Below are 56,996 nucleotides of genomic sequence, written 5' to 3' on the forward strand. Positions count from 1 at the left end.
CCGCCCATGGTGGTGCGCTCCTTGCTGAGGTGAGAGGTCGGGGTCATGGCTGGTTCTCCGACTGGGCGAGGCCGAAGCCCCGTTGGAAGGCGGCCATCAGGCCCGGGTCGTGCACGGCTTGTTCGGGTGCGCCGGCCCGCCGCGGGGCGGGGGCGTCCCGCAGCTGCGGGGCGAGGTGGTGCTGGGCCCGGCGGCGGGGCAGGGGAGGCCGGTCCGGGTCCGTGCGGGCGGCCGGTACGGACACCGTCATGGGTACGGGCGGCGGGGACACGGGGGCCATGGGCTGGACGGGCACCGGGGGCTGGACGGGCACCGGGGGCGCGGGCTCGCGCCCGGCGGCCCCCATGGCCGGCCCGACGGCCGGCTCCACGGCCGAGCCCGTCGACGCCTCCGCCGCCCACCCCGTGGCGAAGGGCCCCGCGGATGTCCCCGCTGCCGGGCCCACGTCCGGGGTCCGGCCCGGGATCAGAACCCGTGTCACGTCCAGACCCAGGTCCAGGCCCAGGTCGAGGGTGGTCTCGGCGGCCGGCGCCTCCCTCGGCTCCCAGCGCTCCGTCTCCTGCCGCACCGGCCCGGGCCGGGTAAGCGTGTCCGGGCGCGGCGCGGGCGGGGCCGCCCACGTCGGTGCGGCCTGCGGCCGCGCGGCGGCCGGCGCGGGCTCCGGCCGGGGCTGCGGCTCCCGTCGCGGCTGCCGCTCCGGCTCCGGTCGCACGTGCTGCTCCGGCTTCGGCTGTGGCACGGCCACCCGTACGGGCTCCAGCGGGGGCATGCCGCCCCCCTCCCCGGTCCCCCACGAGGTGGCCCGGGAGCCCCCGAGCGCGTCGGCGGCGCTGGGCGCCTCCGCCCCCAGCAGTTCTTGCGGCAGCACGAGCACGGCGAGCACGCCGCCGTAGATGTTGGACTTGAGCTCGACGGCGATCCCGTGCCGGCGGGCCAGCGCCGAGACCACGAACAGGCCGATCCGGCCGTCCGCCAGCAGGTGCCGGACGCTGATCTGGTCGGGGTCGACGAGCAGCGCGTTCATCCGGTGCTGCTCCGCGGCCGGCATGCCCAGCCCGCGGTCCTCCACCTCGACGGCGATGCCGGCGGTCACCCGTTCGGCGCGCACCACCACGTCGGTGTCGGGGGCGGAGAACACGGTGGCGTTCTCGACGAGTTCGGCCAGCAGGTGCACCACGTCGGCGACGGCGTGGCCGCGTACGGTGCCGCCCGCCGGGGGCACCACCTTGACCCGCGTGTACTGCTCGACCTCCGCCACGGAGGAGCGCAGCACCTCGCTCAGGTCGATGGGCCGGGTCCACTGGCGCCGGGACGCGGCGCCGCCGAGCACGGCCAGGTTCTCGGCGTGGCGGCGGATCCGGGTGGCGAGGTGGTCTACGTGGAAGAGCTCCCTGAGGAGGTCGGGGTCCTCGACCGTGTCCTCGAGCTCGTCGAGCAGCGAGATCTCCCGGTGCACGAGGGACTGGAGCCGGCGCGCGAGGTTGACGAAGACCTCGACCTTGCGGTCGCTGTCGGACGGCGCGGCCGGGCCGGCCAGCCGTACGAGGGTGGTGTGCGCCTGTTCGCGGGCGCCGCGCAGCTCCTGGGAGAGCAGCCAGAACTCGTCCACCCGGGCCGGGTCACTGCCCGGCGGCGGGCCCGTCGGACCGCCGCGGACCGGGCGGACCGGCGGCTCGCCCCGCTCCAGCCTCTCGGCGGCGGTCCGCAGCTCCTGGCGGCCGCGCACGCTGGAGCGGCGCAGGGCCTCGCAGCGGTCCCGGACGGCCTTGGCGGAGCGCTGGGCCCCGAGCAGGGCGGCGGCCAGCGCGCCGACGACGAGCAGGGCGCAGCCGGCCAGGACCGGCCACAGCCGGGCGTCCCGCTCCCCCGCGCCCCCGCCGAGCTGCAGCGTGAAGATCACCGCGGCGGCTCCGCTGAGCGCTGCGGCGAGCGTCGGCAGCAGGGCGGCGCGGACCAGCTGGGGGCGTATCTGCCGGCCGGGACCGGTGACGGCGTGTCTCGACGGGGCGTGGCGGGCGGCGCGGAGTCCGGACATCGGCGTCCTCTACGTGGGGCCCGGGCCCCACGTGGTTCCGGGGCCCGGTGTTGATCACCGGATACCCACGCTAGACCGCACGATCCCGCCCCTGACAGCCAGTTGGGGAACTTGACCGGGCTGCTTCCCGCTCCCGGCGGAGCGCTCGTACGACAGCCCGAATCCGCCGGGGGCGCACGTTCGCAGCCGCCGTGCGCGACGCACACCCCCCGGGCCGACGCTGCTCCGGAGCTGCTCTTACGAGCCGACGGCCTCCGGTTCCCCGTGCGCCACGGCCGGCGGCCGCGCGGTCGCGACCGGGCGGGACGGTGTGGCGGGCACGGGCGGGGCGGACGCCACGAACGGGCGCCACCACGGCTCGCTCGGGGCATCCGCGTCGCCCGGTTCGAACGGCTGGCCCGGGATCGGCAGCGCGATCGCCGCCCCGGTGGCCTGGGCGGCGGTCACGGTGCCCTCGCCGGGCTCGTCCCACGGGTGCGGGGCCAGGTTGAAGGTGCCCCAGTGGATCGGCAGCATCGTGCCGTGCGGGATCCCGCCCTGGAGGTCGAGGTGGGCGCGCATGCCCTCCTCGGGGGTCATGTGGATGTCGGGCCAGTACTCCGAGTACGCACCGATCTGGATCATCGTGGCGTCGAAGGGGCCGTGCTCGGCGCCGATCTCCCCGAACCCGGGGAAGTAGCCGGTGTCGCCGCTGTGGAAGATCCGGTGTTCCTCGCCCGCGACGACCCAGGAGGCCCACAGGGTGTTCTGCTGGTTGCGCAGGCCGCGCCCGCAGAAGTGCCGGGCCGGCGTGGCCGTCAGCGAGAGCCCCGCGATCTTGGTGCCCTCGTTCCAGTCGAGCTCCCGCAGCCGGTCCGGCGACACCCCCCAGCGCTCCAGGTGGGCGCCCACCCCGAGCGGGACGGCGAAGACCGTGTCCGTACCGGCCAGCTCCTTGATGGTCGGCAGGTCGAGGTGGTCGTAGTGGTCGTGCGAGATCACCACGACGTCGACCGGCCCCAGCGAGGCCAGCGGTACGGGTACGGGGTGCAGCCGCTTGGGCCCGGCGAACGGGAAGGGAGAGCACCGCTCGCCCCACACCGGGTCGAACAGCACCCGCCGCCCGTCGATCTCCGCGAGTACGCCGGAGTGCCCCATCCAGGTCAGGCGCAATCCGCTGACCGGCGGCTTCGCCAGCTCGGCGAGGGTCGTCGGGTAGACCGGGATGGGAGCTCCGGGGTTCCGCCGGATCCGCTGCTCCTTGTGGAAGTAGATCTTGGCGAACTCCATCATGGAGCCGGAAGGCCTGGTCCGGGCCCCGACCGGGTTCTGGAAAACACCGTCGGCGAAGTTCGGCGAGCGGTGGATCCGCTCCAGCCGCGCGCCGGACGGATCCGCGCCGAAGGCTTCGGGCCGCAGGGCACGCAGCCGTGGACGCAGGGGACGGGAGCCGGTCAAAGCGCCTCCTGGGAGGTGGGACGGATGGGCGTGAAGGGCCGTACTGGTTTCCGGTCTATCACCATGCCAACGCGCACCGGCCCCGAAGGATTCCGCCGCGCGTCCCCGTCCTCCTGCCCCCGTCCCCTTCCCCTGCTCGGCTACCCGGCCACCCCGCTGCTCCGGCGCCCCGCCCCTCCTGCGCCGGGCTAGAGCGGCAGCAGGTCCGGACGCTTCGCCTCCACGTGGTCCCCGGAGGACTCCCCGCGCAGCCGCCGCCCGATCCACGGCACCAGGTACTCCCGCGCCCACTGGATGTTGTCCCGGGTCACGTCCACCGAGCCGCGCGGCTGTTGCGGCGGCCAGGGCTGGTCGGGGTCGGCCGGCACCTCGAACCCCAGCACCTGGGCGGCGCGCAGCGCGACCCGGGTGTGCCCCTCGGGCGAGAGGTGCAGCCGGTCGTCGTCCCAAGCACGCCGGTCCTGTACGGACTTCAGCGACCAGAGGTCGAGCACCGGGCAGTCGTAGCGGTCGGCGATGGCGCGCACATGGGCGCTGTACGTGGCCACCTTGCCCCGGAGGTGCTTGAGGACCGGCACGCCGCGGGTGTCGAAGCCGGTGGTGATCATGACGTGGCCGACGGCTCCGGTGAGGTCGGCCACGGCCGCCTCGAACCGCTCCGCCACGTCGTCGGGGTCGCTGCCGGGCCGGATGATGTCGTTGCCGCCGGCGCAGAAGCTCACCAGGTCCGGTGCGAGCTCCTTGGCCCGGGGGACCTGTTCGGCCACGATCTGGTCGAGGAGGCGCCCCCGCACGGCCAGGTTCGCGTACCGGAATTCATGTTCCTCGCGCTGATCGGCCAGGAGTACGGCCAGCCGGTCCGCCCAGCCGAGAAAGGTCTCCCCGGGCCCCGGGTCCCCCACACCCTCGGTGAAGCTGTCCCCGATCGCCGCGTACGAGCCGATGGTCTTGAGTGTCGTCTTCGTCGCTGCCACGAGAACACATCCTTCACCCCGGCACGTGACCTACGCCACCGTAGGAAGGGGTTGACGGACCGTGATCTATACCACCTGGTCGGTACGGAATAACAAGGCGTGGGGCCGGGACCCCCCTCGGGTCCCGGCCCCACGAGTCCGGTTGCCTCGCTCCGACGGCGGGAGCCGTCAGATGCTCACGCCCTTGGTGCGGAGGTAGGCCAGCGGGTCGATGTCCGAGCCGTAGGACGGTCCGGTGCGGATCTCGAAGTGCAGGTGCGGGCCGGTCGAGTTGCCGGTGGAGCCGGAGAGGCCGATGGTCTGGCCGCCGGTGACGCTCTGGCCGGCCGAGACGGAGAGCTGGGACAGGTGGCCGTACTGGGAGTACTTGCCGTCCGCGTGCCGGATGACGACCTCGTTGCCGTACGCGCCGGCCCAGCCGGCGGAGACCACGGTGCCCGCGCCCACGGCCCGGACGGTGGTGCCGGAGCTCGCGATGAAGTCGACACCGGTGTGGTAGCCGCTGGACCACATGGCTCCGGGGGTCTTGTACTGGGTCGAGATCCCGCCGCCGACGGGGGCGACGAAGCCGGCGGCGGTGACCGTACCGGCGGAGGACTTGGCGGCGGTGCTCTTCTTGGCGGGCGCGGCGGCGGCTGCGGCCGCGGGGGCGGCGGGGGCCGGCGCGGCGTCCGAGGAGCCCTTGCCGTCCGAGGCCGAGGACTTCTTCGCCGGGGCCGGAGCGGACTCCTCGGCCGGAGCCTGCGCAGCCGGAGCCGCCCCGCCCCGCGCACCGAGGGTCAGCTTCAGCCCGGGGTGGATCAGCGACGGGTCGGTGCCGACGGCCTCGCGGTTGTCGGCGTACAGCTGCTGCCAGCCGCCCGAGAGGTGGCGGTCCTGGGCGATCTTGGAGAGGTAGTCGCCCGGCACGACCGTGTAGACGGCCGGCGCGGACTGCGCGGCAGCGGCGGGCGCGGCCTGCAGCGCCACCGGAACCTGCGGGGCCTGCACGGGAGCCGTGGCGGGGGCGGCGACCGCGTGGGCGCCGGCGGCACCCAGCAGCGGCAGCGCGAGGGCCGCACCACCGGTGCCTGCCACGGCGAAGCCGCGCGCCACGGAACGGGACTTGGGACGGCGGTGCTTACCCTTTGCAGGCATGGCGAATTCCTCTCCGTCGCCTGCGAGGTGAGCTGTCGGGTTCGGACTGGAGATGTCCGGCCGTACATGAACGGAGCATGTACGGCTTCACCCCGAGCTGCGCCGATACAAAGATCGGGAACAGCGGCTTACCTGGTTCCCCCGCTCCTGCCGCGCGCGTGAATAGTCGGGTGCGGTTTCCGGACGGCGGCAGGATTCGGCGGTCCATCCGGATCGATCGCGAAGGTAATCGAGTTCAGCCGCACGGAACAAGCCACGAATTTCCTGACGGATTCACAGGCCGGGGAGTTCGGCGGAATTCCGGTCACCCTCCGTCCATTCCCCGCCGCCAACAACCGCCCCGGCCGGGCCTTTCGACTTCGACGATCAGGCACTCACGGTCACCGTATGATCTGGCTCACGGGGCTGCACCCGATCTCGCCTCCGGTTATGGCAAGTTGGCCCCAAGTAGCGTAATTCGGACATCCCACGACGACGCGGAGGAGTTCCCGTGACCCAGCAGATACCCCAGCCCCCGCGGACGGAGCCCGTACCGGAGCCGGAGCTGGCCGGAGTGCGCAACTTCCGCGATGTGGGCGGCCTTCCGACCACCGACGGACTGAGGGTCAAGCCAGGAAAACTGTTCCGTAGCGGACATCTGGCACATGCCACCGAAACCGACGCAGAATTCCTCGCGTCGCTCGGCCTCCACACGATTTTCGACTTCCGCAACGGCGCCGACCACGCCCTCGAGGGACCCGACGTCGAGCTTCCCGGCGTGCGGAACGTCAACATCCCGCTTTCGGATCCGGCCGACGGCAAGGAATTCTGGAAGATGGTCCGCGGGGGCGATCTCGAGCAGCTCCGCGGAATCCTGGGCGAGGGGAAGGGAGCCGCCCGGATGGCCAACTCGTACCGTTCGATGGTCAAGCACCGCACCGCCGAGCACGGCCGGGTCGTGCGCGCCCTCGCCGAGGACAGCGTTCCGGCGCTCATGCACTGCGCGGCCGGCAAGGACCGGGCCGGCCTGTCGATCGCCGTCACCCTGCTCGCGCTCGGCGTCGAGCGCGAGGCGATCGTGGCGGACTACCTGGAGTCCAACGCCCCGCACCGCCGCTACCGGGTGCGCCGTACCAGTGACGCCCCCGAGGCCCGCTCCCCCGAGGTGATGGAGCTGCTCTCCCCGCTCTTCGACGCCCGCGCCGAGTACCTGACGGCCGCCTTCGACACCATCGACGAGCACTGGGGCGGGGTCGACCGGTACCTCGCCGAGGGCCTCGGACTCACGCCCGAGACCCTCGACCGGCTGCGGGAGCAGCTGCTCGACCGATGACCCGGCGATGACCCGACCGACGGCCCGGCCGGGAAACCGGGCAGCGGAGCAGGCCGTCAGCCGCCGCCGACGGCCTGCTTCACCAGCGTCCTGCCGAAGTCCCACATCAGAGCGCCTCCGCCGTGCGCCTCGTCCATGACCGCGCGGAAGGCGCCGACGAACCGGTCGACGTCCCGCTCGTCCACGATCAGCGGCGGGATGAGCTTGATGACCTCCAGATGGTCGCCGGAGACCTGCGTCAGGATCCGGTGCTTCTGCAGCAGCGGCACCACGACCATCTGGGCGAAGAGCCCCTTGCGGGCCGCCTGGAGCATGGTCCACCGGCTGCGCAGCCCCAGCGAGGACGGCCGCCCGAACTCGATCCCGATCATGAGGCCGCGCCCCCGCACCTCGTGGAGCAGCTCGTACTCGTCCACGAGCGCCGCGAGCCGCCCGCGCAGCAGGTCGCCCATCGCGCGGGCGTTCGCGACCACCGACTCGTCCTCCATGACGCAGAGCACGGCCAGCCCGGCCGCCATCGCCTGCGCGTTGGATCCGAAGCTGGCGGAGTGCACCAGCACCCGGTCCATGGACGAATAGACCTTTTTGAAGATCCAGTCCTTGCCCAGGGTCGCGCCGACCGGCACGTAGCCGCCCGACAGTGCCTTGGCCACGCACACCAGGTCCGGCTCCACGCCCGGCTCGTGCTGGTACGCGTAGAAATCGCCGGTCCGGCCGAGGCCCGTCTGCACCTCGTCGGCGATCAGCAACGCCTTGTGCCGGTGCAGCAGCTCCTGCGCTGCGAGCAGGAACCCGGGCGGGGCCGCGAGCACGCCCTTGCCCTGGACCGGCTCGACGACGAAGGCGGCGACGTCGCCCCGCTTCAGCTCCCGCTCCAGGGCTGCCAGGTCCCCGAGGGCGATCTTCGTATCGGGCAGCAGCGGCGCGAAGCCGTCCCGGAACCCGCCCTCCCCGTTGACCGAGAGCGAACCCGCGGTCAGGCCGTGGAAGGCGTGGTCGCAGTAGAGAACCCTCGTCCGCCCGGTGGCGTACCGGGCGAACTTCAGGGCGGTCTCCACGGCCTCGGTGCCGCTGTTGCCGAAGAAGACCCGGTCCAGGTGCGGGCTGTGGGAGAGCAGCTTCTCCGCCAGCAGCCCGGGCAGCGGCTGGCAGTCGAAGCGGGTCAGATCGGCGAGCTGTGCGTCCAGGACGTCGTGCAGGGCCTGGCGGACCACCGGGTGGTGGCGGCCCAGGCCCATCACTCCGAACCCGGCCAGCATGTCCAGGTAGTCGTTGCCGTCGGCGTCCCAGAAGTGCGCGCCCTCGGCCCGTACGTAGACCTTGTCGAAGCCGATCGTGTGCAGCATCCGGGGCAGCTGGTGGTTGAGGTGCTTGGTGTGCAGCTCGTACCGTTCCCCGCCCCGCTCGTCCAGCAGGGCGCGGAGGTCGAAGCCGGTCACTGCTTCTCCCGGTTCCCCGAGACCGTCTCCCGGGCCGCGCGCAGGGACTCCTTGAGGGAGCCCATGGTGGCGAGGACGGCGGTGGGCTCGTAGCCGCAGTGCGCCATGCAATTCGCGCAGCGCGGGTCCTTTCCGCGGCCGTACTTGCTCCAGTCGGTCTCCTCGATCAGTTCCCGGTACGTCGGCACGTAGCCGTCGCTCATCAGATAGCAGGGGCGCTGCCAGCCGAAGAGGGAGTAATTGGGAATGGCCCAGGCGGTGCAGGGGAAATCCACCTTGCCTTCCAGGAAGTCGAGGAAGAGCGGGGAGTGGTTGAGCCGCCAGCGCCTCCGGTTTCCGCCCGCGAAGGCCTTCTTGAAGAGTTCCCTGGTCTGTTCGACGCCCAGGAAGTGTTCCTGGTCAGGGGCCTTTTCGTAGGCGTAGGCGGGCGAGATCATCATTTCGTCGACCTTGAGGTCGTCATTGAGGTAGTTGAGCACCTCGATGATCGTCTGCGGGGTGTCGGTGTTGAAGAAGGTGGAGTTGGTGGTGACCCGGAACCCGCGCCGCTTCGCCTCCTTGATGGCGGCGACCGCCTCGTCGAAGACGCCTTCCTTGGCGACCGACTCGTCGTGCCGTTCGCGCAGCCCGTCGATGTGCACGGCGAAGGCGAAGTACGGGGACGGGGTGAACTTCTCGATCTTCTTGCGCAGCAGCATCGCGTTGGTGCAGAGGAACACGTACTTCCGCTTGGCCACCAACTGCCGCACGATCTCGTCGATCTGCGGGTGCATCAGGGGCTCGCCGCCCGCGATGGACACCATGGGTGCGCCGGACTCCAGGACGGCGCCGACGGCCTGGGCGACCGGCATGCGCTGCTTGAGCACGCCGGCCGGGTGCTGGATCTTCCCGCACCCCTCGCAGGCCAGGTTGCAGGCGTAGAGCGGCTCCAGCTCGACGATCAGCGGGAACTTCTCACGCTTGCGGAGCTTCTGTTCGAGAAGATACGTCCCGACCCTGATGGACTGTCGCAGTGGCATGGCCATCTGGCTCACCTCCTGGGGAGCAGCAAAGAACGGTGCCAGTCATGAAACGCGGGCAGTACGGCACGCAGTACGCGGAAGGCCGATATTCCACCGCGGAACGTGCCGATACGGACGAGCTCATGCTCCGGAGCGTCCACGATCACCCGGACGGCCGCAACCGGACGGTTCCAGCCATCTTCGGCGGCCCGGGTGGCCGTCCACAGGGTGGCCGCGGACTCCATGTCGACCGCGATGGCGCCGGTGGCGCGCAGCTGGGCGCGTTCCTGGCCGCGGACGACGTGGTCGGATCCGGTCAGTGCGCCGGTGTGCACGGTCCGGCCCGGAGCGGCCCGGGCCAGTGCCTCGGCGAGCAGGGCGGTGCCGGCGCACGTGACGGTGCCCCGCGGGTCCCGGGTCTCCTCGGCGACGACGAGGTCGCCGGGGCTCATGCCGGGGACCAGCCCGGCGCAGAACCCGGTGGCCAGGACCGGGGCAAGGTGCAGCCCCGGCTCGGCGAGCGCCCGGCCGACGGCCCGCTCGGCGGCGCGCGGGCCCATGCCGGTCCGCAGGACGGAGTAGCCGGGTGCCGTGCGGGCGCCGCCGCGGCTGCCGCCGCTGCGCAGGGCCGCCTGCTCGATGCGCAGGGCGCAGGCGACCAGCAGCGGGGCCGGCGGCGCGGCGGGCGGCGGCGCGGGCGGCTCGGGCCCGCCGGCCCGGGCGGCGGCCATCATGCCTCCCCGGGCGCGAAGGGTTCCCCGTACAGATAGCGGCCGAGCGCGGTGAGCGGGAACACCTGCCGGTACAGGTGGTAGTTGATGGAGAAGTCCCAGGGGAAGCCGGTGCCGGTGAAGTACGGCTCGTCCCAGGAGCCGTCCTCCAGCTGGGTATCCACCAGGTACCCGACGCCCCGCTCGACGGCCTTGCCGTCCCGCTCCCCCGCCGAGAGCAGCGCCATGAGCGCCCAGGCGGTCTGCGAGGCGGTCGAGGCCCCCTTCCCGGCCCATGCCGGGTCCTTGTACGAGCGCTGGTCCTCGCCCCACCCGCCGTCCTCGTTCTGTACGGATTCCAGCCAGCGCACGGCCCGCCGGATCGCGGGATGCGCCGGGGCGATGCCGGCGGCGGTCAGGGCCGGGACCACCGACCCGGTCCCGTACACGTAGTTGGTGCCCCATCGGCCGAACCAGGCCCCGGTGGGCTCCTGTTCGGCGAGCAGCCAGGCGATGCCGCGCCGGGTCCGCGGGTCGGCGGCCTTGCCCTCTACGGCGAGCATCTCCACCACGTGGGCGGTGACGTCGGCCGACGGCGGGTCGATGACCTCGCCGAAATCGCAGAACGGCAGCCGGTTCGGGAAGGGGCTGGTGTTGTCGGCGTCGAAGGCGCCCCAGGCGCCGTTCCTCGACTGCATGCCGAGGTTCCAGGAGACCCCGCGGGCGATGGCCGCCTCCATCCTGGCCGGGTCCGGGTGCCGGATCCGGCGCAGGGCGAGGACCACCTCGGCGGTGTCGTCGATGTCGGGGTAGGTGTCGTTGTGGAACTCGAACGCCCAGCCGCCGGGGGCGAGTCCGGGCCTGCGGACCGCCCAGTCGCCGGTGCGGACGATCTCCTCGCCGAGCATCCAGTCGGCTGCCTTCACCAGCGCCGGGTGGTCGGGCGGCAGGCCCGCGTCGGCCAGGGCGATGGCGGCGAGGCAGGTGTCCCAGACCGGGGACTGGCAGGCCTCGATCATCCGGGTGGGGGCGCCTCCCCGGCCGTCAGGCCCAGCGGGACCGTCCTCGCGCCACACCGCGAACCGGTCCAGGGACTCCAGGCCCGCCCGCATCACCGGGTGCGCGAGGTCGTACCCGAGCAGGTGCAGGGCGATGACGGAGTACACGGCGGGCGGCTGGATGCCGCCCCAGCAGCCGTCGTTCTCCTGGCGCTCGATGATCCAGCGGGCGGCGGTGTCCATCGCGGCCTTGCGCAGCCGTCGCGGGGCGAACCGGCGGTAGACGTGCAGGACCTTGTCCATCCGCTGGAAGGCGCCCTCCCAGCTGGCGAGGGGAGCCGGGCGCTCGGCGGGGTACGGGCGCCGCGCGTCGGTGTGCAGCTCGTCGAGGGCGAACGGGGCCGGGCGGACGGGGCGCTGGGCGGAGACCACGGTCAGCGGCACGATCGTCTGGCGGGCCCAGCAGCCGAAGTCGTAGATGTTCAGCGGCACCCACGGCGGCAGGAAGACCAGCTCGGGCGGGAGTTCGGGCAGGTGGTCCCAGCTCCACCAGCCGAACAGGGCCAGCCAGATCCGGGTGAAGACACGGGCGGCGGCGATCCCGCCGTGGGCCCGGACCCAGGCCGAGGCGCGGGCCATGTGCGGGGCGTCGGGCGGGTCGCCGGCGAGCCGAAGGGCGACGTACGCCTCGATGGTGGCGGAGAGTTCGGGCGGCCCGCCGTGGAAGGTGGCCCAGGTGCCGTCCCCGCGCTGCTCGCCCCGGATGAAGAGTGCGGAGGCCTGCGTGGTGGCCTCGTCCCGGATCCCGAGGAACTGCCGCAGGAGCAGGTCCTCGGCGTCCATGGTGACGTTGGTCTCCAGGTCGCCCTTCCACCACCCTGCCGCGTCCTGGCGCGCCAGCAGGTGCCGGGTGGCCCGCGCGGCGGCCTCCTGCGCACCCTGCACCGTGTCCGGGCTGATGAAATCCGGGTCGGCGCCGGGGGTACCGGCGCCGTCGGTCGTCGCTGTCATGGCTTCCCCTTACGTGGCAGTTGTCCTCTGCTGTGCTGGGGTATGCCGTCGGCCGGGCGCTCCTGTCAGGTGGCGCCGGCCGGCGACTCGCGAGTCATATCCCTGCTCGGGTGGCGATCACCTCTTGCGTACGACGACGAAGTCGGCGAGGGCGACGAGCTGTTCGCGCACCCGCTGCGGCATGTCCACGTCGTCCAGCGCGCGGATGGCGATCGCGTGCTGGCGGCGCGCCTCCTCGGCGGTCCACTCGCGCCCGCCCGCGGCCTCGATGAGCGCGGCGCGGGCCGCGAACTCCTCCTCCGAGAAGTTCTCGAAGTCGTTGCTCTTGGCGTCGGCGGCGAGCAGCTTCGCGAGCTCCTCGCAGGCGGGTCCACCCGCCGCGAGGGCGGCGACGACCGGCAGGGACTTCTTGCGCTGGCGCAGGTCGCTCCAGGTCTGCTTGCCGGTGGACTCCGGGTCGCCCCAGATGCCGAGGAGGTCGTCGACGGCCTGGAAGGCGAGGCCGAGGTGGTAGCCGTACTCCTCCAGCTTGTCGGCCGTACGGTCGTCCGCGCCGCCGAGGACGGCGCCGATGGAGACCGCGCAGGCGAGCAGGGCGCCGGTCTTGTTGCCCTCCATCTCCAGGCACTCCTCGACGCTGACGCGCTCGCGGTGCTCGTAGGAGATGTCCTGGGCCTGGCCGTCGATGAGCTTGCGGCTGGCGGTGGTCAGCCGGCGGGCGGCGCGGCCGGCCTCGACGGTGCCGAGCTCCAGCAGGACCTCGTTGGCGAGGGCGAAGAGCGCGTCGCCGACCAGGATCGCGAGGGCCGGGCCGTGCACCTTCCACACCGTGTCGCGGTGGCGGCGCTGCTCGTCGCCGTCCATCAGGTCGTCGTGCAGCAGCGAGAAGTTGTGGACGAGCTCGACGGCGACCGCGCCGGGGATCCCGACCTCGGCCGCGGCTCCCGCGGCCTCGGCGGAGAGCAGCGCGAGAGCGGGGCGGACGGCCTTGCCGCCGTCGCCGTCGGCCGCGTTGCCCTCGGCGTCGATCCAGCCGAAGTGGTACGCGGCGACGGTGTCCATGGGCGCCGCGAGCCGGCCGACTGCGGCGCGGAGCACGGGGGTCGACAGCGCGCGGCCGCGCTCCAGGAGGGCGAGCGTGTCCGCCTTCTCGACGCCCCCTCCGGCTGCGCCGTTGCCGGCGTCCGTGTTCTCGACAGCCGGATTCCCCGGGTTCACTGGCTCTCCTCTGTTTCCTGTACGTGCTGTTCCGGTCGTGCTGGTGATCGTCATGCCGCCTCCTGCAGGGGGTGCTCCCGGTGGCGGCCGAGCGCGGCGAGTGCGGCGTGCGCCGCACTCAGTCCGCTGCGGACAGCGCCCTCCATGGTCGCGGGCCAACCGGTGGCGGTCCACGCACCGGCGAGGTAGAGGCCCGGCGTGTCGGTCCGCGCCCCGGGGCGCAGCCGGCCGACGCCGGGGGTGGGGGCGAACGTGGCCGTCCGCTCCCGGGTGACGAAGAAGTCCCGTACCTTGGCGCCCCGCGCGGCCGGCAGCAGCCGTTCCAGCTCGGGCAGGTACTTCGTGCGCAGCACCGAGACGGGCTCGTCGATGTCGTCCTGGGCGGCCGACTGGGACAGGGCCAGGTACTGGCCGCCGTCGGGCAGCCCGGAGGCGTCGGTGCGGTCGAAGACCCACTGGACCGGGGAGCCGAGCGCGGCGAAGAAGGGCTGCTTGAGCACCTTGCGGTCGTAGACCACGTGGACGTTGAGGATGGGCGCGGTGCCGATGTCGAGGAGCTTGTCCGGGTCGGCGAGCGCACCGGGCGGCAGCAGTCCGTGGGCCTCGCGCTGCGGGACGGCGAGGACGACGGTGCCCGCGTCGAGGGACCCGCCCTCGGTGTCGACGCGCCAGTTCCCGTCCTGAGTACGGGAGATGGAGGTGACGCGGGTGCGCAGTTCGGTGCGTACGCCGGCGGCGTCGAGCTGCTTGCGGGCGAGGGTGTCGTGCAGGTCGCCGAGCGGGACCGAGGCCCAGCCGATGTCGGCGGCCCCGTTCTCGGAGAGCAGGCCGGTCTTGAAGACCATGGCGGCCAGGCCCAGCGAGGACTGGTCGGCGGTGGCGTTGAGCGTGGCGATGCCGACGAGGTCCCACAGGGCCTCGATGGTGCGCGGGCTCTGGCCGTACCGCCCGAGCCAGGTCGCGAAGTCCAGACCGTCCAGCGCCGGGTCGGCGGGGTCGAGCCGGCGCAGCGCGAGGGCGGCGCGGCCGACGCTCACGCGCTCGGCGAGCGAGAGGTGCGGGTAGCGGGCCAGGGAGCTCGCCAGGTGCAGGGGTACGGGCAGGGCCGTGCGGCGCAGCCGGCCCAGGCGTGGTCCGCCGGGGTGGGCGACGTCGAGTACGGGTACGTCGAGCCGGTCCTGCAGCGGTGCGAGGCCGGCGCCCTCGATGCGGTCGAGGAACCACCGGTAGGCGGTGCAGCAGCGCAGGTAGACGTGCTGGCCGTTGTCGACGGTGAGCTCGCCGCGCTTGAAGGAGAAGGCGAGCCCGCCGAGCCGCGGGCGGCCTTCGAGCAGGGTGACCTGCACTCCCGCGTCGGCGAGTTCGAGGGCTGCGGTCACTCCGGCGAGGCCTCCGCCGATGACGACGGCGCGGTTGTCGCTGCCGCTCATGAGCCCTCCCCGGTGCCGTGGCCTGCCGCGCCCGCCTGGAGGGACGCGGCCGTGCGGACGGGGGTTGCGTCGGCGCCCGGCCGGGGCGTCGGGCGGGGCGTCCCGGTCACATGCGCCTCCGCGTGCTCTGGCGCGAGATGGTCCGCGCGTCGAGGCCGGAGAGTCCGCGGACGGCGACGTACGCCTTCTCGTGCGTGGGCAGCGAGACACGGCCGCGGAGTACGGCCTCGGGCTCCCGCTCGATCCGGTCGAGGAGGCGCCGGTAGATGCCGGCCATGGCGGCGACGCAGGCGCCGCTGCGCCGGTCGAGCATCGGCAGCAGCCGGTAGCCCTCGACGAACAGGGCGCGGGCGCGCCGGACTTCGTGGTGGACGAGTCCGGCGAAGTCGGCCCCGGCGGGCATCCGGTCGCTCCCGAACCCGTCCGAGCAGCCGAACTTGGCGAGGTCCTCGGCGGGCAGGTAGGTGCGCCCGTTGCCGGCGTCCTCGCGGACGTCGCGCAGGATGTTGGTGAGCTGGAGGGCGAGGCCGAGGGTGTCCGCGTACTCGTCGGCGCGCGCCGCGTCGGATGCGCCGAGGCCTGCGGTGTTCACCGTGCCGAACACGCCGAGGGAGAGCCGCCCGATGGCTCCGGCCACGCAGCGGCAGTAGACCTTGAGGTCGTCCCAGGTCTCGTAGGTCTCGCCGCGGACGTCCATCAGGACGCCGTCGATGAGCTCGTCGAGGCCGCCGAGCGGAATGGGGAAGCGGCGGGCCGCGTGGGCGAGGGCGACGGCTACCGGGTCGGTGTCGTCCTCGTCGATCTCCTCGGCCCGGATCCGGCCGAGGACGGCGCGGGTCTCCTCGAGCCGGGCGAGCTTCGCCTCGGGAGCCAGCGTGCCGTCGCCGATGTCGTCGACGCGCCGGGAGAACGCGTACAGCGCGGACATCGCCTGCCGCTTGTCGGAGGGCAGCAGCCGGATGCCGTACGCGAAGTTGCGCGCCTGCGAACCGGTGACGGCCTCGCAGTAGCTGTAGGCCGCCAGGACCGGCGCGGATGGTGCGGACGTGTGTGCGGAACCCTCCACGGTCGGGCTCACCCCTTTCTCGGCGCTGTGCGCAGGACGGTGGCCACCTCGCGGAGCAGGCCGCTCCGGGTGGGCTTGGGCGGGCCGGGGAGTACGTCGAAGCCGGCGGCGGTGACGGCTCGCAGGGCGGCACGCCCTCCTCCCACGAAGCCCGCGAGCAACAGCCGGAGCCTGCCGTGCACGCTACCCACGAGCGGGGTGCCTTCATTCAGGAGGTCGCGGGCGCGTTCGGCTTCGAACGCGACCAGGGACCGTACGGACGCTCCTGCGTGGTGGGCCTTGAGGTCGGCCTCGGCCACGTGGAAGCGGCGCATGTCCTCGGCCGGGAGGTAGATCCTGCCCCGGCCGAGGTCCTCCGCGACGTCCTGTACGTGTTCGACGATCTGCAGGGCGGTGCAGACGGCGTCGGAGCGGCGGATCCGCTCGGGGGTGCTGGTGCCGGTGAGGGAGAGCACGAGGCGGCCGACCGGGTTCGCGGAGAGCTCGCAGTACGCGAGCAGGTCGCCGTACGTCTCGTAGCGCGTGACGTGCTGGTCCCGGCGGTTGGCCTCGATGAGCCCGAGGAAGGGCTCGGGGGTGAGGCCGTGGGCGCGGACCACGGGCCGCAGGGCCAGCAGCAGGGGGTGACGCGGCGGGCCGTCGGAGCCGCCGAAGACGCGACGCAGGTCCGCCTCGAGCGCGTCGAGCATCGCGAGCCGGTCGTCCGCCGCGGCGGGGTCGAGGCCGAGGAGTACGGCGTCGTGGCCGCCGGGGGCGAGGTCGCCGTCGCCGATGTCGTCGACCAGGCGGGCGTACCCGTACACCGCCATCAGGCCGTCGCGCCAGGCGCGCGGGAGGAAGGACGGGGCGACGGGGAAGTTCTCCGTCCGCGCCTTGCCGAGGGTGGCGCGCGCGTGGAGGTCGGGGGCTGTGGGGGCCGCGTCCCGCCGTGGCCGGATACCGTTCCCGGCGGTCACCGCCCGCCGCCCGCGCGGGGGACGGCAGTAATGCCTGGGGGCCGGAGAATTCCCGTAGCCATTGCCGTCACATCTCCCGTTCTACACTGCCGACCCAATACATCCTATTTCGGACACGCCGCCGGACTTTCCCCGGGGTACCCCAGGCCGTTCACCTGCGGGGAATCGTCCCCTCTGACCGCGATTGAGGCCTGCTCCAGCTTACGCTGTACAACGCCGCGGCAGCCGCTCGGGTATTCACTCCGCTACCGAATGTCGGCGCCGGGCGTCCCGGACATGCCGAAGCCCCCGCCGCTCGAGGCGACGGGGGCCGGCACGGGCCGCGTCAGGCGCTGGTCGCCTTCTCGTAGGCCGAGACGACTTCCTCGGTGGGCCCGTCCATCAGCAGTTCACCCTTCTCCAGCCACAGCACACGGCTGCAGGTGTCGCGGATGGACTTGTTGTTGTGGCTCACCAGGAAAACGGTTCCGGCATGCTTGCGCAGTTCGCGGATGCGCTCCTCGGAACGCACCTGGAACTTGCGGTCACCGGTAGCCAGGGCCTCGTCGATCATCAGAACGTCGTGGTCCTTGGCCGCCGCAATGGAAAAGCGCAGGCGCGCCGCCATACCGGAGGAGTACGTGCGCATCGGAAGGGAGATGAAATCGCCCTTCTCGTTGATGCCCGAGAAGTCGACGATGTCCTCGTAGCGGTCCCGGATCTGCTCGCGGCTCATTCCCATCGCGAGACCGCCGAGGACCACGTTGCGCTCACCGGTGAGGTCGTTCATCAGTGCGGCGTTGACACCCAGCAGCGAGGGCTGGCCGTCGGTGTAGACCTTGCCGGACTCGCAGGGCAGCAGGCCGGCGATGGCTCGCAGCAGGGTGGACTTGCCGGAGCCGTTGGAGCCGATGACGCCGATGGCCTCGCCGCGGTACGCCGTGAAGGAGACGCCGCGCACGGCGTGGACCCGGCGGACGCCCGGGGCATCGCCCTTGCCCCGGCGCATTATCTTGCTCAGCGCGGCGGTGGCGCTGCCCTTGCCGGAGCTGCCGGTGTTGACGCGGTAGACGATGTGCACGTCGTCGGCGATGACGGTGGGGACGTTGCCCCGGTAGTTCTCAGCCACGGCCGTAACGCTCCTCAGCCTTCCAGAAGTACACGAAACCGCCGAGGCCGATCACGACGGCCCAGCCGACGGCGAACGCCCAGACGTGCGGCGGCAGGTTCTCCCGGCCGTAGTCGTCGATCAGCGCGAACCGGACCAGGTCCATGTAGATCGCCGCCGGGTTCCACTGGAGCACGTCCGAGACCCACGCGGGCACGTCCCTCTCCTCGAGCGCCCCGCTGATCGAGAACATGACGCCCGAGGCGTACATCCACGTACGCGTGATGAACGGCATCAGCTGCGCGAGGTCGGGGGTCTTGGAACCCATCCGCCCGAAGACCAGCGCGAGGCCGGTGTTGAAGATGAACTGGAGCGCCAGGGTCGGGATGACCAGCAGCCACGACAGCCTCGGGTAGTTGCCGAAGCCGACCGTGACGACCACCACGACGATCATCGAGTACAGCAGCTGCTGGAGCTGCTGCATCGAGAAGGAGATCGGCAGGGAGGCGCGCGGGAAGTGCAGGGCGCGGACCAGGCCGAGGTTGCCGGGGATGGCCCGGACCCCCGCCATCAGCGAGCTCTGGGTGAAGGTGAAGACGAAGATGCCCGTCACCAGGAAGGGGATGTAGACCCCCTTCTCCATGCCCCGGCCCGCGTTCAGGATCAGGCCGAAGATCAGGTAGTACACCAGCGCGTTGAGCAGCGGGGTCGCCACCTGCCAGATCTGGCCGAGCCTCGCCTCGCTGTACTGGGCCATCAGCTTGGCCCGGGAGAACGCCATGATGAAGTGGCGCCGGTCCCAGAGCTGCCGCACGTACTCGGTCAGGGTCGGCCGGGCACCGCTGACGGACAGGCCGTACTTCCTGGCGAGCTCCGCCGGGGTCAGCCCGGCGTCTTCGGACGGCGGCTTGCTCGTGGCGAGGGCGCCATCCTGGGTTGTGTCACTCACAAGTTGAAACTTTCCGTCTTCAAGATGCGGCAGAAGGTGGCATCGGGCCTGGGGCGCTCGGCCCGTGACGCGTCATGTTCTCAGACGCGAGCGTGTCAGATGACAGGCGGTCGGCCCAGCCGGGTCAGCCGCCAGACCGTGCGCCACTTCATGGGGCGCCGGGGACCGCAGGGGGTGGTCCATCCCTCCTTGAACCCACCGAACCAGGCCTTGAGCGCCGGCGCCGACGGTCTGCGCAGGAGCGTCAGCAGGAGCCAGACGCCCAGGTAGACCGGGACCAGCGGGGCAGGCAGGTTACGGCGGGCGAGCCACACCCGGTTACGGGCAACCATACGGTGGTAGACCGCGTGCCGGGAGGGGGCGGTCTTCGGATGCAGGAGCACCATGTCCGCCCGGTAGTCGATCAGCCACCCTGCGTCGAGTGCCCGCCAGGCCAGATCGGTCTCCTCGTGCGCGTAGAAGAACTCGCCCGGCAGCGCTCCGACCTGCTCGAACACCCTCGTACGGACGGCGTTGGCGCCGCCGAGGAAGGTGGTCACGCGGGAGGAACGCATCGGGTCCGCGGCGCGCAGCCGCGGCACGTGCCGGCGCTGGGTCTCGCCGGACTCCGGATCGGCGATCCGGAAGCTGACGATCCCGAGCTTCGGGTCCTCGGCGAAGGCCTGCCGGCACAGCTCGGCGGTGTCGGTGCGCTCCAGCAGCCCGTCGTCGTCCAGGAAGAGCAGGGCGTCGACCTCGCGGCCGCCGGGGCCGAAGGCCTCGATGCCGACGTTGCGGCCGCCGGGGATGCCCAGGTTCTCGGGCAGGTCCACGGTGCGTACACCCGGCGGCAGCTCCGCCAGCCCGGTGACCTGGACGCCCTGGCCCACGACGACGACCTCGACCGGGTCACCGTCCTGGCGGGCCACCGAATCGAGGAGCGCCTTCAGCTCGTCGGGCCGGTTGCCCATGGTGATGATCACGGCGCCCAGCCGCATCGGCGTCGTCACTTGAGCCTGCTCGAGGCCAGGATCGAGACGAGGTGCAGCACCGTCTGGAGCATGGCGATGCCGGCGAGAACAGCAACACCGAGCCGGGAGAAGAACAGGTCGCCCCGCATCTGGTCCAGGACGGCCAGCAGCAGGATGAGCAGCGAGGCCTCGATGCCGAGGACGAGCCGGTGGAACTTCAGCGCGGACGCGGCCCGGCGGGCGAACGCCATGCCGGAGGAGCGCGGCTCGGCGGCGGACTCCGCCACGGGCGCCTTGCCGGTCTGGTGCCGGGCGACGCCGACCAGGTCGGTCTCGGCCTTGATCAGGATGGCGCCGAGGGCGGCGAGGGTGCCCAGGAAGGCCCACAGCCAGTCGATCCGCCCGGTGCCCCACAGGTCGGAGGCGCGCAGGCCGAAGCCGACGAGGACCGCCGCGTCGCACAGGTAGGCGCCGACCCGGTCCAGGTACACGCCGGAGAGCGAGAACTGCTTCTTCCAGCGGGCGACCTCGCCGTCGACGCAGTCGAGCAGCAGGTACAGCTGGACCGCCACCACGCCGAGGACGGCGCCCCAGATGCCCGGCACCAGCAGCGCCGGGGCCGCCAGGACACCGGCGAGGGTCATCACGTAGGTCAGCTGGTTGGGCGTGACCTTGGTGTTCACCAGGACGCGGGTGATGCGCAGGGAGATCTCGCGCATGTACAGGCGACCGCCCCAGTGCTCGCCACTGCGCCGGTCCTTGACGCCCGGCGGGTGAACGACGGGCCGGAGTTCAGCTACGGATGGTCTTGGCATAGTCGGCGTAAGCGTCCCTGATCTCGGCTGCGGACAGATTGAGGTGCTCCAGGATCGTGAAGCGTCCCGGACGGGTCTGGGGGGCGTACTCGACGGCCGCGACGAACTCGTCCACGCTGAACCCGATCTCGGCGGGCAGCACGGGCAGCCCGTGGCGGCGCAGCACCTGCACGAACAGCTCGGACTGCTCCTTGGCGCCGCGCAGGTACATCGCGAAGGCGGCCCCGATGCCCACCTGCTCGCCGTGGAGCGCGGAGCGTCCGGGGTAGAGCAGGTCGAAGGCGTGACTGATCTCATGGCACGCGCCGGAGGACGGGCGGGTGTCCCCGCTGATCGCCATGGCGATGCCGGAGAGCACGAGGGACTCCGAGAAGACCGTGAGGAACTCGTCGTCGCCGCAGCCGCCGGGGTGGCGCAGGACGGCCTCGCCCGCCGTACGGGCCATCGCGGCGGCCAGGCCGTCGACCGGCTCGCCGTTGAGGCGGTGCGAGAGCTCCCAGTCGGCGATCGCCGAGATGTTGGAGATCACGTCGCCGATGCCGGCACGGACGAACCTCGCCGGGGCTTCCTTGATCACGTCGAGGTCGATGACCATCGCGATCGGCATGGGGACGCCGTAGGAGCCCCGGCCGTTGTCGTTGTCCAGGATGGACACCGGCGAGCAGATGCCGTCGTGCGAGAGGTTGGTGGCGACGGACACCATCGGCAGCCCGACCCGCGCCGCGGCGTACTTCGCCACGTCGATGATCTTGCCGCCGCCCAGGCCGACCACCGCGTCGTAGCGGCGGCCCTTTATGTCGTCGGCCAGCTTGACCGCGGAGTCGAGGGTGCCGTCGACGACCGCGTACCAGTCGGCGTGCGGCAGTACGGGCTCCAGCTTGGCGCGCAGCACCTGGCCGGAGCCGCCGCTGATCGCGATCGCCAGCTTGCCGGACGCCGAGATCCGCTGGTCGGCCAGGAGGCCGGCCAGGTCGTCCATGGCGCCGCGGCTGATGTCGACGACGACCGGGGAGGGGATGAGCCTCGTCAGTACTGGCATGCGATCGTCCGGCCCTTGGCGAGGTCGTCGTGGTTGTCGATCTCGACCCACTTGACGTCGCCGATGGGGGCCACGTCGATGACGAAGCCGTCGTTGACGAGCTGCTGGTAGCCGTCCTCGTAGTACAGGTCGGGGTCGCGCTCGAAGGTGGTCTTCAGCGCCTCGGCGAGGGCCTCGGCGGCCTCCGGCTCGATGAGCGTGACGCCGATGTACTCGCCGGTGGCGTCGGACGGCTCCATCAGCTTGGTGATCTTCCGGACGCCCTTGGCGCCGTCGACGACGACCTTCATCTCCTCGTCGGCCAGGCTCTTGACCGTGTCCAGCGCGAGGATGATCTTCTGGCCGTTGCCGCGGGCGCCGAGCAGGGTCCGCTCGACGGAGACCGGGTGGACGGTGTCGCCGTTGGCGAGGATCACACCCTGCTTCAGAACGTCACGTGCGCACCACAGGGAGTAGGCGTTGTTCCACTCCTCGGCCTTGTCGTTGTCGATCAGCGTGATCTTGACGCCGTACTTGGCCTCCAAGGCCTCCCGGCGCGCGTAGACAGCTTCCTTGCGGTAGCCGACGACGATCGCGACCTCGGTGAGGCCGACCTCGGCGAAGTTGCCGAGGGTGAGGTCCAGCACGGTCAGGCTTTCCTCGTCGCCTTCGGGGCCGACGGGCACGAGGGCCTTGGGCAGGGTGTCGGTGTAGGGACGCAGGCGGCGTCCGGCACCGGCAGCGAGTACAAGGCCGATCATGCTGGTTCTCCTTCGTCATGTACGGCGGGTGCCCCGGAGGAGACCCAGAAGCGGATGCTCTCCACGAGCACCACGAGTGCCACGAACACGGCCAGTGCCGTGAGCGCGACGGGGAAGTCCGTGGCGCGCGTCGCCAGGACGGAGGCCAGGACCACGGTCAGCAGCACCCGGCCGTCGTGACCGCCGATCGTCCACACCAGCCACCGCGGGGGCGCGCCCGAGCCACCGCGGATGCGGTAGACCGTGTCGTAGTGATGGTAGGCGACCGCCGCGACCAGTCCGAATGCCGCGGGGAGCGCCCCGGGGACGTCCGCCTTGACGGCCAGGGCCAGGACCGTCAGGTACTCGGCGGCCCGGAACAGCGGCGGGAGCAGCCAGTCCAGGGCGCCCTTGAGGGGCTGCGAGACCGCGCCGCCGGCGAATACGGCGTAGAGCAGCGCGCAGAAGACGGCCGTACGGCTGCCGAACGGCTCGACCCAGGCGGCCGCCACCACCAGGACGGAGCCGGCCGCGGCGAAGAGCAGGCGCATCCGCTGCACGGGGCGGGCGGACAGGCGGGCGAACACCTCGGCAAGCGGTCCGGAGTCGGCGAGGTCGGCCAGCGCCTGGGCGGCCCGGTCGGTGCGCCTGGCCTTCCGGGTCAGCGAGCGGAGCACCCGGCCTGCGGTGGTGTAGAGGGCTCCGAAGGCGCAGCCGATGAGCAGGGCGTAGAACACGATCCGGGGGCTGGTGGCCGCGGTGAGCACCGCGATCATGGCCCAGCGCTCACCGATCGGCAGGATGATCATCCGCCGGACCCAGACCGTCCAGCCGACGCTGTCGAGCTTGTCGGACAGGGCCGCGGTGGGGCTCGTGTTGGCCGTGGCGTCGTGGTTGGCCTCGTTGAAGGAGAAGTCCACGACATGGCGGCAGGTCATGAGGATCATCGCGCCGAGCGCGAGGGCCCATACGTCGTCGCCGTTCCTGGCCGCGCCGAGCGCGAGGCCCGCATAGAAGGAGTACTCCTTCGCGCGGTCGAAGGTCGCGTCGAGCCAGGCGCCCATCGTCGAGTACTGCAGCGAGTAGCGGGCGAGCTGCCCGTCCGTGCAGTCCAGGACGAAGGAGACGAGGAGGAGCACGCCGGCGGCGACGTAGCCCCAGCGCTCGCCGGTGGCGGCGCAGCCGGCCGCGATCAGCGCGGTGATCAGGGAGGCGGTCGTGACCTGGTTCGGGGTCAGGCCGCGGCGGGCGCACCAGCGGGCGATGTAGCGCGAGTACGGGCTGATGAAGAAGGTGGTGAAGAAGCCGTCGCGGGACTTCACGGCGGTGCGCAGGCGCACGGCCTCGTCGTCGACGGCGGCGACTGCGGCGTCCGCCGCGGCGCGCTCCGCGTCGTCGGCGGGGACGGCGGCGACCAGGGTGCCGAGCTCGGGGCGCTGGACGGTGGTCCCGGCGGCCTCGACGGCGGCGGCGAGCCGGTCCGCGTACGGGCCGTCCCCCTGCGCCGGGAGGGCCGCGGCCTTGTCCAGGGCCGCGCGGGCACCGGGCTGTACGGCGAGGGCGCCGGTCACGGCGCAGGCGTCGAAGCGCGGGTCGGTCAGTGCGAGCCGCAGCGCGTGGACGTGCCCGACGAAGGCGCTGTCGACGACGGCGACACGCTGGTCGGCGGAGACGCCGGCCAGCACCGCGGCGGTGTCTTCAGGCCCGGCAGCCGGGCGGACGTCGAAGCCGAGGGAGCGCAGCTCGTCGGTGAGCGGTGATCCGGGGACCGGCAGGCCGGTGAGGATGACGGTCGACAGACGAACTCACTCCTTGCAGCGAACACTGGACGGCCGCCTGGTGGGGGCGGCGGCACGTCGGCAGAGGCTATCGGATGAAAGGAAGCCGGGGTTCACCACCCGTTTGCTCCCCGATAACCCTAATATTCCGGGGCCTCGGGCCCTGGCGCGATCATCATTGACGATCACGTCCAGATACCACAAACCGCCTGGATGTTAAGGTGAAACGGCTTGTCGAACCGTCGGAACAGCCGAGCGGGAGGAGGTGGGTTGATGACCGTCGCAGTGGTCGCTGCCGAGCGCGGCGAACTCCGGTTCATCCCCTCTTCCTTCCGGGCGTCCGGCCGGGCCTGATCACACCGATCCGCCGCGTCGGCCGGAGCCCCCTTCCCAAAGGGGTCACGTTGACCGACATCACTGGTGACAAGAACAACACCGACAACACCCGCAGCGCCTGGCGCACCCGGCCCGAGACCCCGGCCGACGCGGCCGCCGTACGGGCCGTCAACCTGGCGGCGTTCGAGACCCCGCTGGAGGCGGACCTCGTGGACGCGCTGCGCGCGGACGCCTCCTGGCTGCCGGGGCTGTCGTACGTGGCCGAGGGCCCGGACGGGTCGGTGGCCGCACACGCACTGCTGACCCGCTGCGAGGTCGACGGGGTCCCGGCCCTCGCCCTCGCTCCGGTGGCGGCCCGTCCCGCGCACCAGCGCTCGGGCGCCGGCAGCTCGGTCGTACGCGCACTGCTCGCGGCGGCCGCGGAGCGGGGGGAGTCGCTGGTCCTGGTCCTCGGGCACCCGGCGTACTACCCGCGCTTCGGCTTCGTACCGGCCTCGCGGTTCGGGATCCGGGCGCCGTTCGAGGTGCCCGACGAGGTGATGATGGCGTTGGTGCTGGACGCCTCCGTGCCCGTCCCGCAGGGCACCATCGCGTACCCGGCACCCTTCGGGATCTGACCGCTCGTGTGATCTGCCCCTCGCCGCTTACCACGCGGCGGGGGCGGACATGCGCGGATCACCGAAGTGGGGACAAGCCTCTTTTGTACGGCAGACTGAAGGCCGAAGTCCGAAGCGAAGGATGGGTATGCCGACCACACCAGCCACCGCCGCGAACACCGCGTCCCCCGGCACCGGCACTCAGGAACCGATCATGCTCGAACTGGTCGATGAGTCCGGCAACACCATCGGCACGGCGGAGAAGCTCTCCGCCCATCAGGCGCCCGGTCTGCTGCACCGGGCCTTCTCCGTGTTCCTCTTCGACGAGCAGGGCCGCCTGCTGCTCCAGCAGCGTGCCCTGGGGAAGTACCACTCACCCGGCGTCTGGTCGAACACGTGTTGCGGCCACCCCTACCCCGGGGAGTCTCCGTTCGCGGCGGCGGCCCGGCGGACCTACGAGGAGCTGGGCCTGTCGCCCTCGCTGCTCGCGGAGGCGGGGACCGTCCGCTACAACCACCCGGACCCCGCGTCGGGTCTGGTGGAGCAGGAGTACAACCACCTGTTCGTGGGACTGGCACAGGCGCAGCTGCGGCCGGATCCGGAGGAGGTCGGCGACACCGCGTTCGTCACCGCCGGGGAACTGGCCGAGCGGCACGCCGAGGCGCCGTTCTCCGCCTGGTTCATGACCGTGCTGGACGCGGCCCGGCCCGCGATCCGGGAACTGACCGGTGATGCCGCGGGCTGGTAGCCCGTACGCCGCTGCGACCGCCGGTTTTCCGACCGCGGGGTCTCGGGTCTCGGGGACGCTCAGACCGCGGGGGTCCGCGCGCCCGGCGTGGTGAGCGGCAGGGCCGCCCAGATGACCTTGCCGCCCGTCGAGGTGTGCTCGACGTCGCAGACCCCGCCGGACTCGAGCGTGATCTCGCGCACCAGAAGCAGGCCCCGGCCGCCGGTCTGGCCGAAATCCGCCTCCAGTGCCTTGGGGCGGTACGGGTGGTTGTCCTCGACCGCCACCCGTACCCATTCCCGGCCGATGGCGACCTCGACCGCGACCTCCGGCGAGAGCAGGGCCGCGTGCCGGACCGAGTTCGTCACCAGTTCGGAGACGATCAGCAGCAGGGAGTACACCAGGTCCCGGTGGGCCGGGACGCCCTGGCGGCCGAGCAGGTCGCGGACGGCGCGGCGGGCCTGCGGAACGGATTCTTCTACAGCGGGCACGGTGAACCGCCACACGCCTTCGTACGCGAGGGGGTCGGCCGGCGCCTCCGGCTCACCCTCCTTGGCTGGCGGGACGCTCCCGCTGACATCCATCTTCCGGCCCCCGTCTTCACGCTCGATCGTCTCCACGCGTCCAGAGTGGGGAACGGGCTGGTCCGGACCGGACCCCTGACCAGAAGTCAGCGTCAATCGGACGCTTTCTGACCGTTGGCGTATGACAGCGTCAGTTGTGCGACTGTTCCTGATCTTCTGCGGGACCCTTCTCGGCCGCGGCACCCGCCCCGCCCACGGCCGCCGGGACCTCGTCTTCCCTGACCAAGCCCAGAATGCGCCGGGCGCTCATGCCCAGGACCAGCAGGCTCAGCCCGTCGAACAAGAGGGCGAGGGAGAAGAAGGTTCCGATCACGTAGAGACTGTTGCCCGGCCAGTTGGAGAGGACCAGGAAACCCAGCAGGATGCCGAAGGCTCCCTGGACCAGGTTCAGCCACAGGTGCGCCCCCCGCACCACCAGGCCCCCGACCAGCCGGAACAGCCCGCCGATGAGGAAGAACAGCGCGGCGAACATCGTCAGCGCCTCGGCGCTCGCCTCGGGCCGTCGCAGGATCACGAAACCGGCGGCGATGTTGATCGCGGCGACGACGACGGCGAGCCAGAAGTGGTTGCTCTTGCGGGACTGGAACGCCTGGACCAGGCCCACCAGGCCGCCGGCCAGCAGCAGCCAGCCGAACAGGAACATCGTCGTCAGGGTGGCGAAGGCGGCGTAGAACAGGCCGACCAGTCCGGCCACCACCAGGAGCACCCCGAGCACGGCCAGCAGCCCGAAACTGCGCTTGAGCTGCTTCGTGTCCTTGGCCTCGGCGCCGGTCCCGGCCGCGGAACGGTCTGCGCCCATGGTCGTGCCACCTTCCAGCACCCCCCGGACGGACTCCCCTTGATCATAGGTTCGGCCGACCGGGATAGCATCCGGCGCATGGACGCAGCGCTCTTGCACACCGTCGCCGACGGGGTCGCCACGGTCGTCATCTCGCATCCCGCCAAGCGCAACGCAATGACCGCGGCGATGTGGCGGGCCCTCCCCGAGCTGCTGGACGGGCTCGCGGCCGACCCGGCCGTACGGGTGCTCGTCCTGACCGGAGCCGGTCCGACCTTCTGCGCGGGGGCCGACATCTCCTCACTGGCCGGGGACGCGGAACCGCAGGCCCTGGCCGTGGCGGCGGAGGAGGCCCTGGCCGCCTTCCCGAAGCCGACGCTCGCGGCGATCCGCGGATTCTGCGTGGGCGGCGGCAGCCAGCTGGCTGCCGCCTGCGATCTGCGCTTCGCGGAGGAGGGGGCGTCGTTCGGGGTGACCCCGGCGAGGCTGGGCATCGTCTACGCCGCGTCCTCGACCCGCCGGCTGGCCGCGCTGGTCGGCCCGGCGGTGGCCAAGTACCTCCTCTTCTCTGCCGAGTTGATCGACGCGGAGCACGCGTTGCGCGCGGGCTTCCTCAACGAGCTGCTGCCGGCCGGGCAACTGGACAAGCGGGTCGCGGACTTCGCCCGCATCCTGACCACCCGCTCGCAGCTGACGCAGGCGGCGGCCAAGGAGTTCGCGGACGGGCGCACGGACCGGGACGGTCACTGGGCGGAGCAGGCGGCCGGAAGCGGCGACACCGCGGAGGGCGTCGCCGCGTTCCTGGAGCGCCGTACCCCGTCGTTCGGCTGGACTACCGGGGGCCGAGCGGGTTGACCGCGCGCAGCCGCGCCACGATCTCGGCCGGGGCCTTGTCCGGCGAGCCGGCGTCGTAGGGCGGCTGGGGGTCGTACTCGGTCATGAGCTGGACGGTCTGGGCGTACTCGTCGCCGGCGATGCGGCCGAGGAGGCCGAGGCCCATGTCGATGCCGGAGGACACCCCGGCCGCGGTGACGTACTTCCCGTCGTACACGACGCGCTCGCCGGTGGGTTCGGCGCCGAAGGCGGGCAGCCGGTCCAGGTAGAGCCAGTGGCTTGCGGCCCGCCGCCCCTTGAGCAGCCCGGCGGCGGCCAGGAGGAGCGAGCCGGTGCAGACGGAGGTGGTCCAGGTGGTGGTGGCGTCGACGGCGCGCAGCCAGTCCACGACGGCCGGGTTCTCCATCTCCAACTCGGGGTGCGGCCCGCCGGGCACGATGACGATGTCGGGCCGGGTCACCTCGTCGAGCCCCTTGTCGGCGACGAGCGCGAGTGCACCGCTGTCGGTCCGCACCGGCCCGGGCCGCTCCGACACGAACACGACCTCGGCGTCGGGAAGCCGTCCGAGGGTGTCGAAGGGCCCGATGGCGTCGAGCGCGGTGAACCGGTCGTAGAGCAGGACTGCGATCTGCATGTTTCCTCCAGAGTGGTGAAGAATCGGGGCGACTACGCGGGGTCGGGACCGAAGCGGCGGCGGTATTCGGCCGGGGGCTGGCCCAGGGTTTTCACGAAAGCGCGGCGGAGGGCCTCCGGGGTGCCGTAGCCGCAGGCCCGGGAGATCTGAGCGACCCCGTCCCCCGTGTCCTCCAGGAGGCGCCGCGCGTGTTCCACGCGTACGCGCTCCACGTAGCGGCCGGGCGTGACCCCCGTCTCCGCCTGGAAGGCACGCGCGAAGTGCCGCGGCGACAGCCTGGCCCGCGCCGCCAGGGACTCCACGCTCAGGTCCGCCCCCGGATGCTCCGTGATCCACTGCTGCACCTCCCGCAGCGGATCCCGCTGCGCGGTCTGCGCCGCCAGCTGCGCGCTGAACTGCGCCTGGTTCCCGGGCCTGCGCAGGAACACCACCAGGTGCCGCGCGATGCCCAGCGCCAGCTCCCGGCCGTGGTCCTCCTCCACCAGCGCCAGCGCGAGGTCGATCCCCGCCGTGACCCCGGCCGAGGTGGCGACCGGGCCGTCCCGTACGTAGATCGGGTCCGGTTCGACGGTCACCGTCGGGTAGTCCCGGGCCATCTGCTCGCAGACGTACCAGTGCGTCGTGGCCCGCCGCCCGTCCAGCAGCCCGGCCTCGGCCAGCAGCAGCCCGCCCGTGCAGACGGACACCAGCCGCTCCGCGCCGCCCCCGTGCGCGCGGAGCCACCCGGTCAGCCGGGGCTCGAAGTCCCCCCGGTACTGCCCGCCCGGCACCAGCAGCGTGGTGCCCGCCCCCGGCCGCGCGCTCTCCAGCTCCCCGTCCGGGACCAGGGTGAGCCCGCTGCTCGTCCGTACGGACGCCCCGCCGGGGGACACCGTACGGATCACGTACCCGTCCCCCGCCCGACCCGGGAAGCGGGCGACGGCGGCGAACACCTCCACGGGACCGGTGACGTCCAGGCTCTGCACGCCGTCGTAGAGGACGACGAGCACGTTTCGCAACGACATGACCCCATGGTGTGACGCCCCGCCGATGGCCGCAATGACGTCCGTCCCACCTTTACGGCCACGGTCCGGCGGCGTGGAGGGGCGCGGATAGGATCGACGGACCATGACTGCAACCCTCGTCGCCAAGAACCTCACCGCCGCGCACGGTGAGCGCACGCTCTTCGCCGATCTCGACCTCGTCGTCGCCCCCGGCGACGTCATCGGCCTCGTCGGCGTCAACGGCGCCGGGAAGTCCACCCTGCTGCGCCTGCTCGCCGGCCTGGACACGCCCGAGACCGGTGAGCTGCGGCTCTCCCCGCCCACCGCCGCCGTCGGCCATCTGCCCCAGGAGCCGGAGCGGCGCCCCGAAGAGTCCGTACGGGACTTCCTGGCCCGGCGTACGGGCGTCGCCGCCGCCCAGGCGGCGCTGGACGCGGCGACCCAGGGCCTGGTCGACGGGACCCCGGGCGCGGACGACGCGTACGCGACGACGCTGGACCAGTGGCTGAACCTCGGCGGCGCCGACCTCGACGAGCGGGCCCAGGAGGTCGCCGACGAGCTCGGGCTCGCCGTCAGCCTGGACCTGCCGATGACCGCACTGTCCGGCGGCCAGGCGGCCCGCGCGGGCCTCGCCTCGCTGCTGCTCTCCCGCTACGACGTCTTCCTGCTCGACGAGCCGACGAACGACCTGGACCTGGAGGGTCTGGAGCGCCTCGAGCAGTTCGTGAAGGGCCTGCGCGCGGGCACGGTCGTGATCAGCCACGACCGCGAGTTCCTGACCCGGACCGTCACCAAGGTCCTCGAACTGGACCTGGCCCAGCAGCAGATCAACCTCTACGGCGGCGGCTACGACGCCTATCTGGAGGAGCGCGAGCGGTCCCGTACGCACGCCCGCGAGGAGTACGACGAGTACGCCGACAAGCGGGCGGCACTCGAAGGCCGGGCCCAGATGCAGCGCGGCTGGATGGACAAGGGCGTCAAGAACGCCCGCCGCAAGGCCACGGACAACGACAAGATCGGCAAGAAGTTCCGCAGCGAGGCGAGCGAGAAGCAGGCCTCCAAGGCCCGCCAGACGCAGCGCGCCATCGAGCGGCTCGAGGTCGTCGACGAGCCCCGCAAGGAGTGGGAGCTGCGCATGGAGATCGCGGCGGCGCCGCGCTCCGGCTCGGTCGTCGCCACCCTGAACGAGGCGGCCGTCCGGCGCGGGGACTTCTCCTTCGGCCCGGCCAGCCTGCAGATCGACTGGGCGGACCGGGTGGCGATCACCGGCGCCAACGGCGCGGGCAAGTCCACGCTGCTCGCCGTCCTCCTCGGCCGGCTGGTACCCGACTCCGGTGCGGCCACGCTCGGTTCGGGCGTGCTGATCGGCGAGGTGGACCAGGCGCGCGGCCTCTTCCTCGGGGACGAACCACTGCTGGAGGCCTTCTGCGCGGCGGTTCCGGACACCGAGCCGGCCGAAGTGCGGACCCTGCTGGCCAAGTTCGGCCTGAAGGCCGTGCACGTGCTGCGCCCGGCGGCCACGCTCTCCCCCGGCGAGCGCACCCGGGCGGCCCTGGCGCTGCTCCAGGGCCGCGGGGTGAACCTGCTGGTGCTGGACGAGCCCACGAACCACCTGGACCTTCCGGCGATCGAACAGCTGGAGTCGGCCCTGGAGGCGTACGAGGGCACCCTGCTGCTGGTCACGCACGACCGCCGGATGCTGGACGCGGTGCACGTGACCCGCCGCCTGGAGGTCGCGAACGGCAAGGTCACCGAGCTCTAGTCGGTGGCTCCGGGCTGCTGCTACTGCTGCGGCGCCCGGCGCTTGCGGGGCAGCCTCTCGGCCACGAAGCCCCGCGGCAGGTGCCGTGCGGCGAGCGCGTACGCCTGGTAGCGCCGGCCGGTGATGCTCACCGGCCGGCGAAGGGCCAGATCCCGCAGGGCCTTGGCCACGACGGCCTCGGGCTCCAGCCACACCGCCTCGCGCAGGGCGCTGACGTCCATCCCGGCCCGCGCCTGGAACTCGGTGCGGGTGAATCCCGGGACCACGGCGAGCACCCGGACCCCGTACGGCGCCATGTCCACCCGCAGGGACTCGCTGAACGCGGTGACCCAGGCCTTGGCGGCCCCGTACGTCCCGGTCGGCAGCAGCCCGGCCACCGAGGAGACGTTCACCACCGCGCCCCGGCGGCGCTCGCGCAGCCGCGGCAGCACGGCGTGGGTGAGCCGCAGCGGGACCTTCACCAGCAGGTCGAGCATCCGCTCCTCGTCCTCGACCGGGCTGTACGGGAAGGGTGCGGGGAGCCCGAAGCCCGCGTTGTTGACCAGGATGTCCACGGGCCGGTCCCGGTCGGCGAGCCGCTCGGCGACGGCCGTGCAGTCCGCGTCGTCCAGCAGATCGGCGGGCAGCACCTCGCTGGCCGTGCCGAACTCCCGGCCGAGCTCCCGGGCCACGGCTTCGAGGCGGTCCTTGTCGCGGGCGACCAGGACGAGGTCGCAGCCCTTGGCCGCGAAGCCGCGGGCGAAGGCGGCGCCGAGTCCGGCACTGGCCCCGGTGATCAGAACGGTCGTCAAGAGAACGTCACTTCCTACGGTTGTTCAGGGTTCGGGTCCTCAGGTCCCCGGGTCCTGCACGGCCTTCGGGCGCGCCGGGGTGAAGTCCGTGGTCGCCGGCGAGCCGTAGGCCTGCGCCACGTCGACCAGGAACCGGGCCTCGTCGTCGAGGTCGCCGCCCTCGGCGGAGGTCTGCATCGCGGCCGGCAGCTCCCAGGCGGCGTCCTCCCCCGGCTGTCCGGGGCGTCCGGCGAGCTTCGCCTGCCGCGCCTCCTTCAGTACGCAGGCCAGCGCGGCCGCGGTGCGCCGCTGCTCGGGGATCCCGTGCCCGGTGACATGGCTGCGGGCTTGCTCCGGGACGCCCGGGGCGACGTACTCGCCGAGGATCAGGATCGCGTCGCGGGTCTCGATCACCTTGCGGTACACCAGCAGGTTGCGCGGGACCGGCGGCCACAGCAGCTCCACGACCCGGCCGGCCCGCGGCTTGGTGAGGGCGACGTGCGGGACGGCCTGGACCAGGTCGTGCCACAGCGGCCACAGCCGCCAGGCGGTGGCGATGTCGGCGCTCGTGCGGCGCAGGACGAACAGGGTCGGCACGAGGATCGCGGCGGCGCGCAGCAGCCCGTGCAGGTTCATCATCAGCGGCAGGGCGGGCATCGCCCAGGTGCTGCCGAACAGGGCCTTGAGGAGGTACACGAACCAGAACAGGCCGGCGAGCGCGGTGCCGAGGCCGAAGAGCCGCAGCCCGGCGGCGAGGCCCCTGCTCTCGCTGCGGCGGCTGTAGCGCCAGCAGAGGGAGACGCAGGTGATGTTGGCGAGGAGGTGCGCGGAGATCAGGAACAGCCAGTACGCGAGGGACGGCACCGGATCGCCCTGCGGCGGGATGGTGTGCGTGCCGTGCGCGGGAGCGGCGGTGTCCAGCACCACGAGGATGGTCAGCCAGGCGGCCGTGCCCGTCCAGGCGGCGAGTTGGAGGACCCGGCCGCGGGTGGCGGCGGCGACGAAGTAGAGCACGGTGCCCGCGGAGAGCACGCCGATGAGGTTGCGGACGAGCCCGACGGTGTGCGCGTAGTCCGGGTCGCGCATCGCGTACGTGACGACGTCCGGGAGGTTCAGGGTCATCGCCGCGGCGGCGGTGGCGACGGCGAGCCACAGGCCGCGCTGCTGCGGGGAGCGCAGGGCGGCCGGGGCGCGCAGCAGGACCGCGGTCCAGAGGCAGATCACGCTGGGCACGGCGAGCCAGTCGCCGAAGGCGGTGAGTTCAGCGGCGCCCATGGTCCCCCCGCCCGTAACCCATGGCGGATTCCAGCCAGGCGAGGGTGCCGCGGGGTGCGGCGGCGGACTGCGGACAGGGGCTCGTCGTACGGATTCGGATCATGCTGGCGAGCATCTCCGCCTCCCGCTCCTGGCTGGTGGTGTAGTTGGTGCGGCCGAGGACGACCGGGGCCTGCCCGTCGGTGTCCTCCGCCTCCAGGGAGTGGTGGCCGAACAGGATGTGCCCGAGCTCGTGGAGCACGATGTGCTCGCGGTGGAGCGGGGTGGTCTGGGCCTCGTAGAAGACGTAGTCGACGGTGGCGGTGCCCACCCACAGCCCGCAGACCCCGGATTCCGCCGCCTCCTTGGGGAGCGGGTGCAGCCGGATGGGGCGCCCTCGCTGCTCGGCGATCCGGCTGCACAGCCCTTCGAGGGAAAAGGGATGCGTCAGATCCAGATGGCCGAGAATCTTCTCGCAGCGTTTACGGAGGCTGGGTTGCGAGTGGGGCATGTGATCCCTCTTCGGACCCTTTCGCGGGCAGCGTCGATAGGCGTGCGTGGGCGTGGGCATGGCGTCCTGTGCCTTCAAGGCGGCCTCTGGGAGTGGGGTCCTGAGGGGAGAAACGGAAGCCCGTTCACCAGTCGGCGAACGGGCGTTCCACCATGCCTACAGATCTTGTACGGGAATTCGCAAGGCAGCTGCCCAGGTGGGGTGCCTATTCGGCCACCCCGGAAGCCGCCCCACCGCCCGCCGTCGGCCAGAACCACACCCTCGGCGCTCCCCCGCCGCCCCGGGTCCCCCGGCCGGGTGCCGGGGAACCACGCCGGCGCTAGCGCTTGCGGCGGTCCTCGGGGGCGCCGGTGAGGCCGGCGCGGCGGAGGGCGTCCGCCATCGCGCTGTTGGCCGGGGCCGGGGAGCCGCTGCCGCCTTGGCGCTGGCCGCCCTGGCCGCCGCCCTGGCGCTGGCCACCGCCGCCCTGGCCGCCCTGGCGCTGGCCGCCGCCCTGGCCGCCTCCGCGCTGCTGCGGGGGACGGCCGCCGCCCCGCCGGTCCTGCCGGTCCTGGCGGTCCTCGCGCTGCCGGGGTGCGCCCGCCGAGCGGTCGGCCTCGTCCTCCAGCCGCAGGGTCAGCGAGATCCGCTTGCGCGGGATGTCCACGTCCATGACCTTCACGCGGACGATGTCGCCCGGCTTGACCACGTCCCGCGGGTCCTTGACGAAGTTCTTCGACAGCGCCGAGACGTGGGCAAGCCCGTCCTGGTGGACGCCGATGTCGATGAACGCGCCGAAGGCGGCCACATTGGTGACCACGCCCTCCAGGATCATCCCGGGCGCCAGGTCACCGATCTTCTCGACGCCCTCCTTGAAGGTGGCCGTCTTGAAGGCCGGCCGCGGGTCGCGGCCCGGCTTCTCCAGCTCGCGCAGGATGTCCGTCACGGTCGGCAGGCCGAAGGCCTCGGTGACGAACTGCTCCGGCCGCAGCGAGCGCAGTACGCCGGTGTTGCCGATCAGGGCCGCCACCTCGCTGCCGGCCGACTTGGCCATGCCCCGGACCAGCGGGTACGACTCGGGGTGCACGCTGGAGAAGTCCAGCGGGTCGTCCCCGCCGCGGATCCGCAGGAAGCCCGCACACTGCTCGTACGCCTTCGGGCCGAGCCGGGCCACGTCCTTGAGCGCCTTGCGGCTGCGGAAGGGGCCGTTGGCGTCGCGGTGGGCCACGATGTTCTCGGCGAGTCCGCCGCTGATGCCCGACACCCGCGAGAGCAGGGGCGCGGAGGCGGTGTTGACGTCCACGCCGACACCGTTCACACAGTCCTCGACGACTGCGTCGAGCGAGCGCGAGAGCTTCACCTCGGCGAGGTCGTGCTGGTACTGGCCCACGCCGATCGACTTGGGGTCGATCTTGACGAGCTCGGCGAGCGGGTCCTGGAGGCGGCGGGCGATGGAGACCGCGCCGCGCAGCGACACGTCCATGTCCGGGAGTTCCTGCGAGGCGAAGGCGGAGGCCGAGTACACGGAGGCGCCCGCCTCGGACACCATCACCTTGGTGAGCTTCAGCTCGGGGTGGCGGGTGATCAGGTCCCCGGCGAGCTTGTCGGTCTCGCGCGAGGCGGTGCCGTTGCCGATGGCGATCAGCTCGACCGCGTGCTCCTTCGCGAGGCGCGCCAGCTTCGCGAGGGCCTCGTCCCACTTGTTCGCGGGCACGTGCGGGTAGATCACGTCCGTGGCCACTACCTTGCCGGTGGCGTCCACGACGGCGACCTTCACGCCGGTGCGGAATCCCGGGTCGAGGCCGAGCGTGGCCCGGGTGCCGGCGGGGGCCGCGAGCAGCAGGTCGCGCAGGTTGGCGGCGAAGACCCGGACGGCCTCGTCCTCGGCGGCGGCGCGCAGCCGCATCCGCAGGTCGATGCCGAGGTGCACCTGGATCTTCGTACGCCAGGCCCAGCGGACGGTGTCGGCCAGCCACTTGTCGCCGGGGCGGCCGCGGTCGGCGACGCCGAAGCGGCGCGCGACCATGCCCTCGTACGTGGACGGGCCGGGGGCGGCCGCGTCCTCGGGGGCCTCGGGCTCCAGGGTGAGGTCGAGGACGTCCTCCTTCTCGCCGCGCAGCATGGCGAGGACGCGGTGCGAGGGCAGGGCGGTGAACGGCTCGGCGAATTCGAAGTAGTCGGCGAACTTGGCGCCCGCCTCCTCCTTGCCCTCGCGGACCTTCGCGGCGAGCCGGCCGCGGCCCCACATGCGCTCGCGCAGCTCGCCGATCAGGTCGGCGTCCTCGGCGAACCGCTCGGTGAGGATGGCGCGGGCGCCCTCCAGGGCGGCGGCCGGGTCCGCGACGCCCTTGTCGGCGTCCACGAACGCGGCCGCGGCGGCGGCCGGATCCACCGACGGGTCGGTCAGCAGGCCCTCGGCGAGCGGCTCCAGGCCGGCCTCGCGGGCGATCTGCGCCTTGGTGCGGCGCTTGGGCTTGAAGGGGAGGTAGATGTCCTCCAGCCGGGCCTTGGTGTCGGCCGCGTTGATCCGGGCCTCCAGCTCGGCGTCGAGCTTGCCCTGCTCCCGTACGGAGTCCAGGATCGCCGCGCGGCGGTCTTCGAGCTCGCGCAGATACCGCAGCCGCTCCTCGAGGGTGCGCAGCTGGGCGTCGTCGAGCATCTCGGTCGCTTCCTTGCGGTAGCGCGCGATGAACGGCACGGTGGAGCCGCCGTCGAGCAGCTCGACGGCGGCCTTGACCTGCCGCTCCCGTACGCCGAGCTCCTCGGCGATCCTGCCTTCGATGGACATCGTCACGATCGGGTCCCGCCTGCCTTCGTTTGCACTGGAAGGCTGCCAATTGTGGCAGGTGGCGGTGACGGGGTCCGGGAGCCCCGCGCTCGGGCCTGCGCCCGGCTTCCTCAGGCCTTGCCGAAGGCGTCGGCGGGGAAGGCTCCGGCGGCGAGGGCCTTCATGACGAATCCGCCGCCGAGTTCGGCGAGCCGGGCCAGGCCGTCCGCGCCGAGGTGCTCGTACGGGGCTGCGTCGAGGCGGTCGGTGTCGGTCTCCAGGCGCTCGCGTACGGCCTTGCCCTCCTCGGTGAGCTCGCCGTCGGAGTCGAGGATCCCGCGCTCGCGCAGCCGGTGGGCGGCGGCGTCGAGGTCGGACTGCTCCCAGCCGCGGATGGCCTTGATCCACTTCGGGGTCATGCCGCGGCCGGTGGCGGTGTGGCTGACCAGGGCCTCCAGCGGGTCCAGCCCGGCGAGGAGCAGGGCGGCGAGGTGGCCGTCGCCGCGGTGCTCGCGCAGCAGGGTGGTGGCGTGCCACAGGCGCAGGTGCGGCTCCTCGGGAACGGGGAGGTCGGCGTGGGCGGCGTACAGGGTCCGGGCGTGCCGGCTGCAGCCCTCGGTGGCGCGCAGGGCGAGGTCGGCGGCCTCGGCGAGCTCGGGGGACTCGACGGTCTCGTTGCCGAGCAGCCGGCGCAGGGTGCTGTCGGCGGCGCGCAGCCGGGCGTCGAGGGCCTGCTCGGGGGTGATCGTCTCCCAGACGGCGGGCAGGTGCCGGGCGACGAAGTCGTGGCGGTAGTTGTAGAAGGTGGCGGTGACCGTCCCGGCTCCGACGGCGCCCATGGCGGCGGACCGCGAGGCGAGGTTCACGGCGGGCCGCTCGGTGACACCGAGGGCGGCGAACTCCTTGCCCAGGTCGGGCGAGAAGTAGATGGTCGCGTGCAGCGGGTTGATCGCTGCATGCCAACAGTTGCGGGCGGCGCGCACAGGAATCGTCATACCGCTCAGGTTACCGACCGCTCAGTATGCAGGGTAGTCCGGGTCGCTCGCCGGACCGTGAAGGAAACGTGAGATTGGCCAGGGGGCTTGGCCGGCGTGCAGTTGCCGTGCATAGGATCGAGCCGATGCCAACGGGGAGGCGTGGACATGCCAGGAGATAGCAGTCAGGTGTCGGACCTGCAGGTCGCCATGCAGCTGAACCACGTGCCGGCCGATCCGAGCGGACCGACGGGGCCGACCGGGCCGGCCAAGCCGATGGGGCCGTTCGTTCCGGGCGGATCCGGGGACTTCGCTTCGACGCCGGCCGAGAAGAAGGCCGCGGCGGGCACGATCGAGACCGAGCTGGAGCCGAACACCAAGAGCGCCGCCGAGCACGCGGACGCGGACACCGGGACCGCCCAGAAGGGTTTCGAGGGCTGGGAGACGGCCGCCGGCCTGAAGAAGGTGGCGGACACCTGGGACCAGCAGGTGAAGAGCCTGATGGGCCGCCTGTCGGCGGAGAAGACCGCACTGCGCGGCGCCTCGGGTCTCTTCGCGAACAACGACACCGGCATCGGCAGCCAGTTCCTGTCGACGCAGTCGAAGCTGCACGGCCTCTCGCCGAACGGCAGCTAGCCGAACGGCACCAGACGGCCCACCACAGCCCATGACGGCCCGCGGGGAAGCTGCCCTGCGGGCCGTCGCCGGCTCCCGGCAGGGGCGCCGGCCGGCCGGCGTGACCACGGCCGCACTCACTTTCTGGCCTTTCTTCGGCACTTCGCCGCCCCGGGAGCCGGCGGTACGCGCACCCGGATCGGGCTCTTCGGGAGGGTGAGCGCCCGGCTGCGCCGCAGCCGGGGCCCGTTTCGGCCGCGGGCCCGTGACGGCCGAATGGCGATCGTGTGACAGCAGGGGCCATGGACATGACGTGGGGGGTCAGGCGTGAATACGGTCGAACGACAAGGCCTTGATCGGAACTGACTCCCTACCAATTGGAGCTCTTCGTGCACCGCAAAGTCATCGCCCCGAGCGTGCTCGCCGCTTCCCTCCTGCTGGTGATCCCGGCGTCGGCGGCGAGTTCGGTCCAAGGGGCCCCGGGTATCGGCGATCCCTACTACCCGGCCAGCGGCAACAGCGGATACGACGTGTCCCACTACGACCTGCGCCTGCAGTACCAGCCGAAGACGGACCTGCTGGAGGGCACCGCCACCCTGCTGGCCACCGCCAAGCAGGACCTCTCCCGCTTCAACCTGGACTTCGGCCTGAAGGTCAGCGAGATCCGGGTCAACGGCGCCAAGGCGAAGTTCGCCACGTCCGGGGACCACGAGCTGGAGGTGACCCCCGCCCAGCCGCTGCAGAAGGACAAGCCGGCGAGCGTCGTCGTCAAGTACGCCGGAAAGCCCTCGGAGTTCAAGATCGACGGCTGGTCGGCCTGGCAGCGCACCCCGGACGGCGGTGTCGCGGCGCAGGAGCCCGACTCGGCCGTCTGGTGGTTCCCGAGCAACGACCACCCGCTCGACAAGGCCACCTTCGACATCTCGGTCAACGTCCCCGACGGTACGCAGGCCATCAGCAACGGCGTGCTCCAGTCGCAGAGTTCCCGGCTCGGCTGGACCCGGTACAACTGGCGCTCGAACAAGCCGCAGGCCACGTACCTGGCAACCCTCGCCATCGGCAAGTTCGACGTCACCACCGACAAGACGGCGAGCGGGCTGCCCATCCTGAACGCCTACAGCAAGGACCTCGGCGACAACGCGGGCGCGGCGCGCGCGAGCGTGGAGCGGACCGGCGAGGTCGCCGAGTGGCTGGAGGGGGTCTTCGGGCCGTACCCCTTCAACGCCCTGGGCGGCTACGTGCCCAACGTGCCGTCGAGCTTCGCGCTGGAGACGCAGACCCGGCCGTTCTACAGCCCGAAGCAGTTCTCGAACGGCGCGAACGTCTCGGTGGTCGTGCACGAGCTGGCCCACCAGTGGTACGGCGACAGCGTGTCCGTCGACGGCTGGAAGGACATCTGGATCAACGAGGGCTTCGCCCGCTACAGCCAGTGGCTCTGGTCGGAGAAGGAGGGCGAGGGCACCGCACAGGAGCTCGCCGACTGGGCGTACGGGCTGCGCGCGGCGGACGACCCGTTCTGGCAGGTGAAGCCGGGCGACCCGGGCCCGGACAACCAGTTCCACGGGTCCGTCTACGACCGCGGCGCGATCGCCCTGCAGGCGCTGCGCAACGAGATCGGCGACGAGAAGTTCTTCCAGATCCTCAAGGGCTGGCCGGCCGAGCGGGCCTACGGCAACGCCAAGGTCGGGGACTTCGTCCGGTACGCGGAGAAGGTGTCGAACAAGCCGCTGGCCCAGCTGTTCGAGACCTGGCTGTACACCCCGGGCAAGCCGGCCTTCGCCCCGCCGGCCGCCGCGGCCCCGGGTGCCGCCTCGCCGAGCGCCCGGTCGCTCAAGGCGCCCGCCGCCAAGCCCGTGGAGCCGAAGTCCTGGAAGAAGATCGCCGAGACGAACACGATCCACGAGCACTGATTCCCGGTCGCGTACGACCGGGACCCGCGCGCCGGCGCCCTCAGGGGGTGCCGGCGCGCCACCGCTCCCGCGCCGCCCGCGCGATCGGCAGGTACCGCAGCCGTTCCGGGAGCAGCGGTACGAGGAGCCGTACGGCCGTGCTGAACCGCCTGAGCCTGCGCTCCTGCGCCGGGCTCCACTCCAGCCCGATGGCGGCGCGCGCGTCGGGCGGCATGTACCCGACGGTGACGAAGGCCCGGAAGTGCAGGAACGCCGCACGGAGCACCGGCCACGTGAGCCGCAGCAGCAGCCGCACCGGCAGCGAGCCGCCCTCGGGCCGGGGCAGCGGCACGTCCGTGGCGACCAGCTCGCGGGCGACCTTGGTGGGCTCGATCTCCTCGGCCAGCATCCGGCGGTAGTAGACCCAGTACTCCTCGATGCTCTGCGGCATGTCCCGGTCACGGACGCCGAGGATCCGGCCCACCTGGAGCCACTCCCGGTACAGCTGCCGCTCCTGGGCGGGGGTGAAGCGGCGCAGCAGGTAGCGCCCGGCGTACAGGTAGATCGGGAAACCGGTGGCGTGCACCCAGGAGTAGCAGGCGGGGTCGAGGGAGTGGTAGCGCCGGCCCCGGGTGTCGATGCCCTGGATCTCCTTGTGCAGGCGGCGCACCCGGCGGCCCTCCTCGGCGGCCTCCTCCCCGCCGTACACCCACAGCTGGACGGAGCGCAGCGAGCGCTCGCCGCGCCCCCAGGGGTCGGTGCGGAAGACCGAGTACTCGTCGACGCCGGCCCCGATCGCGGGGTGGGCGACCTGCATGGTGAAGGCGGCGGGCAGCATCAGCAGGGCCCGGACGTCCCCGGAGATGGTCCAGAGCACCCCGCCGGGCGCCGGCGGCTCGGGATCGGGGCGGCGCGCGGCCGTCGGTCCGGGTGCGGGAAGCCCTGTTTCTCTCATGGTTCCAGTATGCGAGTGCCAGACGTCCGCTCCCGGACAGAAAGTCTTGTCACGGGTGTTACCCAGAGGTAACCGCGGCTGCTTGGATGACGGAGTCGATCTCCCCCCTGCAGGAATGATGGAGACCTCATGCTGCCCACCAAGCTCCGCCCGCGCCGTGCCGCCGCCACGGCCGTTGCGGCGATCGCCGTCGGCGCGCTGGCCGCCACCAGCGCGCCGGCCGCCTCGGCCGCAGAGAGCGCCGCGGCCCCGCGGCTCAGCGTCCTGACGTACAACGTGTTCCTGATGAGCAAGAACCTCTACCCCAACTGGGGTCAGGACCACCGCGCTTCGGAGATCCCCAAGGCGTCCTTCTTCCAGGGCCACGACGTGGTCGTGCTCCAGGAGGCCTTCGACAACGGCGCCTCGGACGCCCTGAAGTCCAACGCCTCCGCGCAGTACCCGTACCAGACCCCGGTCGTCGGCCGCAGCAAGAGCGGCTGGGACGCGACGGGCGGCGCGTACTCCTCCACCACCCCCGAGGACGGCGGCGTCACGGTCCTGAGCAAGTGGCCGATCATCCGCAAGGAGCAGGTCGTCTACAAGGACGCCTGCGGCGCCGACTGGTGGTCCAACAAGGGCTTCGCCTACGTCGTGCTGAACGTCAACGGCACCAAGGTCCACGTGGTCGGCACCCACGCGCAGTCCACCGACCCGGGCTGCGGCGCGGGCGAGGCGGCGGACATGCGCGCCCGCCAGTTCAAGGCGATAGACGCCTTCCTGGACGGCAAGAACATCCCGGCGGACGAGCAGGTCATCGTCGCGGGCGACATGAACGTCGACTCCCGCACCCCCGAGTTCGCGTCGATGCTCGCCAATGCCGACCTGGCGAACTCCGACTCGCGCACGGGCCACCCGTACTCCTTCGACACCGCGCTGAACTCCATCGCGAACTACCGCTACCCGACCGACCCGCGCGAGGACCTGGACTACGTCCTCTACCGCAAGGGCAACGCCCGCCCGGCGGGCTGGGAGAACAACGTGGTCAAGGAGCAGTCGGCGCCCTGGACGGTCTCCAGCTGGGGCACCTCGTACACGTACACCAACCTCTCCGACCACTACCCGCTGATCGGCCGATAGGTCGTGTCGGCCTAGGGAGTGTCGTCAAAGTAGCGTCGGCCGCCCGGAAGGGCGGGGCTGGCGGGGTCTGGTGCGTGCGATCGCAAGGCGGAGGAGGGAAGCGACGCGGAGCGTCGGTGACTGACGACAACGCGGCGAGCGTGCGTGCCAGACCCCGCCAGCCAGACGGGACTTTGACGACACGGCCTAGTCCGCGCTCCCGCGGGTGCCTCCGCACGACGGGCACCCGCGGGACCGCCCCCGCGCGCAGCTCAGTCGTCGGCGTCGGCCTTCGCGCGGCGCCATTCCGCCGCGTACTCCTGGAAGATCGCCCGCAGGTGGTGGCCGACCTTGAGGTAGTCCAGGTCGTCGAGGTTGGCCAGGGAGACGCGCACCGACCACTGCGGTCCGTCGAAGCCGCCGCCGTTCAGGAGGACCACCGAGGTCTGTTCCGCGAGGCGGAACAGCGGGTCGACCGGCTCGTAGTTCTTCTCCAGGAAGTCCGCGAAGTCCTTGCCGTGGACGCGTTCCGCCTCGGCCAGCAGGTCGAGTTCCACGTAGTAGCCGGCCCGCCCGTCGTCGTCGGGGATCTTCATCTGCGCGCCCTCCAGCAGGAGGTCGAGGCGGCGCCGGACGATCCCGCGGATGCGTTCCTTGTACTCCTGGCCCTCGTCCAGCAGGTCGAACAGCGAGAAGAGCACCATCAGCGCCTGCTGCGGCGGGGAGAGTCCCGCCGTGTGGTTGAGGGCCACCGAGCGGGAGTCCGCGACCATCCGGTCGATGAAGCGGATCCCCTCCGGCTCCGGGCCGAGCGAGCCGTACCGCCGGGCGAGCCGGTCCTTCTGCTCCTGCGGCAGCTCCGCGATCATCTCGTCGATGACGTTGTCGTCGTGCAGGCCGATGACGCCGAGCCGCCAGCCGGTCGCCCCGTAGTGCTTGGAGTACGAGTACACCAGCAGCGTGTTGCGCGGGAGTTCGGCGGCGAGTGAGCGGAACCCGGGCACGAAGGTGCCGTACACGTCGTCGGTGACGATCAGCAGCCGCGGGTTGGCCGTGGCCACGATCTCCTTGATCTGCTGCGCCACCCGGTCGCTCAGCGCCAGGGACGGCGGGTTGCTCGGGTTGACCAGGCAGACGAGCTTGACCTCCGGGTCGGCGAGCTTGGCGACCTCCTCCGCCGGATAGCGCCACTGGCGCACGCCCGTCTCGGCGAACGGGCTCGCGCTGACGTCGACCAGCTCGAACTCGAAGGTGTCGAGGCCGGGGATCTCGACGTACGGGGCGAACACCGGGGTCATCAGGGCGATCTTGTCGCCCTTGCGGAGGATCCCGTTCTGTACGAGCGAGTCGAAGATGTAGCACACGGCGGCCGTGCCGCCCTCGGTCGCGAACAGCGACAGGCGGTCCACGGCCGGCCGGTCGCCGAAGATCTCGAAGTCGAGGTAGCCGCGGACGACCTGCTCGGCGTGGACCAGCATCCGGTCCGGCACCGGGTAGTTGTCGCCGGTGACGGCATCGGTCAGCTCGTGCACGAAGGCGTCCTGGTCGAATCCCCACCTCGACAGGGCGTACGCGACGCACGCGGCCAGCAGCTCGGTGCCGGGCAGGTCCGGGTGGCGCCGGATCCACGCGTCGAACCGCTTCCCGATCCCCTGCCGCTCGGGCATCCCGCCGAGGTGGTCGGCGGTCCACACGCGCCGGGACTCGTCCAGGGCGAAGTGGCCGAGGGCGTGGAAGGCCTCGCGGGGGCCGGTGGCGATCCAGTTGGGGTTGCCGCGGCCCGCGTTGAGCATGGCCCGGGCGGCGGTGCCCTTCTGGCCCGGCTCGTCGGCCTGGGCCGCCTGGGCGAGCTGGATGAACCTGTCCTTCAGCTCGAACGGGCTGAGCTGCGCGAGGGCCTGGATCTCCTCGCGGCTGAAACGGGGCTCCGGCATCCTCCCACCCTCGTCCGGTGGGCGGCGCTGCGCCCACCGGACGGGGCCATCCGGGCTACACCGCCCCGGGCGATCCCTCGTGCGCGTCCCCGTACGGCTCCTCGTACGGCTCCTCGTGCGGCTCCTCGTACAGCCCGTCGATCAGGGCTCCGTACTTCTCCCGGACCACCCGGCGGCGCAGCTTCAGCGACGGGGTGAGCTCCCCGGTCTCCGGGCCCCACTCCTGCGTCAGCAGCCGGTACCGCTTGATCTGCTCGGTCCGGTTGAGCCGGCTGTTGGCCGCCGCGACCGCGCGGGCGACCTCCTCCCGGACGGCCGGGTGCGCCGCGATCCCGGCGAGCGAGCCGGCCTCGATGCCGCGGGCCGCCGCCCACGCCGGGGCCAGCTCCCCGTCCAGCACCAGCAGGGCGACGAGGTAGGAACGGCCGTCGCCGTGCACCAGGGCCTGGCCGATCAGCGGATGCTCCTTGACGGTGTTCTCCACCAGGGCGGGAGAGACGTTCTTGCCGTTCGAGGTGATGATGAGTTCCTTCTTGCGGTCGGTCAGCCAGAGGAACCCGTCCTCGTCGAGGCGGCCGATGTCCCCGGTCGGGAACCAGCCCTCCGTGTCGTGCGCGCTCTCCACCGACCCGTCGGGCCGCAGGTAGCCGCCGAAGACGGTCCCACCCCGCGTGAGGATCTCCCCGTCTTCGGCGAGCCGCAGCTCGAGCCCCTCGATCGGGCGCCCCACCGAGCCCAGCCGGAAGCCGTCCGGGCTGTTGACCGTGCACACGCCCGAGGTCTCGGTGAGCCCCCAGGCGTCCATGATGGTGATCCCCCAGCCCGCCCAGAACCGCACGACGTCGATCGGCATCGGCGCGGTGGCGCTGGCCGTCCACTGGAGCCGGTCCAGCCCGGCCAGGCCCAGCAGCGGGTCCAGTACCTGCTCCTTGGCCCGGGCGTACGAGGCTTCGAGCGCGGCCGGGATCTCCTCGCCGCGCTCCCGGTGGCCCGCCCGGGCACGGGCGAGGTCGTTCGCGGCCTCGATGGCCTCCCGCTGCGCGGCCGGAAGCTGCGCGAGCACGGCCCGTACGGACGCGGCGAGCTTTTCCCACACCCGGGGCACGCCGAAGAACTGCACCGGGTGCAGCTCGCGGACGGCACTCCCCACGGCGGCGGGATCGGCGACGAGCCGGACGTGGGCGGCCCGCAGCAGCGGCAGGTATATGCCGAGGATCCGCTCGGCGATGTGCGCGAACGGCAGGTAGCAGATGTGCTCGGCGTGCTCGGGCAGGTCCACGCGCCCGTCGAGGCGGACGGACTGGAGCATGATGTTGCGGTGGGTCAGCCGGACGCCCTTGGGGTCGCCGGTGGTGCCGGAGGTGTAGACGACGGTCAGCGGGTCCTCGGGGCGGGTCTCCCGCCAGGCCTTCTCGAAGGCGTCGGGGCGGTGCGTACGGGCGCCGCTCGCGTGCAGCGAGCCGTACGTGCGGTGCGTACCCGCATCGGCGGCCTCGGCTACGACCAGCCGCTCCAGCGGCACCTGCCCGTCGGCGAGCAGCGGTTCCCACCGGGCCAGCTCACGGGCGCCCTCGAGGACGGCGACCCGGGCCCGGCTGTGGCGGGCGATGTGGGCGATCTGCTCGGGCGCGGAGGTCCCGTACACGGTGACGGGGACGGCGCCGAGGTGGACGAGGGCGAGGTCGCTGAGCCAGTGCTCGGGGCGGTTGCCCATCATGATCAGGACGTGTTCGCCGCGTTCGACGCCGAGGGCGGCGTATCCGGAGGCGAGGACGGCGACCTTGCGGCGGACCTCGGTCCAGCTGAGGGTCGTCCAGCCATCGCCCTCGCGCCACGAGAGGGCGGGGAGATCCCCGTACTCGGCGGCGTTGCGCGCCAGCAGCGCGGGGAGGGTGAGCTCTTCGGGTCGTCCGGGCAGTCGCAGTTTCGTGGTCATGGGCAGCTCCTGGCCGTTTCACATCGTTGGTGCGACAGCAATACTGTTGAGCTGTACTTACGAACGGGCACGCGCGGAACAGAGAGCGAGGCGGAGACCATGACCACCCGGGCACCCGAACCCACGCTCACCGTCGACGAGCTGGCCGCCCGGGCGGGTGTGACCGTCCGCACCGTACGGTTCTACAGCACGCGCGGGCTTTTGCCCCCTCCCGTGATCGGCCCCCGTCGGGTGGGGCACTACGGCCCGGAGCACCTCTCGCGGCTGGCCCTGATCGAGGAGTTGCAGCACCAGGGCATGACCCTGTCGGCCATCGGGCGGTACCTGGACGCGCTGCCGGACGACCTGAGCCCGCACGACCTGGCGATCCACCGGGCGCTGGTGGCCGCCTGGGCCCCGGACTCGGCGCTGGAGTCCTCGCGGGAGGAGCTGGAGAAGCGGGCCGGGCGCACCCTGACGGACACGGACATCCGGCGGCTGACGGCGATGAACGTGCTGGCACCGGCCCCGGAGGGCTTCCGGGTGGACGTGGGGCTGCTGCGGCTGGGGGTCGCGCTGCTCGACGTGCCGATCGCGCACGAGACGATCCTGGTGGCGCGCAAGGTGCTGCTGGAGCACGCGCGGACGGCGGCGCACCAGCTGACCGCGCTGTTCCGGGACGAGGTGTGGGGGCCGTTCACGGAGGGCGAGAGCGATCCGGAGCGGGTGGAGTCGATGAAGGCCCTGTCGGCGCACATGCAGCCGATGGTGGTGCAGGCCCTGGTGACCGCGTTCCAGCGCTCGCTGAGGGAGGAACTGCGGGCGGCGTTCGTCTCGGAACCGGAGGCGGGGAGGACCGACTGATCCGTACCTCGGAGCGGTGGACAGGAGCGGGCAGTGTTGGACGGTCACCGACCCTGCAGGGCCTGGAAAGTGGACACCGCCCGACGCGAGTCTGTGTGCCATGAATCCTGCACGTACGACCACGACGTCCCGCGCGCTCCGCGCCATGACGGTACTGACCGCCGCCGCAGCCCTCTGCGCCACCGCCCCCGCCGCCCACGCCGCACAGGACGGCGACCGGCGCGCGCCGGGGATCGTCACCGCCTGGGCCCGTGCCTGGAACGGCACCGAACCCCAGGCGCTCGGCGCCCTGTTCACCTCCGACGGCACGTACACCGATGAAGCCGTGGCCGTCACCTTCCGTGGCCGAACGGAGATCGCAGGGTGGAAGGCCCGCGCCGACAGCCTCATCGACAACGTCCACGTCACGATCCGCGCCACCCACCGCGACGGCGACCGCATCACCGTCCGGGCCGTCTACTCCGGCCGGCTCAAGGGCGCACCCAAGCCGTTCGCCGTGCCGATGACCACCCTGCTCGACCTCGACGAGAACCACTGCCGGATCGCCTCCGACCGGGACCACTACAGCCTGGCCGCCGTCCTCCGCCAGTCCGGCCTGCCCGCCGACTGGACCCCGCCCGCCGCCTGACGGCAGCCGGAGCACACGCCCCGGGCCCGCTCGTGGGCGGGCCCGGGGCGGTCGGACTCAGTCGGCGTACGTCTCGCCGCGCTCGGCCTTCTCGACCAGGGAGGCCGGCGGGGTGAAGCGCTCGCCGTACTGGTCGGCCAGCTCGCGGGAGCGGGCGACGAAGCCCGGCAGGCCGCCCTCGTAGCCGTTGATGTACTGGATCACGCCGCCGGTCCAGGCCGGGAAGCCGATCCCCATGATGGAACCGATGTTGGCGTCGGCGATCGAGGTGAGCACGCCCTCGTCGAGGCAGCGGACGGTGTCCAGGGCCTCGGAGAAGAGCATCCGCTCCTTCATGTCCTCGAAGGGGATGTCCGCGTCGGGCTTGGCGAAGTGCTCGCGCAGCCCCGGCCAGATGCCGGCGCGCTTGCCCGCCTCGTCGTACGCGTAGAAGCCGGCCCCGCCACTGCGGCCGGGGCGGCCGAACTCGTCGACCATCCGGTCGATGACCGTGTCCGCGGGGTGCGCGGTCCAGGTGCGGCCCTCGGCCTCGAAGGCCTTGCGGGTCTCGTTGCGGATCTTGCGCGGCAGGGTCAGGGTCAGCTCGTCCATCAGGGAGAGCACCTTGGCCGGGTAGCCGGCCTGGGCCGCGGCCTGCTCGATGGAGGCGGGTTCGACGCCCTCCCCGACCATCGCCACGCCCTCGTTGATGAACTGGCCGATGACGCGCGAGGTGAAGAAGCCGCGCGAGTCGTTGACCACGATCGGGGTCTTGTTGATCTGCCGTACGAGGTCGAACGCGCGGGCGATGGCCTCGTCGCCGGTGCGCTCGCCCTTGATGATCTCCACCAGCGGCATCTTGTCGACGGGCGAGAAGAAGTGCAGTCCGATGAAGTCCTCCGGCCGCGAAACCCCTTCCGCGAGTCCCGTGATGGGCAGCGTGGAGGTGTTGGAGCAGAGCAGCGCGTCGGGCTCGATGACGTCCTGGATCTCCTGGAACACCTTGTGCTTGAGGGAAGTGTCCTCGAAGACGGCCTCGATGACGGCGTCGCAGCCGGCCAGGTCGGCGGCCTCGGCGGTCGGGGTGATCCGGGCGAGCAGTTCGGCGCGCTGGGCCTCGGTCGTACGGCCCCGGGAGAGCGCCTTGTCGAGCAGCTTCTCGGAGTACGCCTTGCCCTTCGCGGCCGCCTCGGGGGTGACGTCCTTCAGCACCACCTCGATGCCCGCGCGGGCACAGGAGTACGCGATGCCCGCGCCCATCATGCCGGCACCGAGGACGGCGACCTTGGTGACCTTGCGGGGCGCGATGCCCTGCGGGCGGCTGCGGCCGGCGTTGACGGCCTGGAGGTCGAAGAAGAACGCCTGGATCATGTTCTTGGCGGTCTGTCCGGTGACCAGCTCGGTGAAGTAGCGGGCCTCGATGGTCAGCGCGGTCTCGAAGTCCACCTGCGCGCCCTCGACGGCGCAGGCCAGGATGTTGCGCGGGGCCGGGTACGGGGCCCCGTTCAGCTGCTTCTTCAGGTTCGCGGGGAACGCCGGGAGGTTGGCGGCGAAGCGCGGGTTGGACGGCGTACCGCCCGGGATCTTGTAGCCGGGCACGTCCCACGGCTGCTTCGACTCGGGGTTGGCGTCGATGAAGGCGCGGGCCTTGGCCAGCATCTCCTCGGGGGTGGCGGCCAGTTCGTGGACGAGACCGTTGTCCAGGGCGCGCTGCGGGTTGTACTGGGTCCCCTGGAGCAGGACCTTGAGCAGCGCGTCGGCGATGCCCATCAGGCGCACGGTGCGGGTGACACCGCCGCCGGCCGGGAGCAGGCCGAGGGTGACCTCGGGCAGGCCGATCTTGGAGCCGGGGGCGTCGAGGGCGACGCGGTGGTGGGAGGCCAGGCAGATCTCGTAACCGCCGCCGAGGGCCGCGCCGTTGATCGCGGCGACGACGGGCTTGCCGAGGGTCTCGATGCGGCGCAGCGAGCTCTTGATCGCGGTGCCGGTGTCGAAGGCGAGCTGCGCGTGCTCGGGGCGCAGCCCGATCATGTCCTTGAGGTCGCCGCCCGCGAAGAAGGTCTTCTTCGCGGAGGTGTAGATGATGCCGCGGATGGAGTCCTTCTCGGCCTCGGCGCGGTCGGCGATCGCCGCGATGGAGTCCTTGAAGGCCTGGTTCATCGTGTTGGCGGACTGGTTCGGGTCGTCGAGGGTCAGGGTGACGACGCCGGTCTCGTCCTGTTCCCAGCGGATCGTGGTGGACTCGCTCATTTTCTCGCTACTTCCGTGTCAGAGAGGAGGTCTGGGGGATACAGGACGCGGTTCAGAGGCGTTCGACGACGGTCGCGACGCCCATGCCGCCGCCGACGCAGAGGGTGACGAGCCCGTAGCGCTTGTCCTGGCGCTCCAGTTCGTCGATGACGGTGCCGAGCAGCATCGCGCCGGTGGCGCCGAGCGGGTGGCCGAGCGCGATGGCGCCGCCGTTGACGTTGACCTTGTCGAGGGAGACGCCCATGTCCTTGACGAAACGGAGCACGACGCCGGCGAAGGCCTCGTTCATCTCGATCAGGTCGATGTCGTCGATGGTCAGGCCGGCCTTGGCGAGGGCCTTGCGGGTGGCCGGGGCGGGGCCGGTGAGCATGATGGTGGGCTCGGAGCCGGAGACGGCGGCCGAGACGATCCGGGCGCGGGGCGCCAGACCGTTGCGCTCACCCGCCTCGCGGGTGCCGATGGCGACGAGCGAGGCGCCGTCGACGATGCCCGAGGAGTTGCCCGCGTGGTGGACGTGGTCGATCTTCTCGACCCAGTGGTACTTCTGCAGGGCCACGGCGTCGAAGCCGCCGAGGTCGCCGATGTCCGCGAAGGACGGCTTGAGCTTGGCCAGGGTGTCGGCCGTGGTGCCCGGGCGGACGAACTCCTCGTGGTCCAGGACGACCAGGCCGTTGCGGTCGGTCACCGGGACGACGGACTTCGCGAAGCGGCCCTCCTTGATGGCGGTGGCCGCGCGCTCCTGGGAGAGGGCGGCGTACTCGTCCACGTCGCGCCGGGAGAATCCCTCGATGGTGGCGATCAGGTCGGCGCCGATGCCCTGGGGGACGAAGCCGGTGTCCCAGTTGGTCATCGGGTCGTTGAACCAGGCACCGCCGTCGGAGGCCATCGGCACGCGGGACATGGACTCCACGCCGCCCGCGAGGACCAGGTCCTCCCAGCCGGAGCGGACCTTGGCGGCGGCCATGTTGACGGCCTCCAGGCCGGAGGCGCAGAAGCGGTTCTCCTGTACGCCGGCCACCGTGTCCGGGAGTCCCGCGGCGATGGCCGCGATCCGGGCGATGTCGGAGCCCTGGTCGCCGACCGGGCCGACGACGCCGAGGACGATGTCGTCGATGGTGGCCGGGTCCAGGCCGGGGTTGCGCTCGCGCAGGGCGTGGATGAGGCCGACGACCAGGTCGATCGGCTTGGTGCCGTGCAGGGCGCCGTTGGCCTTGCCGCGGCCGCGCGGGGTGCGGATCGCGTCGTATACGTAAGCTTCGGTGCTCACTGGTCAAGCCTTTCGGAGGTTTCCAAGGGGGAGGTCATCGATGGGGGAGGTCAGCCGAGCAACGAGCGGCCGATGATCTCTTTCATGATCTCGGTCGTGCCGCCGTAGATGGTCTGGATGCGGCCGTCGGTGAAGGCCCGTGCGACCCGGTATTCGCTCATGTAGCCGTATCCGCCGTGCAGTTGCAGGCAGCGGTCCGCGACCCGCTTCTGGAGCTCGGTCGCCCACCACTTGGCCATCGAGGCGTGGACGTGATCCAGCTCGCCGTTGGAGTGGTCGACGATGCAGCGGTCCAGGAAGGTGCGGGTGACGGCGCACTCGGTGGCCATCTCCGCTATCTCGAAGCGGATGTGCTGGAGCTTGGAGAGCGGCCGCCCGAAGGCCTCGCGCTCCTTCACGTAGGCGGTGGTGATCTCCAGCAGGTGTTCGGCGGCGGCGATGCCGGCCATCGCGATGCCCATCCGCTCCTGCGCGAGGTTGGTCATCAGGTGGACGAACGCGCCGTTCAGCTCGCCGAGCAGGTTCTCCTTGGGGACGCGTACGTCGTGGAAGAAGAGCTCGGCGGTGTCCTGCGCCTTCTGGCCGATCTTGTCGAGGTTGCGGCCGCGCTCGAAGCCCTCCGTGCCGCGCTCGACCACCAGCAGCGACAGGCCGTGGGCCCCGCCCTCCGGGGTGGTCCTGGCGACCACGACCACCAGGTCGGCCAGGATGCCGTTGGAGATGAAGGTCTTGGAGCCGTTGAGCACCCAGTGGTCGCCCCGGTCCTCGGCGCTGGTGCGGATCCCCTGGAGGTCGGAGCCCGCGCCCGGCTCGGTCATCGCGATCGCCGTGATCGTCTCGCCGGAGCAGAAGCCGGGCAGCCAGCGCCGCTTCTGCTCCTCCGTGGCGAGCGAGGTCAGGTACGGGCCGATGATGTCGTTGTGCAGGCCGATCGCGAGCCCCGCCGCCCCGGCCCGGGTGAACTCCTCGGCGATCACGGCCGCGTAGCGGAAGTCGGTGTTCCCGCCGCCCCCGTACTCCTCCGGGACGGCCAGGCCCAGCAGGCCCTGCCGGCCTGCGGCCCGCCAGGCCTCGCGGCTGACGATGCCGTCCTTCTCCCACTGCTCGTAGTGCGGCAGCACCTCCTTGGCGAGGAAGGTGCGGACCGTTTCGCGGAACGCCTCGTGGTCGGCGTCGAAGATGCGGCGTTGCATCGGGGCCTCCTAGAGCCAGCTCTTGACGGTTTCGATCAGCCGGGCCGGCTCGGCACCGACGGGTGTGACGTTGAGCATGGTGACGCCCGCCTCCCGAAAGGCCTCGACCCGCTCGCGCACGTAACCCGGCGGCCCGCACAACGTCATGAGCTCGCAGAACTCGTCCGGTACGGCGGCCGCCGCATCGCGCTTGCGGCCGGAGAGGTAGAGCTCCTGGATCTTGCGGGCCTCCTCCGCGTAGCCGTACGCGACGGCGAGGTCGTTGTAGAAGTTCTTGCCGACCGCCCCCATCCCGCCGACGTACAGCGCGATCTGCGGGCGCGCCAGGTCCCGTACGGCGGCCGCGTCCTCGCCGATCGCGAGCAGCCCGCCCGCCACGGTCTGCAGCGGGCCGAGCTCCGGGGCGCGCAGGGCCGCGCCCTCGGCGAGGGCGCTCCCCCACACCGCATGGGCCTTCTCCGGGATGAAGAGGGTGGGCAGCCAGCCGTCGGCGATCTCGGCGGTCATCCGTACGTTCGCGGGACCGAGCGAGGCGATGTACACCGGGATCGCCTCGCGGACCGGCCGGGTGAGGATCTTCAGCGGCTTGCCGTGCCGGCCGCCCTTCTCGGGGGGCAGCGGCATGTCGGTGATGCCGTGGTGGTCGATCGTCTCGCGGCGCCAGATCCGGCGGCACAGCTCGACGGTCTCGCGGGTCCGGCCGAGCGGCTTGTCGTACGGCTTGCCGTGCCAGCCCTCGACGACCTGCGGTCCGGAGGCGCCGAGGCCCAGCAGCGCCCGGCCGCCCGACATGGCGTCGAGCCCGGCCGCCGTCTGGGCGACGAGGGCGGGGGTGCGGGAGTAGACGTTGAGGATGGCCGAGCCGATCTTCATCCGCTCGGTGCGGGCCGCCAGATACCCCATGATCGTCGGGGAGTCGAAGCCCCAGGCCTCGGCGACCCACACGGCGTCGAGCCCGGCCGCCTCCAGCGCCGCCGCCTCGTCGGCGGCCCGGCGCGGGTCCCCGGAGTAGTCGAGCATCATGGAGAGTTCCATCAGTCCTCTTTCGGGAGCAGGGCCGGTACGTCCCAGTCGGCGGCCACGGACTCGGTGTCCACGCCCGGCTGTGCGGGTTCGGAGGTGACGCGGGTCGGGGTCGCGGAGAAGCGCGGGGCGGGGGCGGGCTGGACGATCCCGGCGTACTCGGTGAAGGTTCCCCGGGCGGCGAGGTGCGGGTGGTGCGGCGCCTCGCGCAGCGACAGCACGGGCGCGACGCAGGCGTCGGAGCCCTCGAAAACGGCCGTCCACTCGTCCCGCGTACGGGACTTGAAGCGGGCGGCGACGGTCTCGCGGAGCTCGCCCCAGCGGGCCGTGTCCTTGCGGGCCGGGGCCCCCTCCTCGATGCCGAGCAGTTGCACGAAGGTGTCGTAGAACTGCTGCTCCAGCGCGCCGACCGCCATGTACCGGCCGTCGGAGGTCTCGTAGGTGCCGTAGAAGGGGCAGCCGCCGTCGAGGAGGTTGGCCCCGCGCCGGTCCTGCCAGCCGCCGGCCGCCATCATCCCGTGGATCATCGCGGTGAGGTGGGCGGTGCCGTCGACGATGGCCGCGTCCACGACCTGGCCGGTGCCGCCCGGGGTGCGGGCGTACCGGAGCGCGGCGAGGATCCCGATGACCAGGTAGAGCGAGCCGCCCGCGTAGTCCCCGACGAGGTTGGCGGGGACGGCCGGCGGCTCACCCGGATTCCCGATCATGCCGAGGGCGCCGGTGACGGCGATGTACGCGATGTCGTGCCCGGCGGTGTGCGCGAGCGGGCCACCCTGGCCCCAGCCGGTCATCCGGCCGTAGACGAGACCCGGATTGCGGGCGTGGCAGTCGGCCGGGCCGACGCCGAGCCGCTCGGCGACCCCGGGGCGGAAGCCCTCGATGAGCACGTCGGCCCGCTCGACCAGGTCCAGCACGCGGGCGGGGCCCCCGGCGGACTTCAGGTCGACCAGGACGGACCGCTTGCCGCGGTTGGTGATGTCGTACGCGGGATCGACCGCGAGCCCGCCACCACCGGGACGGTCCACCCGTACGACGTCCGCACCGAGATCGGCGAGGAGCATGGCGGCGAACGGGCCCGGGCCGATGCCCGCCAGTTCGACGACGCGCACGCCCGCGAGCGGGCCGTTGCCGGGCACGTTCCCTGTCACTGCCATCGAGCCCCCAGCATCCCTGGCACCACTGCCGCCACGTGTGACACAACTGATGTAACACCAGCGATGCTAGGAACGCGTTCCACTCAGCACAAGAGCAAGCGCTTAGCCGGTTGACTCGTTTCGCGCGTCGAGCCGCCCTTCGAGCCGCGCGTCGAGCTCCTTCAGGTGCCGCTTGAGGGCGACCGTCCGGTAGCTCTCCTCCACCCATTCGCACAGCACCTCGAGGGACGGCGCCCCCTTCTCCCCCAGCGGCAGGGAGACCCAGCCGGCCTTCCCCAGCCCGTACCCGGTCGGCTCCGCCCCGGGCGCGGTCATGGCGTGGCCGTGCAGCGCCTCGTCCTTGAGCTTCACGGAGAGCCCGGGCGGCTGCGGGCCGTCGGCGTTGCCCAGGAAGACGAAGATCTTCTTGTTGACCTTCACGACGCAGTCCTCCGGACCCCACGGAAACTCCTCCACGGCTTCCGGCAGCCCGCGCGCAAACTCCCGCACCGCCTCCCACTTGCGCACCGCAGCCTTCATGGACGCCTCCACCCAGCACAGGTCACACCTGCTCGCACGGACAGTCGCCCCTCACGCTAGCGCCGCCCCCCGGCACTGTCCGGGCAATCGGGCCGCCACGGCCTTTCACCCCGGCGCCATCGACTACCGGAATCAGATCGATGGCGACATCGACCTCGCCTTCGAGCTTTTCGGGGCCAACCCGGATAACTGATACGAGAAGGCGAAACCGCTGATCACAGCAGACTGAAGGTGGTTTCCAGGCCGCTTTCGGGGCGCTCCCGGCACGCGGGCGAAGTCAGGGAGGGGGACCTTAACCGGAAGCTCAGGAGCTATGTAATCTGAGCGAGCTTTCAGCCCTGGCCAAGGGCTCACGGAAACATAGGGGGCTCGGTGTCCTACCGCCGACTCGCAGCATCCGCCGCCGTCTTCGCGGCCGGCATTTCTCTCATACCGGGCATGGCCCACGCGGCCGACCCGGCCACCAGCGGTGCTCGTGGCGTCACCACGCCCGACCTGACCCAGGCCGGCGTGAAGGACGGCCCCAAGTTCCACAGCCCGGCCGACCACTCGACCCGGCAGACCGCGGCGACCGCACCGGCCGCCAAGAACCAGCTCGCGGCCGCTCCCATGGCGGAAGCCGCAGGCGCCGCCAACCCCACCCTCGCGGTCGGCCTGGACGCGTTCGCCATCAGCGCACACACGATCGCGCTGGACAGCTCCGTCACCAGCTCGGCCACCCCGCTCGACATCAGCATCGCCTGGGGCGACGGGGCCACGACCGCCGCCTCGGCATCCGGCACCCAGATGGTGTCCTCCGAGCACACCTACGCGGAGCTCGGCACCTACACCGTCAAGGTCACCGTGACCGACAAGGCGGCCAACACCACGGTCACCAACGAGGTGGCGTTCACGACCGCGGGCTCGGACTACACCCCGTACGGCCCGACCCGTCTGCTGGACACCCGCAACGGCACCGGCGCCCCGAAGAGCAAGGTCGCCGCGTACACCTCGGCGCACCTGAAGATCGGCGGGAACGGCGGCATCCCCGCCGGCGTGACCGCGGTGGTCCTCAACGTCACCGTCACCGGCACCACCAGCGGCGGCCACGTCACCGCCTTCGCCGACGGCGACGACAAGCCGACCACGTCCAACGTCAACTTCGTCCCCGGCCAGACGGTCCCGAACCTGGTCATCGTGCCGGTCGGCCCGAACGGCTACGTCAACCTGTACAACGGCGGCTGGGAGTCGGTCGACCTCATCGCCGACGTCACCGGCTACTTCACGCAGACGGCCTCCAGCGGCTACACCCCGCTGGCGCCCCAGCGGTTCGTCGACACCCGCAGCGGCACGGGCACCGCCAAGGGCCAGCTCGCCGGGTACGGGTCCTTCAGCACCCAGATCAGCGGCCTGGGCAAGGTGCCGGCCTCCGGCGTCACCGCCGTGGCGCTCAACGTGACCGTCACCAATCCGCGCAGCGACGGCCACCTGACCGTCTACCCGAGCGGCCAGCAGGCCCCGACCGCGTCCAACGTGAACTTCACGACCGGTCAGACCATCGCCAACTCGGTGATCGTCCCCGTCGGCCCCGACGGCAAGATCAGCATCCGCAACGGCGGCTGGAACCCGGCCGACGTCATCGTCGACGTCGTCGGCTACTACAGCCCGCAGAGCAAGAGCTCCTACCTGCCCTTCACCCCGGAGCGGATGCTCGACACCCGCGACCCCCAGAGCCCGGTCTACGGGCCGCTCGGCGGCCGCGACTACGTCTACGCACCGATGGGCGGGCCCGGCTCCGGCATCACGGGCTTCGTGCTGAACGCCACGGTGACCAACACCAAGGACAGCGGCTTCCTCGCGGTGGCCCCGGACCCGAACACGCTGGACGAGTACGACAACGACACGGCGAGCCAGCCGACGCCGCCCACCTCCTCCACCCTGAACTGGACGACCGGCAAGACCGTCCCGAACCTGGTCCAGGCGAGCACCGGCGGCACCGGCATCATCGACTTCTGGAACCAGAGCGACGGCGACGCTGACCTCATCGTCGACGTCTTCGGCATGTACCAGGACAACTGACCCACCGGTCGTGCGCAGGACGCAGCGCCCCGGGAACGGCCGTCCAGGCCGCCCCCGGGGCGCTGTTCTCCGTACCGTGACCGCGCGCTAGCCTCAGCCACCGAC

General features: G+C 71.9%; 49 protein-coding genes and 1 riboswitch (1 of these 50 only partly in view). Of the genes, 11 read left to right on the forward strand and 38 right to left on the reverse strand.

The window, feature by feature from the left end; all coding sequences use genetic code 11:
* The 5 genes from ACZ5WG_RS20180 to ACZ5WG_RS20200 form a co-directional block, all read right to left on the reverse strand.
* On the reverse strand, positions 1-8 hold the beginning of the coding sequence (locus tag ACZ5WG_RS20180; protein ID WP_383510688.1) for a roadblock/LC7 domain-containing protein. The gene continues 421 nt to the left of window position 1, outside the view; 8 of the gene's 429 nt are visible here — the first part of the coding sequence; its start codon is at positions 6-8; the stop codon falls past the left edge of the window.
* Positions 9-43: 35 nt separating this feature from the next.
* Complete coding sequence (locus ACZ5WG_RS20185) at positions 44-2,035, reverse strand: sensor histidine kinase (protein WP_468724797.1); 1,992 nt, start codon at positions 2,033-2,035, stop codon at positions 44-46.
* A 237-nt stretch (positions 2,036-2,272) separates the two neighbouring features.
* Entirely contained in the window at positions 2,273-3,472 is a 1,200-nt protein-coding gene (locus tag ACZ5WG_RS20190) for an MBL fold metallo-hydrolase (RefSeq protein WP_468724799.1), read from the reverse strand.
* A 188-nt stretch (positions 3,473-3,660) separates the two neighbouring features.
* Positions 3,661-4,446 (reverse strand): SGNH/GDSL hydrolase family protein, encoded by a 786-nt coding sequence (locus ACZ5WG_RS20195; RefSeq protein WP_467944781.1) that lies wholly within the window; start codon positions 4,444-4,446, stop codon positions 3,661-3,663.
* A 168-nt stretch (positions 4,447-4,614) separates the two neighbouring features.
* A complete protein-coding gene (locus ACZ5WG_RS20200; RefSeq protein WP_468724801.1) occupies positions 4,615-5,583 on the reverse strand; it encodes a LysM peptidoglycan-binding domain-containing M23 family metallopeptidase in 969 nt (322 codons plus the stop codon).
* 2 nt (positions 5,584-5,585) lie between these two features.
* A riboswitch (cyclic di-AMP (ydaO/yuaA leader) is annotated at positions 5,586-5,762 on the reverse strand.
* A 311-nt stretch (positions 5,763-6,073) separates the two neighbouring features.
* On the opposite strand from ACZ5WG_RS20200, the gene ACZ5WG_RS20205 reads away from it, so the two are divergent.
* Positions 6,074-6,895 carry a tyrosine-protein phosphatase gene (locus tag ACZ5WG_RS20205; RefSeq protein WP_468724803.1) on the forward strand — a complete coding sequence of 274 codons (822 nt, stop codon included), beginning with the start codon at positions 6,074-6,076 and terminating at the stop codon, positions 6,893-6,895.
* A gap of 56 nt (positions 6,896-6,951) precedes the next feature.
* On the opposite strand, the gene ACZ5WG_RS20210 is transcribed toward ACZ5WG_RS20205, so the two are convergent.
* The 15 genes from ACZ5WG_RS20210 to ACZ5WG_RS20280 form a co-directional block, all read right to left on the reverse strand.
* Complete coding sequence (locus ACZ5WG_RS20210; protein WP_468724805.1) at positions 6,952-8,334, reverse strand: aspartate aminotransferase family protein; 1,383 nt, start codon at positions 8,332-8,334, stop codon at positions 6,952-6,954.
* On the reverse strand, positions 8,331-9,359 hold the full coding sequence (hpnH, locus tag ACZ5WG_RS20215) for an adenosyl-hopene transferase HpnH (RefSeq protein WP_468724806.1): 1,029 nt from the start codon (positions 9,357-9,359) through the stop codon (positions 8,331-8,333). The genes ACZ5WG_RS20210 and hpnH overlap by 4 nt, the downstream gene beginning before the upstream one ends.
* A gap of 5 nt (positions 9,360-9,364) precedes the next feature.
* A complete protein-coding gene (locus ACZ5WG_RS20220; protein WP_468725062.1) occupies positions 9,365-10,066 on the reverse strand; it encodes a phosphorylase family protein in 702 nt (233 codons plus the stop codon).
* Positions 10,066-12,054, reverse strand: a complete 1,989-nt coding sequence (shc, locus tag ACZ5WG_RS20225; protein WP_468724808.1) for a squalene--hopene cyclase — start codon at positions 12,052-12,054, stop codon at positions 10,066-10,068. The genes ACZ5WG_RS20220 and shc overlap by 1 nt, the downstream gene beginning before the upstream one ends.
* Before the next feature lie 117 nt (positions 12,055-12,171).
* Complete coding sequence (locus ACZ5WG_RS20230) at positions 12,172-13,272, reverse strand: polyprenyl synthetase family protein (RefSeq protein ID WP_468724810.1); 1,101 nt, start codon at positions 13,270-13,272, stop codon at positions 12,172-12,174.
* 50 nt (positions 13,273-13,322) lie between these two features.
* Positions 13,323-14,702 (reverse strand): hydroxysqualene dehydroxylase HpnE, encoded by a 1,380-nt coding sequence (hpnE, locus tag ACZ5WG_RS20235; RefSeq protein ID WP_468724811.1) that lies wholly within the window; start codon positions 14,700-14,702, stop codon positions 13,323-13,325.
* Between the two features lie 106 nt (positions 14,703-14,808).
* Positions 14,809-15,780: a presqualene diphosphate synthase HpnD gene (gene hpnD, locus ACZ5WG_RS20240; RefSeq protein WP_468724813.1), complete on the reverse strand. Its 972-nt coding sequence runs from the start codon at positions 15,778-15,780 to the stop codon at positions 14,809-14,811.
* Positions 15,777-16,706 (reverse strand): squalene synthase HpnC, encoded by a 930-nt coding sequence (hpnC, locus tag ACZ5WG_RS20245; RefSeq protein ID WP_468725063.1) that lies wholly within the window; start codon positions 16,704-16,706, stop codon positions 15,777-15,779. Before hpnC ends, hpnD begins: the two co-directional genes overlap by 4 nt.
* 343 nt (positions 16,707-17,049) lie before the next feature.
* Positions 17,050-17,832, reverse strand: coding sequence for an ABC transporter ATP-binding protein (locus ACZ5WG_RS20250; RefSeq protein ID WP_468724815.1), 783 nt, complete (start codon positions 17,830-17,832; stop codon positions 17,050-17,052).
* Complete coding sequence (locus ACZ5WG_RS20255; protein ID WP_468724817.1) at positions 17,825-18,760, reverse strand: ABC transporter permease; 936 nt, start codon at positions 18,758-18,760, stop codon at positions 17,825-17,827. The genes ACZ5WG_RS20250 and ACZ5WG_RS20255 overlap by 8 nt, the downstream gene beginning before the upstream one ends.
* Positions 18,761-18,855: 95 nt before the next feature.
* The gene (locus ACZ5WG_RS20260) at positions 18,856-19,737 is read right to left on the reverse strand and encodes a glycosyltransferase family 2 protein (protein ID WP_468725064.1); all 882 of its coding nucleotides are present in this window, start codon (positions 19,735-19,737) and stop codon (positions 18,856-18,858) included.
* A gap of 8 nt (positions 19,738-19,745) precedes the next feature.
* Positions 19,746-20,525: a CDP-alcohol phosphatidyltransferase family protein gene (locus tag ACZ5WG_RS20265; protein WP_468724819.1), complete on the reverse strand. Its 780-nt coding sequence runs from the start codon at positions 20,523-20,525 to the stop codon at positions 19,746-19,748.
* Complete coding sequence (locus ACZ5WG_RS20270; RefSeq protein WP_468724820.1) at positions 20,503-21,564, reverse strand: iron-containing alcohol dehydrogenase family protein; 1,062 nt, start codon at positions 21,562-21,564, stop codon at positions 20,503-20,505. Before ACZ5WG_RS20270 ends, ACZ5WG_RS20265 begins: the two co-directional genes overlap by 23 nt.
* Positions 21,552-22,304, reverse strand: a complete 753-nt coding sequence (locus ACZ5WG_RS20275; protein WP_468724822.1) for a phosphocholine cytidylyltransferase family protein — start codon at positions 22,302-22,304, stop codon at positions 21,552-21,554. The genes ACZ5WG_RS20270 and ACZ5WG_RS20275 overlap by 13 nt, the downstream gene beginning before the upstream one ends.
* On the reverse strand, positions 22,301-24,082 hold the full coding sequence (locus ACZ5WG_RS20280) for a DUF5941 domain-containing protein (RefSeq protein ID WP_468725066.1): 1,782 nt from the start codon (positions 24,080-24,082) through the stop codon (positions 22,301-22,303). The genes ACZ5WG_RS20275 and ACZ5WG_RS20280 overlap by 4 nt, the downstream gene beginning before the upstream one ends.
* A 383-nt stretch (positions 24,083-24,465) precedes the next feature.
* Between ACZ5WG_RS20280 and ACZ5WG_RS20285 the strand changes: the two genes are divergently transcribed.
* Both ACZ5WG_RS20285 and idi read left to right on the forward strand, forming a co-directional pair.
* Positions 24,466-25,014 carry a GNAT family N-acetyltransferase gene (locus ACZ5WG_RS20285; protein ID WP_468724824.1) on the forward strand — a complete coding sequence of 183 codons (549 nt, stop codon included), beginning with the start codon at positions 24,466-24,468 and terminating at the stop codon, positions 25,012-25,014.
* 127 nt (positions 25,015-25,141) lie between these two features.
* Complete coding sequence (idi, locus tag ACZ5WG_RS20290) at positions 25,142-25,741, forward strand: isopentenyl-diphosphate Delta-isomerase (protein WP_389413771.1); 600 nt, start codon at positions 25,142-25,144, stop codon at positions 25,739-25,741.
* Positions 25,742-25,800: 59 nt separating this feature from the next.
* Here the strand turns inward: idi and ACZ5WG_RS20295 are convergent, their stop codons facing one another.
* A complete protein-coding gene (locus ACZ5WG_RS20295) occupies positions 25,801-26,304 on the reverse strand; it encodes an ATP-binding protein (RefSeq protein WP_468725067.1) in 504 nt (167 codons plus the stop codon).
* 130 nt (positions 26,305-26,434) lie between these two features.
* Positions 26,435-27,103: an HdeD family acid-resistance protein gene (locus tag ACZ5WG_RS20300; protein ID WP_468724826.1), complete on the reverse strand. Its 669-nt coding sequence runs from the start codon at positions 27,101-27,103 to the stop codon at positions 26,435-26,437.
* Positions 27,104-27,181: 78 nt separating this feature from the next.
* Here ACZ5WG_RS20300 and ACZ5WG_RS20305 point away from each other — a divergent pair, with 78 nt between their 5' ends.
* Complete coding sequence (locus ACZ5WG_RS20305) at positions 27,182-27,937, forward strand: enoyl-CoA hydratase/isomerase family protein (protein ID WP_468724828.1); 756 nt, start codon at positions 27,182-27,184, stop codon at positions 27,935-27,937.
* Here ACZ5WG_RS20305 and ACZ5WG_RS20310 read toward each other — a convergent pair.
* Together ACZ5WG_RS20310 and ACZ5WG_RS20315 are read right to left on the reverse strand one after the other, a co-directional pair.
* On the reverse strand, positions 27,915-28,550 hold the full coding sequence (locus ACZ5WG_RS20310) for a DJ-1/PfpI family protein (RefSeq protein ID WP_468724829.1): 636 nt from the start codon (positions 28,548-28,550) through the stop codon (positions 27,915-27,917). The genes ACZ5WG_RS20305 and ACZ5WG_RS20310 overlap by 23 nt on opposite strands.
* Before the next feature lie 32 nt (positions 28,551-28,582).
* The gene (locus ACZ5WG_RS20315) at positions 28,583-29,554 is read right to left on the reverse strand and encodes a GlxA family transcriptional regulator (protein WP_468724830.1); all 972 of its coding nucleotides are present in this window, start codon (positions 29,552-29,554) and stop codon (positions 28,583-28,585) included.
* Between the two features lie 103 nt (positions 29,555-29,657).
* On the opposite strand from ACZ5WG_RS20315, the gene ACZ5WG_RS20320 reads away from it, so the two are divergent.
* Positions 29,658-31,295 (forward strand): ABC-F family ATP-binding cassette domain-containing protein, encoded by a 1,638-nt coding sequence (locus ACZ5WG_RS20320; RefSeq protein WP_468724832.1) that lies wholly within the window; start codon positions 29,658-29,660, stop codon positions 31,293-31,295.
* Positions 31,296-31,315: 20 nt separating this feature from the next.
* Here the strand turns inward: ACZ5WG_RS20320 and ACZ5WG_RS20325 are convergent, their stop codons facing one another.
* The 5 genes from ACZ5WG_RS20325 to ACZ5WG_RS20345 all read right to left on the reverse strand — a co-directional run bounded on the left by ACZ5WG_RS20325 (position 31,316) and on the right by ACZ5WG_RS20345 (position 37,571).
* The gene (locus tag ACZ5WG_RS20325; protein WP_468724834.1) at positions 31,316-32,086 is read right to left on the reverse strand and encodes an SDR family NAD(P)-dependent oxidoreductase; all 771 of its coding nucleotides are present in this window, start codon (positions 32,084-32,086) and stop codon (positions 31,316-31,318) included.
* A gap of 39 nt (positions 32,087-32,125) precedes the next feature.
* Positions 32,126-33,340: an MAB_1171c family putative transporter gene (locus ACZ5WG_RS20330; RefSeq protein WP_468724835.1), complete on the reverse strand. Its 1,215-nt coding sequence runs from the start codon at positions 33,338-33,340 to the stop codon at positions 32,126-32,128.
* Positions 33,327-33,830, reverse strand: coding sequence for a hypothetical protein (locus ACZ5WG_RS20335; RefSeq protein WP_468724837.1), 504 nt, complete (start codon positions 33,828-33,830; stop codon positions 33,327-33,329). The genes ACZ5WG_RS20330 and ACZ5WG_RS20335 overlap by 14 nt, the downstream gene beginning before the upstream one ends.
* A 319-nt stretch (positions 33,831-34,149) precedes the next feature.
* A complete protein-coding gene (locus ACZ5WG_RS20340) occupies positions 34,150-36,603 on the reverse strand; it encodes a Tex family protein (protein ID WP_468724839.1) in 2,454 nt (817 codons plus the stop codon).
* A 104-nt stretch (positions 36,604-36,707) separates the two neighbouring features.
* Positions 36,708-37,571 carry an SCO6745 family protein gene (locus ACZ5WG_RS20345; RefSeq protein ID WP_468724840.1) on the reverse strand — a complete coding sequence of 288 codons (864 nt, stop codon included), beginning with the start codon at positions 37,569-37,571 and terminating at the stop codon, positions 36,708-36,710.
* A gap of 168 nt (positions 37,572-37,739) precedes the next feature.
* Between ACZ5WG_RS20345 and ACZ5WG_RS20350 the strand changes: the two genes are divergently transcribed.
* Both ACZ5WG_RS20350 and ACZ5WG_RS20355 read left to right on the forward strand, forming a co-directional pair.
* Positions 37,740-38,186: a hypothetical protein gene (locus ACZ5WG_RS20350; protein ID WP_468724841.1), complete on the forward strand. Its 447-nt coding sequence runs from the start codon at positions 37,740-37,742 to the stop codon at positions 38,184-38,186.
* Between the two features lie 368 nt (positions 38,187-38,554).
* Positions 38,555-40,075: a M1 family metallopeptidase gene (locus tag ACZ5WG_RS20355; RefSeq protein ID WP_468724843.1), complete on the forward strand. Its 1,521-nt coding sequence runs from the start codon at positions 38,555-38,557 to the stop codon at positions 40,073-40,075.
* Between the two features lie 40 nt (positions 40,076-40,115).
* Here ACZ5WG_RS20355 and ACZ5WG_RS20360 read toward each other — a convergent pair whose 3' ends face one another.
* Positions 40,116-41,009 carry an oxygenase MpaB family protein gene (locus ACZ5WG_RS20360; RefSeq protein ID WP_468724844.1) on the reverse strand — a complete coding sequence of 298 codons (894 nt, stop codon included), beginning with the start codon at positions 41,007-41,009 and terminating at the stop codon, positions 40,116-40,118.
* 129 nt (positions 41,010-41,138) lie between these two features.
* On the opposite strand from ACZ5WG_RS20360, the gene sph reads away from it, so the two are divergent.
* On the forward strand, positions 41,139-42,128 hold the full coding sequence (gene sph / locus ACZ5WG_RS20365; RefSeq protein ID WP_468724846.1) for a sphingomyelin phosphodiesterase: 990 nt from the start codon (positions 41,139-41,141) through the stop codon (positions 42,126-42,128).
* Between the two features lie 251 nt (positions 42,129-42,379).
* Here the strand turns inward: sph and ACZ5WG_RS20370 are convergent, their stop codons facing one another.
* Entirely contained in the window at positions 42,380-44,041 is a 1,662-nt protein-coding gene (locus ACZ5WG_RS20370) for a bifunctional aspartate transaminase/aspartate 4-decarboxylase (RefSeq protein WP_468724847.1), read from the reverse strand.
* Between the two features lie 55 nt (positions 44,042-44,096).
* Positions 44,097-45,977: an AMP-dependent synthetase/ligase gene (locus ACZ5WG_RS20375; protein ID WP_468724849.1), complete on the reverse strand. Its 1,881-nt coding sequence runs from the start codon at positions 45,975-45,977 to the stop codon at positions 44,097-44,099.
* 99 nt (positions 45,978-46,076) lie between these two features.
* On the opposite strand from ACZ5WG_RS20375, the gene ACZ5WG_RS20380 reads away from it, so the two are divergent.
* On the forward strand, positions 46,077-46,820 hold the full coding sequence (locus tag ACZ5WG_RS20380) for a MerR family transcriptional regulator (protein WP_468724850.1): 744 nt from the start codon (positions 46,077-46,079) through the stop codon (positions 46,818-46,820).
* 100 nt (positions 46,821-46,920) lie between these two features.
* Positions 46,921-47,448: a nuclear transport factor 2 family protein gene (locus tag ACZ5WG_RS20385; RefSeq protein ID WP_468724852.1), complete on the forward strand. Its 528-nt coding sequence runs from the start codon at positions 46,921-46,923 to the stop codon at positions 47,446-47,448.
* Positions 47,449-47,505: 57 nt separating this feature from the next.
* Here ACZ5WG_RS20385 and ACZ5WG_RS20390 read toward each other — a convergent pair whose 3' ends face one another.
* The 6 genes from ACZ5WG_RS20390 to ACZ5WG_RS20415 form a co-directional block, all read right to left on the reverse strand.
* Positions 47,506-49,677, reverse strand: coding sequence for a 3-hydroxyacyl-CoA dehydrogenase NAD-binding domain-containing protein (locus ACZ5WG_RS20390; RefSeq protein ID WP_468724853.1), 2,172 nt, complete (start codon positions 49,675-49,677; stop codon positions 47,506-47,508).
* A 52-nt stretch (positions 49,678-49,729) separates the two neighbouring features.
* Positions 49,730-50,944 carry an acetyl-CoA C-acetyltransferase gene (locus tag ACZ5WG_RS20395; RefSeq protein WP_468724854.1) on the reverse strand — a complete coding sequence of 405 codons (1,215 nt, stop codon included), beginning with the start codon at positions 50,942-50,944 and terminating at the stop codon, positions 49,730-49,732.
* A 50-nt stretch (positions 50,945-50,994) separates the two neighbouring features.
* On the reverse strand, positions 50,995-52,137 hold the full coding sequence (locus ACZ5WG_RS20400) for an acyl-CoA dehydrogenase family protein (protein WP_468724855.1): 1,143 nt from the start codon (positions 52,135-52,137) through the stop codon (positions 50,995-50,997).
* 9 nt (positions 52,138-52,146) lie between these two features.
* Positions 52,147-53,172 (reverse strand): LLM class F420-dependent oxidoreductase, encoded by a 1,026-nt coding sequence (locus ACZ5WG_RS20405; protein WP_468724856.1) that lies wholly within the window; start codon positions 53,170-53,172, stop codon positions 52,147-52,149.
* A complete protein-coding gene (locus ACZ5WG_RS20410) occupies positions 53,172-54,314 on the reverse strand; it encodes a CaiB/BaiF CoA transferase family protein (protein ID WP_468724858.1) in 1,143 nt (380 codons plus the stop codon). The genes ACZ5WG_RS20405 and ACZ5WG_RS20410 overlap by 1 nt, the downstream gene beginning before the upstream one ends.
* Positions 54,315-54,416: 102 nt before the next feature.
* Entirely contained in the window at positions 54,417-54,833 is a 417-nt protein-coding gene (locus ACZ5WG_RS20415) for an MmcQ/YjbR family DNA-binding protein (RefSeq protein ID WP_468724859.1), read from the reverse strand.
* 372 nt (positions 54,834-55,205) lie between these two features.
* Here ACZ5WG_RS20415 and ACZ5WG_RS20420 point away from each other — a divergent pair, with 372 nt between their 5' ends.
* The gene (locus tag ACZ5WG_RS20420) at positions 55,206-56,891 is read left to right on the forward strand and encodes a PKD domain-containing protein (protein WP_468724860.1); all 1,686 of its coding nucleotides are present in this window, start codon (positions 55,206-55,208) and stop codon (positions 56,889-56,891) included.
* Positions 56,892-56,996: the final 105 nt, after the last annotated feature.

It is taken from the genome of Streptomyces sp. NPDC032745 (assembly GCF_055579465.1).

Bases quoted from the DNA above. Each gene is read 5' to 3' on its own strand.
- ACZ5WG_RS20360 (WP_468724844.1), bottom strand. From the start codon at position 41,009: ATGAGAGAAACAGGGCTTCCCGCACCCGGACCGACGGCCGCGCGCCGC.
- ACZ5WG_RS20270 (WP_468724820.1), bottom strand. From the start codon at position 21,564: ATGCCAGTACTGACGAGGCTCATCCCCTCCCCGGTCGTCGTCGACATC.
- ACZ5WG_RS20320 (WP_468724832.1), top strand. From the start codon at position 29,658: ATGACTGCAACCCTCGTCGCCAAGAACCTCACCGCCGCGCACGGTGAG.
- ACZ5WG_RS20200 (WP_468724801.1), bottom strand. From the start codon at position 5,583: ATGCCTGCAAAGGGTAAGCACCGCCGTCCCAAGTCCCGTTCCGTGGCG.
- hpnE (WP_468724811.1), bottom strand. From the start codon at position 14,702: ATGAGCGGCAGCGACAACCGCGCCGTCGTCATCGGCGGAGGCCTCGCC.
- ACZ5WG_RS20415 (WP_468724859.1), bottom strand. From the start codon at position 54,833: ATGAAGGCTGCGGTGCGCAAGTGGGAGGCGGTGCGGGAGTTTGCGCGC.
- ACZ5WG_RS20375 (WP_468724849.1), bottom strand. From the start codon at position 45,977: ATGACCACGAAACTGCGACTGCCCGGACGACCCGAAGAGCTCACCCTC.
- ACZ5WG_RS20400 (WP_468724855.1), bottom strand. From the start codon at position 52,137: ATGCAACGCCGCATCTTCGACGCCGACCACGAGGCGTTCCGCGAAACG.
- ACZ5WG_RS20335 (WP_468724837.1), bottom strand. From the start codon at position 33,830: ATGCCCCACTCGCAACCCAGCCTCCGTAAACGCTGCGAGAAGATTCTC.
- ACZ5WG_RS20265 (WP_468724819.1), bottom strand. From the start codon at position 20,525: ATGCCAAGACCATCCGTAGCTGAACTCCGGCCCGTCGTTCACCCGCCG.
- ACZ5WG_RS20370 (WP_468724847.1), bottom strand. From the start codon at position 44,041: ATGCCGGAGCCCCGTTTCAGCCGCGAGGAGATCCAGGCCCTCGCGCAG.
- sph (WP_468724846.1), top strand. From the start codon at position 41,139: ATGCTGCCCACCAAGCTCCGCCCGCGCCGTGCCGCCGCCACGGCCGTT.
- idi (WP_389413771.1), top strand. From the start codon at position 25,142: ATGCCGACCACACCAGCCACCGCCGCGAACACCGCGTCCCCCGGCACC.
- ACZ5WG_RS20390 (WP_468724853.1), bottom strand. From the start codon at position 49,677: ATGAGCGAGTCCACCACGATCCGCTGGGAACAGGACGAGACCGGCGTC.
- hpnH (WP_468724806.1), bottom strand. From the start codon at position 9,359: ATGGCCATGCCACTGCGACAGTCCATCAGGGTCGGGACGTATCTTCTC.
- ACZ5WG_RS20410 (WP_468724858.1), bottom strand. From the start codon at position 54,314: ATGGCAGTGACAGGGAACGTGCCCGGCAACGGCCCGCTCGCGGGCGTG.
- shc (WP_468724808.1), bottom strand. From the start codon at position 12,054: ATGACAGCGACGACCGACGGCGCCGGTACCCCCGGCGCCGACCCGGAT.
- ACZ5WG_RS20380 (WP_468724850.1), top strand. From the start codon at position 46,077: ATGACCACCCGGGCACCCGAACCCACGCTCACCGTCGACGAGCTGGCC.
- ACZ5WG_RS20275 (WP_468724822.1), bottom strand. From the start codon at position 22,304: ATGATCGGCCTTGTACTCGCTGCCGGTGCCGGACGCCGCCTGCGTCCC.
- ACZ5WG_RS20220 (WP_468725062.1), bottom strand. From the start codon at position 10,066: ATGGCCGCCGCCCGGGCCGGCGGGCCCGAGCCGCCCGCGCCGCCGCCC.
- ACZ5WG_RS20300 (WP_468724826.1), bottom strand. From the start codon at position 27,103: ATGGGCGCAGACCGTTCCGCGGCCGGGACCGGCGCCGAGGCCAAGGAC.
- ACZ5WG_RS20385 (WP_468724852.1), top strand. From the start codon at position 46,921: ATGAATCCTGCACGTACGACCACGACGTCCCGCGCGCTCCGCGCCATG.
- ACZ5WG_RS20305 (WP_468724828.1), top strand. From the start codon at position 27,182: ATGGACGCAGCGCTCTTGCACACCGTCGCCGACGGGGTCGCCACGGTC.
- ACZ5WG_RS20345 (WP_468724840.1), bottom strand. From the start codon at position 37,571: ATGACGATTCCTGTGCGCGCCGCCCGCAACTGTTGGCATGCAGCGATC.
- ACZ5WG_RS20315 (WP_468724830.1), bottom strand. From the start codon at position 29,554: ATGTCGTTGCGAAACGTGCTCGTCGTCCTCTACGACGGCGTGCAGAGC.
- ACZ5WG_RS20260 (WP_468725064.1), bottom strand. From the start codon at position 19,737: ATGCGGCTGGGCGCCGTGATCATCACCATGGGCAACCGGCCCGACGAG.
- ACZ5WG_RS20310 (WP_468724829.1), bottom strand. From the start codon at position 28,550: ATGCAGATCGCAGTCCTGCTCTACGACCGGTTCACCGCGCTCGACGCC.
- ACZ5WG_RS20405 (WP_468724856.1), bottom strand. From the start codon at position 53,172: ATGGAACTCTCCATGATGCTCGACTACTCCGGGGACCCGCGCCGGGCC.
- ACZ5WG_RS20295 (WP_468725067.1), bottom strand. From the start codon at position 26,304: ATGGATGTCAGCGGGAGCGTCCCGCCAGCCAAGGAGGGTGAGCCGGAG.
- ACZ5WG_RS20330 (WP_468724835.1), bottom strand. From the start codon at position 33,340: ATGGGCGCCGCTGAACTCACCGCCTTCGGCGACTGGCTCGCCGTGCCC.
- ACZ5WG_RS20185 (WP_468724797.1), bottom strand. From the start codon at position 2,035: ATGTCCGGACTCCGCGCCGCCCGCCACGCCCCGTCGAGACACGCCGTC.